Origin of the sequence: Nodularia sp. LEGE 04288 (assembly GCF_963896525.1) — a bacterium.
GTDB lineage: Bacteria > Cyanobacteriota > Cyanobacteriia > Cyanobacteriales > Nostocaceae > Nodularia.
Map to the genome: position 1 here is coordinate 1 of NZ_CAWQOY010000093.1, position 57,671 is coordinate 57,671.

Sequence of the window (57,671 nt, forward strand, 5' to 3'; positions counted from 1 at the left end):
CCCAAGTTTGGGGGACTTTGAAAATTCTTGTTCCCCCATAATTGGGGGTTAGGGGGTGATTCGATCACTTGTGTGTATACGATAGGCAAGCGAGGAGGGGAGAAAAAGCATAGCAGACGTTAGTCCTAACGCACCGAAAATTTAGGATGGTGCGTTGCGCTCCGCGACAACACACCCTACAAAAAATGATTTTGACTAAGGTGAGAGGAGAGAGTTTGAGCTAATTTATTTCTTGGCGACGATGATGAGCTGCTTGTAATAATAAAGACTCTGCAAAAGCGATCGCATCTGTGGCTGACTTACCACCGGCTAACTGCGCTAGTTCTTCCCGGCGATGGCTGAGATTTTCTAAATTAGTGACTCGGACCACTGTACGTTGCTCAGTATTATTACCTTGAGTAATAGTCTGCTTATCTACACGAAAATGTCGGTCAGCCATTGCTGCAACTAAAGGCTGATGGGTAACACATAATACTTGGTTACTTTGACTAAGTTGATGTAATTTTTCGGCGATCGCCTGAGCAACTCTTCCAGAAACTCCCACATCAATTTCATCAAATACCATTGTTTCGGCGGCATCTACTTGACAAAAACACGCTTTTAGTGCTAATAAAAACCTACTCATTTCCCCTCCAGAGGCGATCGCAATCAAAGGTTGCAGTGGTTCCCCAGGATTCGGGCTAAACATAAAGGTAATTTTGTCTGCACCTGTGGCTGTGGGCGAAGTAGCCGCTATCTCTACCTGAAACTTCACCTTTTCCATCGCTAAAGGCTTCAATTCACACAGCAATTGAGATTCTAAATGTGCTGCGGTTTGACGACGCAATTTAGTTAACTTTGCACAAGCTTGAGTTAGCTGTGCAGAACAAGCTGTTTCCTGTTGTTCTAAGCTTTCAATAGATTGTTCGCTGTCATTGAGTTCTGCCAATTCCCCTTGGATGCGTTGATAGTATGCGATCGCTTCTGTGAGAGTCGGACCATACTTGCGACAAATTTGTTTTAATTCTTGAATGCGTTCTTCTACTTCTTCCAAACGTTGGGGATCAGCTTCCAAACTACTTCCGTAAGCATTAATTTGTCTTCCCACCTCAATCATCACAGTTTGAGCATCTCTAACCAAATCCAACAAAGGTTGCAGTTGGACATCGTACTCTACCATGTCAGTTAATGTGGCTTCGCTGTCCCCCAATAAATCTGCGGCGGCTGGGGTTTCATCATCGTTTTGATACAAGGATTGATAAACCTTGTAACTCATCTGTTGCAATTCAACAACATGATTGAGGCGTTCCCGTTCTTGCACCAGTTGTTCCCATTCCTGGGGATCTTGGAGATTAGCAGCGCCCAATTCCTGTATTTGATAGGTAAGTAAGTCGAGTTGCTGGAGACGTTCCCGTTCTGATGTCCGGCGTTTTTCTAATACTTGATGGGCTTTTTGGTAATTACTAAAAGCTGTAGCGATGATTTGACGTTGTTGTAGCAGCGAGTCGCCACCATACACATCTAACCATTCCCTAACTTGGGCGGATTGTCCCACCTGTACAGTTTGACCTTGGGCGGTAATTTCCACAAGGCGATCGCGCAGTCCGCCCATAATCTGCCGATTTACCAACACCCCATTCACCCGCGACCGACTGCGGATATTACTAGTAGTGGCAGTAATTTCTCGGCTGACTATTACACAGTTATCTTCAATTAAATCAATTTCTTGTTCAATCAACCAAGCCGTTAAGGGAGGATTAGATGTAAAAGTAGCTTCTACCATTGAGCGATTCGTACCAGTGCGAATGACTCGACTAGAGACTTTACCACCCAAAGCCGCATCAATAGCATCCAAGATAATCGACTTTCCCGCGCCGGTTTCACCTGTCAGGACATTGAGTCCAGCGCCAAATTCCAGTTCTAGCTGATCAATCAGGGCAAAATTTTGGATTCGCAGGCAAAGTAACATCAAGCCAAATTCTCCGTGAGGGCAGATGCCGAGACTTTTAAGTTACAGAACACTAAGCACTATGTTTTCGTTACCTACCTTTGGTGCATATTGTTATGATACAACCCTTTGCAAAGGAAAATCTATACTTGGTTTCCATTGCCGTGAGATTGATTTCACAGATAAATCAGAGGGCTTGTACCATTAAAGAACTATTGGTCAAAAATTTGGTTCTGAAAAAATGCCAATTTATCCCTTTTTGAGGGGTACTTGTTTGTAAACTTATTGTTACAATACTTTACAAGCTTAATTCGACCAGTGGCTGACTTCATGATTGTTAAGACACTTCCCCCGAATTCCCAAAAAACCGAGGACGAACCACAAGTGACTGAAGTATTAACAGAAAATGGCCAATCAACCTTGGTTGTTCGTTCACCAAAACGCATAACTGACCAAAAGTCAGAGACTGAGGCCATACTTTACGATCCCCAAGAGATAGGAGAATATTATCGCCACCGCCCCCTGAAAGTTTTGCAGCGGATTGTCGCAGTGTTGGGGCCGACACTTTCATTTGTTTTTGGGTTGTGGTGGGATGGCCGACGGGGAATAGTCGTGAAAACAGACCACCGTCGAGCTGTTCAGCTGCGAGAATTACTGACGAAATTAGGGCCTGCTTACATTAAAATTGGACAGGCTTTATCCACTAGACCGGATTTGGTTCCCCCGGCATATTTAGAAGAATTAACGAGGTTACAAGACCAATTACCGCCTTTTGCTAACGAAATTGCTTACCAATTCATTGAAGAAGAATTGGGCGCACCACCCCCGGAGATTTACGCCGAACTCTCGCCCCAGCCAATTGCCGCAGCTTCTTTGGGGCAAGTTTATAAAGGTAAACTAAAAACTGGTGAAGAAGTCGCCATTAAAGTCCAACGCCCTGATTTAAGAGAAAAAATTGCCGTTGACTTGTTTATTTTGCGTCAACTCGCCGCTTGGGTAAAAAACCGAGTTAAAAGAATCCGCAGTGATTTAGTTGGTATTCTCGATGAATTAGGCGATCGCATCTTTGAAGAGATGGATTATATTCATGAGGGAGAAAATGCCGAACGCTTTTTTGAGCTATATGGTCATATAGAAGACATTTACGTTCCCAAGATTTACTGGGAATACACCAATCGTCGCGTCCTGACGATGGAGTGGATAAACGGCATAAAATTAACCCAAACTGCCGAAATTAACGCCCAAGGCATAGATGCTCGTTATCTGATTGAAGTGGGTGTGCAATGCTCTCTGCGTCAGCTCCTAGAACACGGATTTTTCCATGCTGACCCCCACCCAGGTAATTTGTTAGCCACACCAGAAGGTAAACTGGCTTATCTCGACTTTGGGATGATGAGTGAGGTACAGCCGCCCCAACGCTATGGTTTAATTGAAGCGATCGTTCACGTTGTTAACCGTGACTTTGAAGGTTTAGCCAACGACTACGTAAAGTTAGATTTTCTCTCACCAGAGACAGACTTAACCCCAATTATTCCAGCATTTGCGAGAGTATTCGCTGATGCTCAAGGAGCCAGTGTTGCTGACTTGAACATCAAAAGCATCACTGATGAACTTTCAGCTTTGATGTATGAGTATCCTTTCCGTGTTCCTCCCTACTACGCTTTAATTATTCGCTCCCTGGTAACTTTGGAAGGGATTGCGATATATATAGATCCCGAATTCAAAGTTCTCAGCGAAGCTTATCCTTATGTTGCGAAACGCCTGTTAACCGACGAAGCACCACAATTAAGAACATCGCTGCAAAATTTGCTGTTTAAAGATCAAAGATTCCGGTGGAATCGGTTAGAAAACCTGTTACGCAATGCTAAGAAAAATCAGGATTACGACTTCAACCTAGTTTTAAACCAGGGGGTAGAATTTCTGTCTTCTGAACGTGGTTCATTTATTCGCGACAGGCTAGTAGATGAATTTGTGAATGGACTCAATGCTGTAGGCAAAAATGTTCTGCACAACTTCACTTATGTATTGCGAGAACGAGTAGGTTTGACAGCAGTTAACGAAACCCCTGGAGCGACAGTTGAGCAACAACAAACCTTAGAGCATATTAAAAATATTTTAAATATTCTCCAAGCCACCCGTGGTTTTGACCCACTACAACTAGCACCCCAACTGGCGCAATTGTTAGTAAATCCAGGTGTACAGCGTTTGGGTCAGCAAGTTACTAATCGCTTGACACAAAAAGCCCTCGCCCGGTTAATTCGTGAGTTATTAGCAGCGGAAGAAGTCAACAACAGTCAAGGTGGTGCGTTACAGAAACCTGCAAGAGCATCTTTACCTGCAAGAGTGTAGGATTCGCTGGTCATAACACTAACCACAGCTTACAGTTATTTTTAGGTATTAAAATTCTGTAGAGATGTTGAATGCATCGTCTCTACAGTATGGTCTAATTAACCGAAAAATACTGTAAGAGTTAACCTAATTCTCGATTGTGACCATTTCTGTCACGTTTAAGACTTTCTTCTAAAGCTTGAATCTGTTCCCGACGGGCTTCCAATTCTAAAGAACGACGTGCTAAGTCTTGATTTTGTAAAGTTAGGGATTGTCGCCAACTTTCGGCACGTTCCGCTTCTTGTTGCAACTCTGCCGGTGTCATACCAATTGTGAGGTAAGTTTGTACTAAATGTAGTACCCAGTTGCTAGCATCTTCTAAACTTTCAATCTCACCTGTGGGAGAAAGCTGCACTAAAACCAGCAAGTGGTCACTCATGGTAGTGACTTTACCCAACAATATAGAAGTCTCTTCGGGGATAAGTACCCAAAGGGTTTCAGTTTCCTGACGTGCTAACAAGCGTAACTGAAACTTGTCTAAAAACTTATTTTTATTTACTTGAGCTAGATACAGCATAACTTTAGTTTTAAATTTGAATTGTCAAAATATATTTTAAGTTTAGACATCGACCGAATCTAAATATGCTTATCCTATAACCCTTGTAGAGACGTTCCATGGAACGTCTCTACATTATTTTTTGGAGATGTCTATTGCAGCTATACTAAACTACTCAAGCGATCGCGCAAAATTTCGGCTTGTTTTTCAGCTTCAGCTAAAGACTCTCTCGCGCCCTTTACCACATCGGCGGGGGCTTTATCCACAAACTTCGGATTGCTTAACCTTGCACTCAAAGACTGAGCCTCTGCTTCAGCTTTATTGAGGGTTTTTTCCAGTTTGGCGCGCAAAGTAGCAATATCTACCACATCACCACTCAAAGGAATAACCACTTGCACAGTACCCACAACCCCAGATATGGCATTTTCTGGTGCTTGGGGCTGTTGTAACTTTGTCTGTGATAGTTCTGGCTGAGGCTTTGGCTGGAACAACTTAGCCCAGAAATTTTGTCTAGCTTCGGATTTGAGGAGATTTTGCACAACAAACCAAGATGCAAAACCCAAACCAACTATTTCAAAGAATGTCCCAATAAAAGGAACTTCATAAACTGCATTCCCCGTAGCCCAACCTATCCTCGCAAAGACAACCCCGACGATAATCCAACCAATTGTCTTCAAACCCCTCTGAGGTTTTTTCTCCACAACTATAGGGGTTGTTTCCTCTATTGCAGAAGCTTCTGGAACACCAGCAATTCGGCTGCGCTCAGTACAAGCAATAGTTAAATTCTCCACTTTGCCCAAATCTTGAATGTAAGCCTGTCCAGCATTGAGAATTTCTTCTTCCTGGGGATTACCAGTTTGCAAATTTGCCGTAATTTTTGCACCTGGCTTAATATCCGCCTCAGCGCGTAAATTGCGAATTGTGCGAATTGTGCCAATTAGTAAGTCAAACTGTGCTTCCAATTCTGGATTAATCAGGTTATTATCTGCTTCGGGATAGAGTTGCAAAGATAAAGTTTGTAAGGAATCGGCTGGTTGTTGGGTGAGAGTTTGCCAAATTTCCTCAGTAATGTGAGGCATTAAAGGATGCAGTAATTTTAAAATCCCTTCCAGTACATAGCCCAGAATTTGTTGTGCTACCTGGCGCGATGCTGGGTCTGCATCTTTTTGTAACCGGGATTTAACTAATTCAATATACCAATCGCAGAAATCACCCCAAATAAATTCATACAGACCTTTTGCGGCTTCACCTAAACCGTAGTTGTCAATATAATTACTCGTTTGGTTGATTACTTGATGATAACGGGAAATAATCCAGCGATCGCTTAATTCTGTGGCAATTGGTTGACCTAACTGTTGCGGCGTTTGTCCATCCAAATTCATCATCACAAATCGGGCTGCATTCCACAACTTATTAGCAAAGTTGCGCGAAGCTTCCACCGATGCAGACTCATCCTTTTTGCGGTCATATTCCAAGCGGATATTTTGACCCGCCCCCGCAACTTCTTTAATTAAGGTATAACGCAGCGCATCAGTTCCATATTTGTCAATTAATAACAGTGGGTCAATCCCATTACCTTTGGTCTTCGACATTTTCTGACCATTTTCATCCAGCACTAACCCGTGGATGTAAACATCATTAAAAGGCATTTTCCCAGTAAAGTGTCCGGCCATCATCGTCATTCTGGCAACCCAGAAAAAGATGATATCAAAACCAGTTACCAAAGTACTGTTAGGGTAATAAGTTGCTAAATCCTGAGTTTCTTCAGGCCAGCCCAAAGTAGAAAACGGCCAGAGTCCAGAAGAGAACCAAGTATCCAATACATCTGGGTCTTGTTCTAACTGGACATCTCCCCCAAATTGGGTTTTAGCTTTTTCCCAAGCTGCATCTGCTGATTTGGCGACAATAAACGGGGTATTATCGGTAATTTGACCACCACTTTCACTGACAGCATACCAAGCCGGAATTTGATGACCCCACCACAGTTGACGAGAGATACACCAATCTTTCAACTTGACTAACCAATCACGATAAACCTTCGTCCAGCGCTGGGGGACAAACTCCGGCGAATTTTGATTGTCGAGAAATTTTAAGGCTTTATCAGCCATCGGGCGAATTTTGACAAACCACTGAGTAGATAGTAATGGTTCAACTGGTACTTTACCGCGATCGCTATAAGGAACAGTATGCTTATAATCCTCCACCTTCACCAGTACACCATCGGCTTCTAAACGAGAAACCACATTTTTTCTAGCTACAAAGCGGTCTTGTCCTTGGAACTCCCCAGCGTTATCATTGAGAGTCCCGTCTTTATTCATAATATTGATCGACGGCAGATTGTGACGCTTACCCATTTCAAAGTCATTGGGATCATGGGCTGGAGTCACCTTCACACAACCAGTCCCAAATTTCGGGTCAACAAACTCATCACCAATAATCGGAATTTCCCGATTCATAATTGGCAGAGTTAAGGTTTTGCCAATCAAGTGTTTATATCTGTCATCATTGGGATTAACCGCAACACCTGTATCACCCAGCATAGTTTCTGGTCGAGTCGTCGCCACTTCTACAAACCCAGAATTATCACTGAGGGGATAGCGGAAATGCCAAAGATTCCCATCAACTTCCTGATTATCCACTTCCACATCAGACACCGCCGACTGAGAAGCCGGACACCAATTTACCAAGTATTCGCCCCGATAAATTAATCCTGATTCGTAGAGACTGACAAAGGCTTCCAGAACCGCTTGCGATAAACCTTCGTCTAAAGTAAACCGTTCCCGTGTCCAGTCAACGGAGACACCGAGGCGTTTTAACTGATTAACAATTGTACCCTCAGAATCGGCTTTCCATTGCCAAGCCCGTTCTAAGAATTGTTCGCGTCCCAGTTCGTAGCGAGTTTTACCTTCTTTTTTGAGTTGCTTTTCCAACATTGAGTGGACAGCGATGCTGGCGTGGTCGGTTCCGGGAACCCATAGGGCGTTGCGTCCTTTCATGCGGTGATAGCGCATGAGGGTATCAATTAAGGAACTTTCAAAGGCGTGACCCATGTGTAAACTACCGGTGACGTTGGGAGGGGGAATCACGATGCAGTAAGGTTCACCAGGGTGGTTGGGATCAGCTTTGTAAACTTGGTTTTCTTCCCAAAATTTTTGCCATTTGGCTTCGGTGGTGAATGGGTCGTAGAGGCTAGGGAGGTTGGTAATGTTTGCGGTCATGCTGGGAATACTAATTCTGGAAGGACTTTTATAAATTTTGCCATAGGGGAGGAGTGGGTTTGATGGAAACGAACCGCCAAGTAGCCAAGAACGCCAAGAAAGAAGAGCCAAGTCAGGAAGTAGATAGGTTGGCTTATGCTGTGATTGGAGCAGCGCTTGAGGTACATCAACTGTTGGGGCCTGGGTTTTTGGAGCAAGTGTATAAGGAGGCGTTGATTATAGAATTGTTCAGGCGCGGGATACCTCATGAATTTGAAAAGCCTGTAACAGTAAATTACAAAGGACATGAAGTAGGTACAGGGAGATTAGATTTTTTGATAGCCAATTGTCTAATTGTGGAATTAAAAGCTGTCCAAAACCTAGCCCCAATTCACGAAGCTCAAGTTCTCTCGTACCTAAAAATGACCAAACACCCACTCGCCCTCCTAATCAACTTTAACGTCCCCCTCCTCAAAGACGGTATCAAACGAATCATCCTCACCTCCTAACTCCTCCCTTGGCGTTCTTGGCGACTTGGCGGTTCGTAAAAAAAAACCAACCCCCTTCATAGCCAAAAGCGCCGAACCAAAAGCAGCCTCAGTATGCACAGAAGAAACCACAGAAACCCTTAAAACTCCCTTCCGAATAGCACACCAAGTAGAATTCCCCGCCCCACCCCCAGCCGTATAAACACGAGTTAAAGTATCCGCCCCCATTTCCTGCAATAAACCATACCCACGCGCTTCAATCCTAGCCATACCTTCCAACAACCCATGCAAAAACGCCACAGGATCATCCGGGCGTGGTGATAATCGTGGTAATAAATCGGGATCATTAATCGGAAAGCGATCGCCTGGCCGCAACAATGGATAATAATCTAACCCACTAGCCGTAGTCACATCAATCTCGCCGCTAAACCTTTCCAACTCAGCCGCACTAAAAAATTGTTTTAGCACAGCCCCCCCAGTATTAGAAGCCCCCCCAGCCAGCCATAAATTACCCAAACGATGGCTATAAATACCGTATCGTGAATCCTCCACACGCGTCCGACTCAATAATTTGACCGCCAGCGTCGAACCCAACGAAGTCACCGCCTCCCCTGGCGATTTAGCCCCACTAGCCAGAAAAGCCGCAATACTATCAGTTGTCCCAGCACACACCAAGCAATCAGCAGCAAAATTAAACTGAGTGGCTATTTCCGGGCGCAATTTAGCAATGGGAGTACCAGGAGGTAAAACTCTCGGTAGCTGAATCGGTAATTGCAGTTTCTCCAGCCATTCTGGATATTTCAACTGTTCCACGTCATAGCCCAGTTTTAAAGCATTGTGATAATCACTAATTCCCAAATACCCATGCAGCAGAAATCCTAACCAATCAGCTTGATGCAGAAAATATTTCGCCTGACTAAAAGTCGGTTGTTGGATCATCCACAAAAGTTTAGCCAAGCTGGAAGTGGCACTTAATACATTATGATGCGGTGGCGCAATATTTCTCAACTGCTCTAGCACCACTGATCCCCGCGGATCATTGTACAGTAAAGGTGCATCTACAGGCTGACCAGCAGCATCACACAGCAAGACCGTAGATGAAGTACCATTAATCGCGATCGCCTTGACTTCTCGGCGCAAGTTCTCAGGTATTTCTGCCAGTAATGTAAATAAAGCCGTTTCCCAAGTAGTTGCTAAGTCAGAAACAGCCTCATCTGGCCAAGGATACTTGATTTCTGCCTGGGTGCAAGCTTGATGATTAATCACCACACCCCTAACCCCAGATGTCCCAAAATCGATCCCCAAATAAAAACCCATAGTTTTATAAATTTTTTTAATGAAAAATCAATAATCGCTACTGGTTAACCACTGCTTTTGTTGCATCTTGTAACAAGATATTCCACATTCTTGGCAAAACAGTGAAAAGTAGTAAACGAACTGTTCAATATTGATTTGAAGCTCAGGAGAGTTCCGACCATGCCTATCTCAGACACTCAAGTGTACATTGCTCTAGCTGTAGCGCTGATTCCAGGAATTCTGGCTTGGCGTTTAGCAACAGAACTTTATAAGTAACGCCACGTTTTGACATGGTAAGTGGGGCAGATTAAAAGTCTCCCCACGCTCAAACAACAATCAGGCTAGTACCGCTGCGCGGAAGTCAAAAGTCAAAAGGCTTTTATTTTGAACTTTTGCAAATGGTATACCCATTTACGCCAGGCGGTAATAGTCTTGTTGTATTTACAATTCCAAAATACAGCGCGTCCAGCATTAACAAATCAAGTCGCCGCTATATTTATCTGCTTACAAGTATATATAATGACTATTTTCTGTAATAATTACGGAATCTGTAAGCGCAAAGCAGGCAGAAACTACATGGCGACTAAAAATATTTTTGAGTACAATGGGACACGTCTAAATTTCCCAGACAGAGAAAAATCTGGGAGGGTTATTCGTAATTATCACCACTACTCGAAATTGACATAATCTCTTAAAAGGCTAATAATCTGGCAAATAGGGTGCTGCTAGTTGGATGCCATCAGCTTTTGAATACCAGCTACTTACGTGTATTGAGTCAGTTTTTAACGTTTAACATACGTGTAGCAATTTCCGAAAAATGAAGTAATATGACAGCTAAATCAAGCTGTAATCACTACCAGTGTGCATTCTATGATGTTGCCATTTAATCAGTAAGGTTCTACATAGCATAATGAACGCGAGTCAACCGTCTAGACCACCGTTACAACCTCTACAAAAACGCCGGGCTGTTCCTCGACCAAAACGGCATCTTCGTCAACGTTCCTACCAGGTTATGGCCCTGGAAACCACAGCCAAGATCACGGTTAACTTAGCGATTTCCGCAGCAGCAGTATCTGCTTTAGTGCAACTTGTGCCTTATCACTGGACACAGCAAGACAGGTTGCGAGAAGTCAGTACTGAAGTCAAGCTGATGGAAGAACGGGTCGAAAATTTACAGACAGAATTTAAGCGTAATTTCGATCCCCATCAAGCTCATAGTATTAGACAACAGCAAGCGTATAAATTTGACCCTAATCAACTTCCAGTAGTATTCGTGAATCGCGATGATCAGGAAGTTGAAGTATTAGAGTTATTACCCTAAAAACAATATTAAGACTTTATATGGAAAAATCGGATTTCCTGACGGGTGTGATTGCCTATACATACCGAATTTTTTTCTGCGGTACAATCGGCTGCTAGTGATCGGCGATCGTCCAATTCACAATTAAAAGTTCCAAAGATTTTTGGGGTATTTTTAATTGTGAATTCCCGATTTTTGCAGTCAAACACTTAAACGCCTGGAGGTTGGCTGACCACAATCTACTCATTGAGATTTTCCGGAAACAACAGCTCGTTTAACCAGTTTTCGATCTGTAAACGCAATCGGTAGCCAGACATATCGTTTTTACGATCTAGTCCGGGTAGTTGAGTCAGGGCGCGACGATAATCAGCGATCGCACAATTCCAATCACCCCAAAGATGATAAGTTCTGCCCCGTTCTGCCCAAATATGACCTTCTAGTTGACCGAAAAGCATTGCTACCTCAAAGTTCTCAATCGCTTCTTCGTATTGTGCCAAATCACGTAAAGTAATTCCTCTGTTAATCCGCGCCCGGACATAACCAGGATTCAAATCAATCGCCTGGTCGTAATCAGCGAGTGCGGCGGTTAATTCCTCACAAGCAGCATGGTAATTGGCTCGATTGTTATAAGCGCTAGCTAAATTAGGATTCAATTGCAGGGCTGTGTTGTAATCAACCAGAGCTTTTGGCATTTCGCCACTCTGAAAATAAATCAATCCCCGATTGTTGTAATTAACCGAACTTTGGGGACGGCGATTAATTAATTCTGTCAGTAAGGCGATCGCTTCAGTATAATTTCCTTGTCGAGCCGAACTCAAAGCGCAAGAGCGTAAATAGTCGTCCCCTAAAGCAGATTCACCTCTAGCGTTATTCTCATGCTCCCTAGCATGAAAAGTACTATTTGACACAAAATTGTATCGATTATTTTGCTGGTTACCAGAAGCTAAAAATGAATGGCTATTCATACTTGTATTACCTGAGCTACTTGCTCTTTAAAATCAAATTACAGTTTTCGTCGTGGTAGTAGTTTTGCCCCTGTGTCAGTTTTTCAGGTGTCTTTAATTACTTTGGTTTCAGTATTCAGGCTGAATTTCAGCTCCGACATCCCAAAAGTGGCAGACTTCACCTTACTTAAACAAATAATCATCGAATCTAATAATTAATACGTCACCCATAAGTTGAATTCCCGAAAAAATAAAGATCAATCTTAAAGACTAATCAAGTAGTGAGAGCAACAAATTGGTAGAATGCCAACAAGCCCTTCATTTCGCTGATTGTCGGCAAGCCCCAAGTTATAGCTGCTTCAATTTGGCGTAGGATGAACGGTTGTGAGTGCAAGTGTGTCCCCTAACGAATGCTGTAGGCGACGGAACAGGATAGCACTGAAGCACACATGATAATTTTTAAGTGTTGAGAAAATTTTTTATGACAACAGCCATTTCCTATGAAAATGCGCCTGATTTAGCGGCTGACGATTATATAGTTATCGGTCTATCAACCTGTTTCATCAAAGAAGACGGGGAAGTTTATCAAGTTGAAGTTGTAGAACCAATTCCCTCTGCTGCTTTAGAAGCCTTGTTAAAGGGTATTCCCACTTCCTATAAGCTAGCTTGTGCAACCACACTAGGAGCTGTCCTGGATGGCGACACACCGCTCTTACCAGATGGCTTTCCCGAATCCTCTCAGTTTGGAGAAGAATTCGCCTTCCGGGCGTTGGCGACGGCTCGCACCTACAAGCGTCGTGAAATTGCCAAGTCCCTAATTCCTCTAGGTACAACCTACAGTGATTTTCAATATTCCATTGAGCGTAAGCGGGTACTCAATGCTGCTAGAGTTGTCAATAAAGAAGACAACGTGAAACAGCATTCCCACACTCACAAAGTTCTTTAATTGGAAGTAATTATGCTAAAACTTTACGGCGGCGCTCGTAGTCGAGCCTCAATTGTCCAGTGGTATCTAGAAGAACTGGGCGTTGGCTATGAATTTGTGATGTTGGAGATGCAGGCGGGCGAACACCTACAGCCTGAGTACCTGAAGATTAACCCAATGGGTAAAGTACCAGCAATTGTGGATGGTGACTTCCAGCTTTGGGAATCAGGGGCAATTTTACTGTATCTTGCCGACAAATACGGCAAAACCCCACTTTCACTAGAAGAGCGGGGGATATTTTCCCAGTGGGTATTATTTGGCAATGCTACCCTTGCTACTGGGATTTTTGTAGAAGCCAGTCGAGAAAAAGAAACGCCCCGCTTGCTAACTCCCTTGAATGAGATTTTTGAGCGACAATCTTTTTTACTGGGTGATGAATTCACTGTTGCGGATGTAGCTGTGGGGTCTATCCTGGCTTACATTCCCATCATGCTGAAGTTAGACTTGAGCGCCTACCCAGCCGTTTTGAACTATATCAAGCGCATATCTGAGCGTCCGGCGTTTCAAAAAAGCATTGGCGGCGGTTAGGTACAACTGACCAAAAAGAATCAAAAAAGGTAGTGTAGGGTAGACAAAATCTACCCTATAAATTTTTAACGGTAATTAGTGAATTGCAAAGCCACAGGAAAATCTTCTTGTTTTACCCGCTGCATCACATCTTGTAAGTCATCCTTAACTTTAGCCGAAACCCTGACAGAATCACCTTGAATTGAGGCTTGTACTTTTTTGAATTCATCGCGAATCAATTTGGAAATTTGTTTAGCAATTTCCTGACTGATACCTTTTTTGAGGGTGATTTCTTGACGTACACGGTTTCCGCTAGCTGATTCAACTTTGCCAAACTCAAAAATTTTCTGAGAAAGGTTACGCTTGGCGGCTTTTTCTCGCAGGATGGTGTGAACAGAGTCTAAGGTAAACTCGCTGTCAGTACTGACATTAATGCTTTGCTCGTTCAACTCCAGAGTAGTTTGAGTATCTTTGAGGTCATAACGACCTTTGATATCTCGCACAACTTGATCGACAGCATTCACTAATTCTTGTCGGTCAAAGTCGCTCACAATGTCAAAGGAATATGTAGAAGCCATAAACAATTTTAGATTTTAGATTTTGGATTTTAGATTGGGGTAGCCCCTGGGGGGAAGTAAAAAGTCAAAAGTCAAAAGTCAAAAAAACTTTCTTTCCCCACTCCCCACTCCCCACTCCCTAATTAACTAGTAGCTTGGATAATGCTCAAAATGATCAGAGTCGCAGAGCCAAAAGAGCCAATGGCAAACATTAGCGATCGCAATAGGGGTATATTCAAAATATAAAAAATTGAGTATAGCAAACGCGCCACAACAAAAGCGATCGCGGCGACGGCGGCTGTAGGAGAATTAACACCAGTTACGTATGCCATCAATGCTGCGGTGGCAAACAACATAAACGTTTCAAAGGAGTTTTGATGCGCCCAGGTGGCTCTTTGAGCATAGGGGGGCAATTTATCAAACATGGCGCGAGGAGTAGCAAGGGCTTCATACCCAATCTGCACACGAGCATAAGCTACCAGTAAAAACGGCAGATAAATCAGAACAACAGCAGCCGCAATAGAGTACAACAAAACAGCAGACACAGGCAGTTGAGAGACCATCATTAAACCAATCAATAGTAGTTGTTAGTTAACTGTAATTAATCGGTAACAGGTAATTTGGCTAACCCAACTACCTATTACCAATTCGCAGTTTCCTATATCTATCATTACCTGGGCGAGGACTTACTGCACTTTAGTCAAAGTAGAAAAGCGTCACCACTTTTCTTTGTTCTTCGGCATCTCCACAAGTTTGCAGCAGAGTGCGACTGTCGTGAAATGCAAAACAGATCAGTTGCTGGCAGCGCGAGACAATCTCCTTATTACAAATATAACTAGCTTCAGCTAAAGACAGATTATCATTACTGGGATTTTCTACCAGATGCATCACCTGCTCTAGTTGCTGGCGCGATTCCTGGGGCTGGCGTGACAAACTTTGGGGTAAAATCACCGTTAATAAATTGGGATCTGCCCGCATTGCTCCCTTAATGGCAGCTGAATTTGTACCTGTAGCCCCAGAGGTGATTACCCGATTCCCTGATAGAACCAGGGCATAGGTCATCATTTCAATGAGATTCTGATGCGTAATTGGCACATGACGAGAACCCAGCAAGGCGATTCGCTTAGAACCCGTTTGCTGGATGGTCGCCAGTTCCTGCGCTAATGTATCGAGTTTGGTAATATCTGTTGACTGGCTCAAAGAGGGGATGTAATCAGATTAAACAACCCAGCTATTTTACCAAACAGAGTGTAAGTGAGAAGCCTACTTGAGTTACATATTGCTACATTTTCCTGATGTTGGCTTCATTAACTGAATAGCTAGGTCACACCAGTTGATCCAATGAGTTTCTTGACACTCCCCGACCTAAAGGTACGAGGATTCTTGCTTCGCAGGGATTCCAATGAATTTACCCTCAGCAAGCATCGTAACTAATGCCATTTAGGAGCGTCAGATATTGAAACTTTGCTGTTTCTGCCAGGTCTTGGGGATTCTGAAAATATTGCTGTTCTAAATTTTTATATGTAGACTAATTTTTCTACGTGGGTGTCTTTAACAAAGAAAAGAAGGGATTGGGGATTGGGGATTGAGAAATTTGTTCCCCCTGCCCCCTGCCCCCTGCTTCTAAGGTAATGCCCCGGCGGGAGTTAAGCCGAGTTTAGATAACAAGCGCTCAACGTCAAAATGCTCAGTCATTAACTGGCGAATGCACTGAACCTTAATCGGTTCGTGTACCCGTACTTGACCAAAAGTCCGGTCAATAATTTCCACAGTAGTGAGGGTATCTAAATCAACCGATAGGATGGGGATTTCTAGCTCTTCAGCACGATTGAGAATAAACGGGGGTGGTGGCAGTTGTCCGGTCAAAATCAGGCATTGTGTAGAAGTTTCTAAGGCGGCTTGTTGAATTTCCACGCGATCGCCTCCTGTAACTACTGCCATATTTCGGCGTTTGCGGAAATACTTCACAGCCGAATTGACATTCATCGCGCCAATTGCCAAACTCTCCACCATCAAATCTAGGCGATCGCGGCGACAGAGAACGTCAGCATTTAACTGGGTTACCAATTCCCCAACGCTGACACTGCGTAGCAAGTCACTTTTCGGCAATGTTGCTAATACGGGAATGCCTTGCTTTTCTAAATACGGACATAATTCAGCGTCAACTATTTCTAATTGTTCGCTAGGGATATCATTAATCACAACTCCCACCAAGCGATCGCCCACATACTGTTTAGCAGACAATAACGCCTCAGCGGAAAGCAGCGAATTATAACGAGCTACCAATAGCACAGCCGCATCTAATGCTTGGGCCACCTGTAACAGAGACAAATCAAACAGATGTCCTTGTGTCAAATCACCAGGCCCCTCTAGCAACACCAAATCTCCTTGGGAAATTTGCAAATATTGCTGTTTTAAGAGCTGACAATAATCGGTTTTGTCTTCGCCGCGTAAGCGTTTTTGGACATTGACCTCATCCAAAGCCAGCATTGTGGGAGCAACACGGTTTGTTGCCAAGCTCAGACTATGGGCAATAAACTGGACATCTTCCTCAACTACGGTTCCGCCAGATGCACTAAAACAAGTGCCTAGCGGTTTACCGTAGGCAATATCTAGTCCGTTTTGCTGTAGCTGATGAGACAAACCCAAAACTGTGGCAGATTTACCACTATAAGTTTCCGTTGAGCCAATCAGCAAACATTTAGCAGATTTTGGCACACATGCACTCCTAATTGCAAAAGGAAGTAGAACCAAGCTTAGGTGTTCCGCCCTGAAAAACTTACCCAAAACCCGATAAATCCTGACAAATCAGACATAAAATAGTTTTGGTGTTTTATTCGGTGCTTCCCACGGTTGGCAATCCGATACCATCCACAGGCAGATCACCCGTAAGCTAGGATGCTCCATAACGAGAGAGTTCAAACTCTTAAACCCTCATTTTTGATGTTAACTGCGGAATTTTCATCTTTATCTTGGACATCACCGCAGTTTGTACATTTAATATATTCTATCTGCTAAAGTAAAATCTTGTTGATGACCTCAATTAGAAAATAATTTAGAATTAAGATACCAACGGCTAATTATTACCAGATGTGAATCATACAGATTAAATTTATATTCTAATTGCTTTCTCAATTGAAATACACACAAATCAGCTATTACCCGTGTAAATTCGGTTTTCTTAGAGGATGTTTGACGTTAAAATATTCAATAAAAATTACATTAAAAAATTTTGCTCACCATGTAGTTAATTTGTGTAAATAGTTTTTCCTGATAATCGTTTCTCGCTTTTTTTAAATTTATTCAACCCTTTATCTGGTTGTTTAAAGAAGTTTTTTGAAATATCTCTAAGAGAATGTTTGAAAAGTTTTGGGCGAATATAATTCGCTACTACACAGGCAAATTCTATCTGCGTGGACTAATTAAAAAATGTTTTTTAACCCGCCCAGGTGGTCACTTAGCTTGTCGATAGCGTAGCGTGGCGTTAGCCATAGTGCGGGTTTAGTTTGTATAGTCGGGCTGTAATAAATCAGACTTTTCAAAAAACCTCTAAGATGCGTTGCTAACTGTTGGGGTGACGTTCAATTTGAGGTTCCTAGACGCATTTGAAAAAATATCAGATGTGATCTAAGTAGGTAAGCAGAAATAAACCAAACTATATTACAACTTGTAAATACTCCTGAAACCCTCACCAATGACCAATGATTTACCCTGCTTGCCCTGAGCGTAAGCCGAAGGGAGCGTAGCCGAAGGGCAAAGGACGACCCTAGCCAGTTAACTTTATTTACGCCGACCTACTTAATATCAATTTGACCATCTCCAAGAATTTGATGTCTGGTTTGTCCAGAATGTTAGCGTAATTTACGCCCTGGACAAAACCCTAATTTTAGTTGCTTACGGCGACAGGCTGGAGTGCTAACAAAGTGGAGTTTCCCAAAATTTACTTTTTTTGGGTATACTTTGAATCTTTTTTTATTCGTCCATACGCAGCACTTTGCGGTAAAAGGCTTGTGAAAAATCAGTCAGGCGATGGCGCTTATAATTTTCCATAAGTTCAATCAAAAAACTCATAAATTCAAAACTTGCCATCATCACTTCATAGCTAAGTTCCGCATTCCCCTCAAACTGTATCCGGCAACGTGTTAAATCGGAAGGCAGGGTGGCAACATTCCAAGAAGCGACAAAGGAAATACTGTCACCGCCTTCAATTTTGCGATGTCCCTCCAAAATGCCTTTTTGGTAAAGACTCAGGGCAAGTGGTAAAAAATTACGCTTCGCACTCTGAATATAAGGTAAGTAAACGTTTGCTTGTTGTGGACTGGCAGGTTGGAGTTGCTCAATAGACATCTTTGAATATTCCTAATCTCGATATTAATAGATGTGAATATTGTTCCCTAAAAATGTCTATTGCTCACAGTGACGTTTATTACTCGATTAAATGCAGTCTAATTTTTCCCTATGCTATGATTCATCAAGTACCAGACACCAAAATTTTTTTTGGTCGAAACAGTACGGTAGGTCATACCAAATCTGGCTTCTGCAATGAAGCAAAAAGCTTGCGGACAGATTCACATCTGACATGGTTAGGAAACTAATTATGATCAGTAGACGGGATGACACAAAAATTCCATTGGCTTTTAGCCTTGGAAGTGTCAAAATAAGGCTGCATCGGCTTTTAATTCAGAAGCTAGAGCAATAAAAGCAAAAATCCGCGTTTCATCTGTGGGATCATGTTATTATTACTGGACAAACAAAGATAGTGAGTTACAATCAGCGCTTGTAAAAGTCTGTGTAAGTTGTGTTTTTGAATGTGGGATTTCCTGCTTTTTCAGGTTTATAACAATACTGGTTTTTAAATAAAATAAACTATGCCAGCGAATTCCTGGCCCGAAGACGATTATTACAACGAGCTTGACCAACTTAACTCCCTATTATCCGACCAATCGGCAGACGAGGAGGAGTCAGTGGTAGAGGTAAATGCCATGTCTCTACCATCTCGGTTTCAAGGACGTAGACGCAAAGCCGCTCTGGTTTTGACTGTGGTTTGGAGCGGTACAATCGCTCTGCATTTAGCTTCTTGGGGTTCAATATTCATTCTAGGACTGACTACTCTCCTGGGTTTTCACGCTTTAGTGGTGGTATTTGCTAAACCCCGGCGCTATGGCAAAGAAATGCAGGGAGATTTTCCCTCTGTATCTGTGTTAGTAGCAGCCAAAAATGAAGAAGCAGTTATTGGTAAATTAGTCAAGAATCTTTGTAATCTAGAATATCCAGATGGGCAGTATGAAGTCTGGATAATTGACGATAATAGCACCGATAAGACACCGGAGTTATTAGCGGAACTAGCCCAAGAATATAACCAACTCAAGGTTCTCAGGCGTTCTCCAGAAGCGAGTGGCGGCAAATCTGGAGCCTTGAATCAGGTATTGCCATTGACTAAGGGCGAAATTGTCGCAGTGTTTGATGCTGATGCTCAGGTAGTACCAGACTTACTGCTACAGGTAGCACCTTTATTCCAACGCGAAAAGGTGGGGGCGGTGCAGGTGCGAAAAGCGATCGCCAATGCCAAGGAAAATTTCTGGACTCAGGGTCAAATGGCAGAAATGGCTTTAGATACCTGGTTTCAGCAACAACGTGTCGGCATCGGTGGGATTGGCGAACTGCGCGGTAATGGTCAATTTGTCCGGCGTACAGCCTTAGAAAGTTTTGGGGGATGGAATGAAGAAACCATCACCGATGATTTGGATATGACTTTGCGCCTACATTTAAATAAATGGGACATTGAATGTACATTTTACCCAGCTGTGCAAGAAGAAGGGGTGACAAATGCGATCGCTCTTTGGCATCAGCGCAGTCGGTGGGCAGAAGGTGGGTATCAGCGCTATTTAGATTACTGGGATCTCATCCTCAAAAACCGCTTGGGTGTGCGAAAAACCTGGGATATGCTGATCTTTATGTTCACTATGTATATCCTACCCACGGCAGCAGTTCCAGATATATTAATGGCGGTAGCTCGGCATCGTCTACCAATGTTAGGCCCTGTAACTACACTCTCAGTCAGTATGTCTGTTGTAGGGATGTTTGCCGGACTCAAGCGTATACGTCAAGATAAGGAATTTAATATTTCTACCTCTTTTCAGTTACTGCTACAAACGCTGCGTGGCTCTTTATATATGTTGCATTGGTTGGTAGTCATGAGTGCTACCACTGCTCGGATGTCCGTCAGACCAAAGCGCCTGAAATGGATTAAAACCGTGCATTCAGGTAGCGGCGACTCATAAAATTAGCCCTGGCGACTAGAAGTCGCGGCTATACAACCGAAACCCGTCTACGCGGGTTAAAAACCTGAATTTTTCATTAGTCCACGCAGGTGGACTTTGCTTGTGTAGTAGCGACTTCTAGTCGCCCTATACTTTTCTTAAAATCTTAAAATCCGAAGTTCAGAATTTATTCTCAATTTTGGATTTTTTTTTGAGAAAAATTCGGTTAATTATGTCAATAATTAATCATCATCTATTTCTGGTTCATCCAAGCCATCAGATGTAGCCATAGATTCAGGCGAATCTACTCCATCGTCTGTGAGGCGGATAACCTGACCATTGAAGAAATCCGCTAGACGCTTGGCGGCGATCGCCACTTCATCAGTTTCCCAATCAGCCAAAGGCCTTTGTGTTTGTTGCGGGGGTAAGGTTTGTACTCTAGCTGCACTCGTCGTTGATTCAGTTTTGGCTGGTGTTGCTACTGGTGTAGGTGTTGGTGTAGCTGGTGGAGTCGCTGGTGCAAAGGATTGAATTTGCTGATTATAGTTGGGTGCTGGTGGTTGCGGAACGGGAGTAGGATTTTGTGGTTGAGGATTTGTTCTTGTTGATTTAGAAGTAGAAGAATTTCCTTTTTCCAAATAAACCTGGATTTCGCGCTGAAAAATCTGTTGGAAAGCAGCCTTAATCACTGGTAGATCAGATTTAAGTGTGTCTAACCAAGCGCCTTTAACAGCAATACGAACCACGTTCCCGTTGAACTCTGAAATTTCGCACATTTGACCCAGTAAAGCTTGTCGAGAAGGCATCTGAATATTCAAACAGACCTGTTGCCAAACTTGAGTTAAGTCATACCCTGATTGTGTAGTAACTTCCTGTGGTGCAGGTTCACTATTTACAGGTGCTGGTGCTTGAGTTTGAGGTTCTGGTGTGGTTGGGGTGGGATGAACCGGATTGTGATTTGTGGACTGAGGAGCAGATACTGGGTTAACCGTCGGATTGTGATTTGTGGGCTGAGGAGCAGATACTGGGTTAACTGTCTGATTGTGATTTGTCGGCTGAGTTGCAGATACTGGGTTAACTGTCTGATTGTGATTTGTGGGCTGAGGTTGTGCAGCAGCAACTGGGTAATAATTTGGAGCTACAGCAGGCGTATTTACTCGCTGAGGTGTGCTTGCAGCTTGGGTTTGAACATTTGCACTCGGCAATAATCCTAGTAGTGTTACTTCCAACCATAAGCGTGGCTGGGTGGTATTTTTAATTTGCACTTCTGCTGTGCGTAGGTGTTGCTGTCCTCGCAAAATTGTACTCATGTCAAGTTTCTGGGACAATTCTATTAACCCTGTCCAGGTTTGCTGAGTACAAGTCACTAAATCCTGGCGATTAGCTGCTGTTTGTGCTATGAGCAAATCTCTGTATAAAGCGGCGAGATTTTGCAGAATAATTAGCGGTTCTCTTCCACTATCGAGGATTTTACGGCTACAATCTAAAACGGCTTCTGGGTGGTCTTGAGCGATCGCATTCAATAAGGCAATTAAGTCTTGTTCACTCACCGAACCGACCAAATCCCAAACTTTGTCAGGAGTCACTTCACCCACAGTCAAAGCTAATTGATCCAGTAGACTTTCTGCATCTCGCAATCCTCCCTGAGCAATTTGACCGATTAAAGTGACAGCATCAGGAGATATATTAATATTTTCTTTAAAGGCGATCGCACTTAAATGGTTAACCATCGCCTCCAACTGAATACGTCTAAAATCAAATCTTTGGCAGCGTGAAATAATCGTTGGTAAGACTCGCTGCGGGTCTGTTGTGGCTAAAACAAAAACTACGTGCTTCGGTGGCTCTTCTAATGTTTTTAATAACGCATTGAATGCCGCCGTACTGAGCATATGGCAATTATGCACCAAAAGCCCATTTGCCACAAAGTTGTGATTATCTGCGACTTCAATGTCATAGACTCGTTCAACTCCAGCGAGGTGAACAGATTCGACTGTCTCCAAACTTGTAATCCATTGAGGGGATTGAATATTGTTTGAGGTCTGCCAACCATTGTCTACTGGTTCTTGCCCCCATCCAGATGTAGTAGTATTTCTGTCTTGTACTACTTCTGGTGTAAGACTTACTGGCTGCTGGGTATCCCATTGAGGTAAGCCAAGTAGCAATGAGTTGATTTTCTGTGACAGAGAATCCTTCAGTATGCAATTGAATCTGTGGACTGCCTTGTGGAGTAAGGCTGAGTGATCCATCATCGCAAAACCACCAAGCCAGTCCCTCTGGGGTAATTCGATTAAGCCAGTCCATAGAGACAAGTTTTTTATCCCCATTTGGTTTGACAATTTCAAAGACATCTTTGAGTTGGGGATGACAAACGGTGTTGCAGGTAACTGAGGTGTTTCCGTACCCTTTGTTAATGACAATTCGCAGTTGTGGACGTAATTCTTGAAGGCGCTTGGCTTTGTATTCCAACCATTCTTGCTGCTTTTCTGCGTGTGTCCAGCACAATCTGGGGAATCGGCTGTATTTATTAGGGTAAGAGATGGAGCCGTCTCCCAGTAAGGTTCCATAGATAAGTCCAAGTGCATCCGGTTGTAAAACCGCAGCATTGGCAAGGAACTTTTCTGTTCTGAGTTCCCAATTTCCGTGTCCTTTTTTGTATGGATGTCTTTTCCAGTGAGACTGGATGCTGCCAATTCCCCTACCTTTTTTTTGTAAGAATGTGGGGATATTAAGCTTTTCGCCACACCCGCAAGCACAGAAAGGTCTAAATAATTCAGCTTGTTGAAGAATAGATTCCAGATTGTAAGATTTTTGCCCGGATGTATTGCCTTTAAACTGGTGTCCGCTAACGAATCGCCGGATGCGTCCATCGACACCAAATTTATAAATGAGGGTACCGCATCCACATTCACAGGAGATAGTATCTTCGCTCCTTCTTTTACGTCTTTTGCTGGTATCCATCCCTGGTCTGTCCTGATTAAATGATTACCCGTACATCTAATTTCTCGGTTATTCGTCTTGATAACCAGCGTTTGACGTTCTCCTTGGTCTAACCACCTAACAACTTGCTTGAATTGCCACTCGCCTGATGAGTCGTTGTAACTCATCACTTTCTTACCCTTGATACTAGGATCATCAATTCTGACGAGTCCTTGATCAGTTAAAACCAGAGAATCTCCAGTCAGGCATTCATCGACCACATAAACCTTGTAGCGACACTGTACAGGGGCAAACTGCGCCTTTTCAATTAACTCACGGATATTATCTACACCAGTGTTACTGGCAGCATCAATTTCTATGACATCGAGAGAATAACCCTTAGTGATGCCTTGACAAACGTCGCAAACTCCACAGGGTTCAGCAGTTGGGTGGTCACTGTTGAGACAATTGAGAGATTTAGCGAGAATCCGGGCGCTAGAAGTCTTTCCCGTGCCTCTGGGGCCTGTAAACAAATAGGCTGGGGCAATTTTAGCAGTGTTGATCGCGTTGGTGAGGGTGGTAGCGATCGCCTCTTGTCCCACCAATTCAGCAAAACTCTTCGGGCGATACTTGTGGTGGAGCGGTTCGTAAGACATGGATGGAAGACTTCAGTGCCTTTCTACTTTGGTTAGCAGCACCCAGTCGAGTTTGGGATGCAACTATTTTAAACTTTTAGACATGGGTTATGGATGTGTCATACCCTAGAAAAAACACGAGATATCCAGTCTACACATTTTAGTCAACAATACTCAATGGTGCAAAACAAATGCTCAGGCGGCTAATTCAATGGTTCAAAGGTCTTTTTCGCAGCTTGTTTGGAGGCCCACGCACTCCCTCCACTGTGGGGGATAATGTGCCAGAAAAACCAGTGCCACCCCTAACCGATACTGACTTGGAATTTCTCTTCAACGAACTGATAGAAGGCGTACATCAAGCCAGAGGCAAAGATTGGGCGCAAAAGTGGCTACATAATATTGAACATCGGGTCTCGACTGAACGCTGGGTAGAATGGTTACGGCGCTTTGGCGACAAATTGCTAGCATCACCTACACCTAACAATGAATTAGCGGCTCGCTTCGTGCAACTGGGTGATCTGGGCGTTGGTGAAGTGGGAAATGTTGCCTACGACATTGGAATGCAGTTGTTGACCCGCAATCAAGGTGAACCCGTATGGGAATATGACGGGCCAGATGCAGTCAAGACAAGTTTACCCTCCCAAAATAATTACCCAGTCGAAGAGTCAGTCAGTCAGAAAGAAAATTTGCCCACAGAGGAAGGAACCCAAACTGTCACTCTAGATCAGCTGTTTATCATGTTGCAGCAGGATCAGAATTTACGTCAGCAAATTGCCCAGCAACTGGCTATTGAGACAGATGATCCAGAACTGATTATTCAGGAACTAATCAATCAATATCATGCTCCCAGTCAATCAAACACAGATCAGACTTAAGCAGGCATTATTGAGAAATCATGAGATGAAGAGGCAGGGGAGAAGATTAGAGGAAAGGTTGTTAAGCAAGCGGAAGTGTCAAGTAATTTCCAACTCACCCCCGCTCCCTGCTCCCTGCTCCCCTGCTTCTTTCCCCCTGCCCAGTTCCCAATCTTGAAATAAAAAACTTTTGGATATTTTTTTTGAACAGATAGCTGAAACTTGGTTGAATTTCAGTGGGTTTGACGTAATAAATGATTTTTTTAACACAACGATCGCTACAATAATTTAGGAGAGATCAAATCCAAGAGTATGGCAGATGCTCACGCAGCTATTGCAGTGGCTTAACAAGTTTTCAAAGCACCCCGTTGGTAAACAGAGTAGTTCTTTCGAGGCTGCGAGGGGATTGGAGGTGACACAACCACCACCTGAGCTAACTAATGCGGATCTGGAAGTTTTATTTACCCAGTTGTTGGGAGGTGTACAGCAAGGACGAGGACAACAATGGGCGATCCAGTATCTAGAACGCATGGAGAATCGCATCAGTGTTGAGCGCTGGATAGATTGGCTGCTGATATTTGGCGAAAAATTACTTTTATCACCAGCGCCCAATCATCAGTTAGCAACACAGATGATGCAACTAGGCGAACTGGGAATTGGTAAGGTTGGTGAACTTGCTTACGACATTGGTATCCGCTTGTTGACAGGAGAATTGGGCGAGGATGACGAAGAGTCAGAAGAAAGTGAAACCACAACTTCTGAAATGTTCGATCACCCATTAGACTCTTCCCAACAAGATTTGATACCTAACTTGGGGGAATCGTTATCGGAGTCTGATAGTTTGCGTGGCGTAGCCATAGACCCAGAATTGGAAGTTACAGCAGCACAACCCCAAATTGATTTTCCTTCAGAAATATTGACTGAGAATTCAGCAGAACTGATCCCGGACTCTCCCGATACATCTGAGGAAACTACACCACCATCGCGAATCACGCTGCTGGAAAAAGATGTGACGGACAATTTTAACGGACTGTTAGGAGAGTCGGATGAGCAAAAAGCTCAGAGGATTAAATCAGAACCAGCAGCAATAGTATCTGCTCCAGGGAATTGGGATCAGTCCTTGGAGAATGTGGAGCCAAATGTAGCGCACACCTTGGATGAGTTATTGGTGAGGTTGGATCAGAGTACCAATTTAGTCCAACAGCTAGCTGCTAATCTGTCACGGACAAATCAAATTTCAGCGATTACTGCTGATCAACCTCATGTCCAAGGCATAGATTGGTTTTATCAAGGTCTTCAGCAAGCCAAAATAGGTGATTTGGTAGGAGCGCTCGCTGCTTATAATCAAGCTATAGAAATCAATCCTGATGCCTCTGAATATTGGTTTAACAGGGGTTTAACTTTATTTCATTTAGCAGATTTTGCCGAAGCGATCGCCTCTTACGACCAAGCCATAGCACTCAAGCCCGATCACTACAAATCTTGGTATAACCAGGGTTGTATTTTCGGGGAATTAGGACAATTTGAAGAGGCGATCGCCGCTTTTAATCAAGCCATAGCAATTGCTCCTCATAAAGCAGAGGCTTTTGCTCACAAGGGTTTAGCCCTGTTGAAATTAGGACAAGTTAACGAAGCAATTTCCAGTTATGACCAAGCCCTGGAACTGGAACCACAAGACCCAGAAAACTGGTATTACCGAGGGATAGGCTTGGCTGTCAGTGAGCAATATCCAGAGGCGATCGCATCTTACGACCAAGCCATCGAAATTCAACCAGATTTTCCGGAAGTCTGGATTGACCGAGGTGTGGTGTTATTTAATTTAGGAAATTGGTCTTCAGCGATCGCCTCCTGGGATCAAGCACTGGCTACACAACCAGATTTATACTTAGCTTGGTATAACCGGGGTATAGCCTTAGAAAACTTAGGACACAGAGAAGAAGCGATCGCCTCCTATGAAAACGCCATAGCGATCAAACCCGATTTTCACATAGCTTGCTACAACCAAGCAGTAGTACTGTTTTATTTAGAAAGATTTGCCGAAGCGATCGTTGCCTATGACAAAGCCTTACAAATTAAACTTGACTATTGGGAAGCTTGGATTGGTCGAGGAACGGCTGCTGGTCATTTAGTTACCCCAACACGATTAAACTCCTTAACTAGCATCGCCACACACAATTCTGCCTTGCAGCAGGGTGGCTATGAGGGTAAACTAGCAAGCTATGAAGAAGGCTTGAAACATATTCGCCCAGATACCCACCCAGAAGGTTGGGGTCGATTGCACATCGCCAAAGGCAATACTTACTACGAAATAGGTAAAAAATCTGCCACATCTCGTAATTATTGGCATCAAGCCATAGCTGAGTACGATCAAGCGCTGTTGACCCTGACAACAGAAGACTTTAGTGAGTTGCATTTAGAAGTTTTGCAATCTCTGATTAAAACACTCTTAGGTATAGGTCAAATAGCACAAGCACAAGAGTTACACCAACAAGCCACATATCTATTAGCACAACTACTGACTGATTCAACTTCTTCTGATCACAGTAAAAAACAGATCGCTCTCAAATTTGCGGGAATTAGTCAATTAGAAGTTGATTTAGCTATAGAGTACGGCGACTTGGTAGAAGCCTGGGAAATGGCAGAACAGGGCAAAAATTCTTGTTTAACTTGGCTACTATCTAATTGGGATGAACAGATTTACTCACACGACTACAGTTCAGTCCAACAACTCCTCAATCCCCACACAGCAATTATTTATTGGCATATTAGCCCAGTAGCCTTACACACCTTCATTATCAAAGACCAAGCCCCATCACCCATTTTACTCTTCACACCCATACAAGATGTAGTCACAATAGACTTAGAAGAAAACGCCCCACCAATTGATCAATTGCCTTTACCGGAAGCTGTGAGACGCTTAATTGAATTTGAAAATTGGCTGGAAGATTGGCATCAGCAATACCAAGAATATCTGAATCAAGCCCAAGACCAACATAGCAAAAGCAATCATCCTTGGCGAGTGGATATGGCAGAAAAGCTGTTGCAACTTCAACAGATTCTCCAAATTTCCACAATTACACAAGAACTCGAAGACATCACCCAACTCATTTTAATTCCCCACCGCGACTTACATAGATTGCCTCTGCATACTCTGTTTAATATTTCTTCCCCCTCCCCAGAAAAACTACCAAGTAATTTCACTATTACCTATTTGCCAAGTGTCCAAAAAGGTTTGTTGGTACAAACTGAAAGTTTATCTCAATTGCCAGATCCAATGTTGCTGAGTATCGAATCCCCCAACAGCACAAACGATTCCCCACTAAAATTTGCCCAATGGGAATCGGCAATTATTAGCCAGATGTTCAATAATTCCCAACGCATCCAGGGAGCTAATGCTACAAAAAATGAAGTAGCAAATGCCTTATTTGATTCTAATAATAGTATTTTTCATTTTGCCGGGCAGATTATCAACAATTACAGTCAGCCAAAAAAATCAGCATTGGCATTAGTAGATGAAGAGCAAATAACCTTAGAAGAAATCTGTCAAACAAATCTCAATAGTTACAAATTGGTGACTCTTGCATCTGGTGAAACTGCGCTTACTAAAAACCAGAATACTACTACCGAATATCTGGATTTAGCCAGTGGTTTTATCTGTGGGGGAGTACCTCATGTGGTAAGTACCCTATGGACTGTAGAATCATCGGCCAGTACCTTAGTAATGATTGAGTTCTATAGAAGACTACAGCTAAAAAAATCCCCAGTTATGGCCTTAGCTGAAGCAACATTATGGCTGAAAGAACTGACTGCGCTGGAACTCACAGAATGGTATCAAGAGTTATTAAATAATCTAGATCCTGATGAATTAAAAATAAAAACTTATTTAGCAAGCTCTTTATATAGAAGTAGTAAAATGGTTGCTGATAAAAAACTTTACAGTCACCCTTACTACTGGGCAGCATACACAATCAAAGGTATTAAATAGCTCAAACTAAAAAAAAGTAATACCCAGATCCCCGACTTCTTAGAGAAGTCGGGGATCTATATCCTCAATGTTTTATGTTTAATTATGTTGACTGGATATCGAGAAGCTTGGTTAACTATTACCTCATCGGCATCAATGAATATTTATGCGCCAAGTTTAAGCGCTTTGAGTCTGTCCATGATTTCGCATCTGGCGCTTTTGCCAAAGGATGGCGGCAAAATTAGTCAACAAACAAGTGATTGCTAGGGACAACAATATATAAGTAGGTAACATGACCACGCCAATCATAAACCAAGTAAATACGTGCAGCACCATTACTAACGCGAAGATGCTGGCAAGTCCCACAGATTTCCACACTTGAACTGTTGGGCGACCCAGTACTGTGAGGATGATTGTCAGCGATGAGGCGATGATGTTGGCTGGAACGAGAAATGCACAAATGCTGATACAATTGCCACGGGAGAACTCAGCTAAAGCGTTGAAATCAAGCATCAATTTAGTGGGATTAATGTCAACATCTTAAAAATAAGAAATAAACATATTTTTAGACATTTGAATATACCTTAACATATGCCTAAAGTGATTACTCCATTTATGTAACATAATTTAAACACTTGAAAAAAGTATCATCCTATTTAGAGGAATCATTAAAAAAAGTTGAAATTTACCAGGAAAATAGACATCTCCAAAAAAGGTTGGAATCTCCAAGGAAGTGAATGAATAGCAACACTCGTTTACAAATGATCTTAGCTGACACACCTGTTGGCATTATATTACCTGCGATCGCGCAACTGAATCTGCCTAACTGGTGGTTAGCAGGGGGTGCAGTGCGAAATACAGTTTGGCGCGCCATATTTGGTCAAAAATGTGGTTTATTCATCAAAGATTTCGATATTGCCTTTTTTGATCAATCAGGAAACCGTTCCCAGGAACTAGCCGCAAAGGCACAATTAACCGCACAATTTCCCCATGAGCAGTTTGATGTAAAAAATCAAGCTAGTTTTGCCCGTTGGCGTTCTGGCCGCACACCCTACACCAGTACAGAACATGGAATTGAAAATTGGCTACACACCGCTACGGCTGTGGGAGTTAGACTAGATGCACAAGGGGAATGGCAATTTTTCACTCCCTACGGCTTAGATGACCTCTTTGCTGGAATTATTCGACCGACACCAGCACATATCAACAACCCCGACGCTGAGAAGAAAGCATCTGATTTTCTGGCTAAATGTCCAGATTTACAGTTAGCATAAACTCAGCATTTGCTCCCTTCTCCTTACCTTCGCGTAGCGTCTCCCTTTGGGAGAAGGAGAGGGGCTGGGGGTGAGGTTCCATATTCTATTTCGATATCAATTCCCTAAAACTTTTATCATCGGCAATTTCATCAAAATCAATGTCAAATTCCGCATCTTCTTGATATCTGGGATTGAGTTCAATTGCTTGTTGAAGATTTGCTAAGGCTAATTTAAGTTGTCTTTGCAGCGCATAACAGGCGGCTTTATTGTAATAAGCACTAGCATAGTCGGGATTAATTTCTAGCGCTTTGTCAAAACTAGCGATCGCGTGATCATCTTCTCCTAATCTTACCAAAGCATAGCCGCGTTTATCCCAGACCTTGGCAGAATTGGGATTAATTTCGATGGCTTTGTCAAAACTAGCGATCGCATCTTCATATCTTTCCAACTCTATCAAAGAAAGACCACGATTCAACCAAGCAACTGGATCATCAGGATTAACTTGGGTAGCTTTGTCAAAAGAATTGAAAGCTTCTTGCTGCTGTCCTAGCTTACCAAAAGCCACACCGCGATCGCACCAAGCCTGATGATAATCCGGCTGAATTTCAATAGCTCGTTCATAGGAAGCGATCGCATCTTTGTAGCGTTGCAGTCTTCCGAGAGTTAAACCCTGTTTCAACCAAGCAACAGCATTCTCAGGTTGTGCTTTCACAGCTTCATTATAGAGTGCGATCGCCGCTTCATATTTTCTTTGAGCAAATAACTCGTCTCCCTCTTGGAGATCATCATTAACTAACTCTAACCGTTGTGGCTGAGTTTCGGTAACTTCTGCCTTTTCCGGAACCGATAGCGGCTGACTATTCACCAACTCCTGCAAAATTATATTCTTGCGTTCTTGAGCGTCCAACTGCAACTCAGAAAGTTGAGATACAAAATCCGTCTCTAACTTTTCCAACTTTTCCAGAATCAGCAGCTTTTGTTCTTGAGCATTCAATTGTAATTCCGAAAATTGCGCCGTAAACGCAGAACCTGATGCTTCTAAATCAGCAATAATTAGCTCTTTCCGCTTTTCAGCTTCCACCTGTAATTCCGATAATTGAGATGCAAAATCTGACTGTACTTGTGTTAAACTTTCTAGAATTGCATCTTTTTCTTGCTGAGTCTCCGACTGCAATTCAGCTATTTGAGCTTTAAATAAATTCTCTAACTCCCCTAAAGTTTCCAGAGTTCTATCTTTTCCTTGTTGAGCATCTACCTGGAAACTGCCTAAACTCTCAAAAAGCCTATTTTTTTCTTGCTGAGTCTCCGACTGTAATGCCGCTACTTCTGATTTAAATAGCTTTTCTAATTCTCTAACATTTCCTATTAGATCATTCTTTTCTTGTTGAGCCGCCATCTGTAAACTTGTGAAACTTGCAACAGTCTTATCCTGATCTTGCTGAGTCTCAGACTGTAAGCTAGAAAGCTGGGAAATAAATTCATGCTGAGATTTTTCTAAATCTTCTAGAATTATATTCTTTTGTTGAGCAGCTGCTAACTGAAATTCATATAGTTTATGCTTAAGTTCCGATTCTAACCTAGCTAAATTCTCTATTGTTCCATCTCTTGTTTGTTCTACTTCCAATTGCAATTGAGATAGTTTAGCAAAAAATTCTGATTCTAAATTTTCTTGAATATTTTGAATTTTTGTTTCTAATCCTGCCAATATCTGATCTCTAGACTGCAACAGTTCAGAAGTCAAATTAGCTAAATTGTCTTGCTCTCTTTTGATATTGTCTTGCAGAGTCGCAACTTCTTTTTCTAATTCCCGATTGATCTTTTTCGATTCTTGAATCAGATTTTCGGCATCTTGCTTGACAATAGTTAGCTGATTTTGTAAATTTTCCACTCCCTGTAGCTGCGCCATTGCTCTATGAACAATTTCACGAATTGCCACATTTCGCAACAACCAGAATAAAGCAATCACCGCCACAGGAAACAGACTCAATATCACCAACCACACATTGAACAAAACAGTCGTGCTATTCACAGGTGGCTCCACCACAGATGGGACTAACTCTTGAGTCGGTGCTTGTGCTGGAAACTGAGCCAAATTTTCCGGCTGTTGCTCAGATATTACCTCAGCAATACTCAGTTCTGTGGAAACGGATGGTCTGGGTTGTCCACTAGCAATACCAGCAGACAGCAGCAACGGCGAAAAGACAACAGCGCTTTTCCACATTAAAGAGAGGACAACTTGATTTTTGCGCTTCATAAAAACCATCCTGATTCTGGGGTCAGTTTTTGAAGTAGCTTGCCTATCTCCAATCTATACCAGAATTCAATTCTCACCGAATACTTCGCGGCCTGCAAGCCCCTAAAATCAATTAGGGAGGATTTCAGGTGGGAAAATATATCCTGAATCGACCCTGAACAAGGCTACGGTGTACACACAAGTGATCGAATCGCCCCCTAACCCCCAATTATGGGGGAACAAGAATTTTCAAAGACCCCCAAGTTTGGAGGATTTAGGGGGCAAAACAGGCTCAAACGCATACAGGCAGGACTTGTGTGTACACCGTAGCTTTAAGAGACGGAGACGCTTAAAATCACTTTTTATACCCCATCATCCACAGGGATTAGCTCTTTGGGTTCAACAGTGTCCTCCAAGTGGCGCAACTCCTTGAAAATTAATCACTCTAGCGACAATTAATGAACCTTCAGAGTTTCAGCCCCAAAAAACTTCAGAATTCATCCCAAATGATAGAAGAAGGATAGGATGATTGTGTTACCTTAGTATTACTTCCAAACCAAAGTATTGAATTAAGAGGAAACCATTATCGTAGTCAAAAAACAACTAATCAACTCGCAAATTAAGTCCAGTCAAGTCTACTTGATTGATCATGAGAATAATAACCGTGGTCTAGTTGACACTGCCGAGGCTCTAGAGCTAGCAGAAAGTCTTGAGCTTGACCTGGTTGTAGTCTCCGAAAGCAAAGACACGCCAGTGGCGAAGATTATCAACTATGGTAAGCTTCAGTACCAAAAGAAAAAACGTCAGACCCAGAGCGCTAGACCAAGCGTCAAGGAAGTTCGATTCCGTCCCAACGTGGGTATAGCTGACTACAATTTACGCATTGAGCAAGCAGCTCAATGGTTGAGCAAAGGCGATTCAGTCAAATTTGCTATCCGTTTGCGAGGTCGAGAACATCAACATCGCGAACAAGCCGGAGAAATGCTAGACCGCATTGTGGCTGCTCTCAGTGAAGTAGGCAAAGTCCAATCACTGGATAAACGCTCACTGATTGTTCAAGTTATTCCCGCTTAAATTAAATCTTTCAGGGATCTCTTTAAGAAGACATCGCCTACTAAAAACAAAAGCTGTACATAAGGCGAATGGGGTTAAATCATCAAAAACCTTATTGGTTGCAGCTTGTATAAAGACAAAGTAGGAAATCGGAGAAGGCGCAAGTGAAATCAGATGCAGTTGCTTGGTTCGAGTAGGCCAGGAAGCAGATGATTCACTTGCCATATCTGAATTGTAGTTTAGGGATTTCCCAAAAATCAATTCTCCTAGTTACCATCCCACACAACTTCTTTCTCCTTGTCCTCTTTGTCTCAATTGACACTCCTCACTCTAAAGAGATGAGGATTCTTGCTTCATCCGTCCGAACTAGAAACCCGAATACAAGTATTCCAATTCCCCCGTTTGGATACGTCCACAAGCACACACGGACTGCCCGACCGCGTTTGAAAAGACTTTTAATTTCTGGTTTTTACTCCCACATTTGTACAAGATTTAGGATTTATACTACCAGGGTTCCGGATCAGGAGTTGTCCGCTTGACCTACTTCGTTTTTTATTTGTGCGCTTTACCGCTAAAGCTATAATACCGCAAAAGCCGTCCTAGAAGAACGGGGCTTTAAACCCAGTTTTTTGGTAATAAAGTATTTTTTTGACTTGTCAGTCGCTGAACCGCCGGATGGCAAACAATAGTAAATTGCTGCCTTCCGCAAAATATTACTCTTGAGGCTCATCAGAGATGGGTTCAGATTCGCTTTCAGGTTCGGTTTTGACATTAACTGGAACTTTAACGGGTTTTGGACCACGCGCCAGAGCAGGACTAACTTTTTGCCTAATATCATCTTTGAAAGATGATTTTTTTCCCGTGCTAGAGGAGCGATTCACCACGGGTTTCACGCTTTTAGACTGAGATTCCACAGGGGGGAGAGAATCCGAACTTTCGGAATTGTTGTCAGTAATTGCTTGGGCCTGACGTTCCGACTTTTTGATTGGGCGTTCTACCATTGTTAATTTTTATAAACTTATCTGTATATTACATTGGTTTGGTGAGAAGTTTCGAGAAGTGCGCTGCTAACTGTCACAAGACTTATCCGAATTACCAAACACAGACCCAACCAGAGAAGTTAATCATATTTTAACTATCTACTATATACAGATAGTTATCTTGTGTGTAATCTTAAGAATATTAGGATTTATTCGGTGACAGTATTTGTTTTGAGTATTGACAGGTGTTCCCTTTTGGTATCTACAAATTTAATTCTCCGAAATTTAAATCTATACACAGTAATAATTTTGGAGACAATCCGATGTCGATTTATGTAGGCAACCTTTCTTACGAGGTTACAGAAGCAGATCTTAGTGGAGTATTTGCTGAATATGGCACTGTTAAGCGGGTGCAAGTACCTACTGACCGTGAAACAGGCCGGATGCGTGGTTTTGCCTTTGTTGAAATGGGTACAGAAGAAGAAGAAACAGCTGCCATTGAAGCACTTGATGGTGCTGAATGGATGGGTCGCGGACTCAAAGTGAATAAGGCTAAACCCAAGGAAGATAGAGGTTCCTTTGGTGGTGGCGGTGGTAACAGAGGCGGAGGATATGGTGGTGGTGGCGGTGGTGGCCGTAACCGCTACTAAACTTCTCCACGAACAATTTCATTGAGGGAAGACAACAAAATAAATTCACCAATATTTGTAGGGTGTGTTACGGCATTTAGTCTAATAGTTTTGCCTGTGTAGTAGCGACTCCCACTCGCCTGGCGCAATATCTAAGCCTACAAATTGGGTATTTTGTTATTTGTCATTCCCTTCGCGGACGGAAAAGCTAGACACAATGTCTGGCTTTTTTGCTTAAATATGGGCTGGTACACAGAGGTTGTGCTTCGTAGAATCAGAGTGAGGGTTTGATTTTGGACTGAGATAGAGATAGAAAATTTTTAACTGTCCCAAGTAAAATGGTGATAAACATTTATCAAATGCTACCGTCTACACATTGAGATAGGAGTTTCAGGGTTTCTCTAACTATGACGCGTAGACACAAATTAGCTTACAGCTTGACATCAGTGATCACTGTCAGCTTAATATTTAACGTTATTACACCTAATTCTGCCATTGTGGCGGCACCACCGAGAAATCCAGACAAAACCGTAAATTGTGAGATTTTAGTTGTGGGTGGTGGGCTTTCAGGCGTAGCCACAGCTTACGAGGGGTTGCTAGCGGGGCGCAGAGTTTGTCTAACGGAAATTACCGATTGGTTGGGAGGACAAATTTCTTCCCAGGGAACATCTGCATTAGACGAACGCCCAACCCAGCGCAGTCGCCAATTTTATTCTCGTGGCTACTTGGAATTGCGAAATCGCATTGAACGCAAGTACGGTAAACTTAACCCTGGGGACTGCTGGGTAAGTGACTCTTGCTTTCTGCCTCGTGATGCTCACACTGTGATGACTCAGATGCTCAAAGATGCTGAGAAAAAGGGGAGAGGTAAGTTAGAATGGTTCCCCAATACGGTGATCAAAAATTTAGAAACTAGCCCATCTACAGTAGACGGTGGTGGAAAATTAATTAGTAGTGCGAACCGACAGGTCAGCGAAGCTATCGCCATTCAACATCAACCAGCTAAAGGCGCACCACCTCATAATACCTTCACTTTATCTCAAACCATTGAAGATGCTTATCGCTACGAAAACTCATCTCGGTTTACCAAAAATATTATTCGCTTAGTTCCCCAAAAAAGCCCAGGAAATGCCCCCAATTGGTACGTTGTCGATGCCAGCGAAACCGGTGAAATTATCGCCCTTGCTGATGTTCCCTACCGCTTGGGTATTGATCCTCGTTCCCACCTGGAACCTTCTTCATCCAGCGCCCAAAACGATCCTTATTGTACCCAGGGCTTTACTTACACTTTTGCAATGGAGGCTACCAAGGAAGCACAACCCCAGGAAATGCCCCCATTTTATCTCCAGTATTCGCCATATTTCAGTTACGAATTAGAGCGACTGGCAAACTTTGACTTAGTTTTCACCTATCGCCGCATTTGGAGTCCACAACAGGGACAACCTGCAACATTTGGTGGTGTGAGATTTTCTACTCCCACACCAGGGGATATTTCCATGCAAAACTGGACTTGGGGTAACGACTATCGCCCAGGAACCGCCCAAGATAACCTAATTTATACTCGCCAACAGTTGCAAGCTAATCAACAGTTGCAACCAGGGGGATGGATGGGCGGACTGCGGACAGAAAGCCTCCGCAAAGGTGAAGAAATATCACTTTCCTACTATTACTGGCTAGTAGCGGGAACTACAGATTCTCAACTGGGTAAAGATGTCAAGCAGCAACAAACAAATAACCGCTTTATATCCGGGTTAGATTCCCCAATGGGAACAGCGCATGGCTTATCGAAATATCCCTATATGCGCGAAGGAAGGCGGATTATTGGCCGTCCCAGTTGGGGACAACCAGGAGGGTTTACGATTTGGGAAACTGATATTTCTCGCCGCGACTACAACGATGAGTATTATCGCCAGACCCTACCGCCGGCTATGTACCGTAGGCTACAAGGAGCTTTGGCAGGCTTGGAAGCAGTATCTGTACTTACGGGTAAGAAGCCTCCTGAACAAGTAATGCGGCGGACTCGTTCTACTATTTTTCCCGATGCTGTCGGTATTGGTCACTATGCAATCGACTTCCATCCTTGCATGGAAAAAAGCCCCCCAGAAGCGGCTGGTAACAGAGAACGTCCAGGCGAAAGGCGGGGTGCTGGTCAAGCTTATCCCTTCCAAATTGCACTCAGAGCCATGATTCCCCAGAAAATCGACAATTTGCTCGTAGGAGGTAAAAGTATCGCTACCAGTCATATTGCGGCGGCGGCCTATCGAGTACACTCATTTGAATGGTCTGCTGGTGCTGCTGCGGGAACCACTGCGGCTTTCGCCTTGAAAAATGAAGTTGCACCTTATCAACTGGTAGACGATTTACCGAAGCCAGAACCACAATTACAAGCTTTGAAACGTCTGTTGGAGCAAAATGGCAACCCGACAGCTTTTCCTGATACTTCCATTTTTAACGAAAACTGGGATAATTGGCGTTAGGGACTAATGGCTAGTACCGCAGGGCGTTCGTCAAAAGTCAAAAGACTTTTATTTTGGGATTTTGAACTTTTGGAAATGGTATGTCTATTTACGCCTTGCTGTACTAAGTATTAGAGAGTAGGGACTAGGGACTGTTTTCAAAGCCAACATTTGTTTTGCTTTTCTAGTCCCCACTCCCCGGTTACTGAGTTACTGAGCGACTTGTACTGAGGTAAGTCGAAGTAAGTCGAAGTAACTCCCCACTCCCTACTCCCCAGACAATAGACTAGACTAGTTATTTGTAAGTGTAGTTTTGTAAAATCTTCTTGGCTAACTGTTTTATGGTTACAAGACTTTCAGCAGTTGTATACGGATCAGGTACAGCACCAACTGTATCTCCTGGACGCACTACTCAAGTTATCCGCAAGTCTTATCCGAATTATAAGGTGATTGTTTTAAACGATGACTTTAATACTTTTCAATACGTGTCTGAGTGTTTGACGAAGTATATTCCGGGAATGACAGGTGATTTGGCTTGGGATTTGACCAATCAGATACATTTTGAAGGGCAAGCTATTGTCTGGGTAGGCCCCCAAGAACCTGCGGAACTGTATCATCAACAGCTGCGTCGAGCTGGTTTAACAATGGCTCCTTTGGAAGCGGCTTAATTATCATGGGCAAACCCGCTAAAGACGCTTCTGGCAAAGATGGCAGATTAGTCTGGAATCACTCAACTCATCTTTCTGGTCTCATCCCAATTTTGGAACGTCTCTGTCAGCAGGATGGGATTCAAACTGTCACGCCTGGCGTTATTGGGCGGGCTAAAGGCCATTGTCCAAAAATGCAATTACGTGTATCTGTACCGATTCGAGGTGGTTATAAAGTCATAGCGCGTCAGGGTAAGACAGTGCAGGAGGTTTTTATCCTGACCACTTTAGACCAGGATAAATTCAAAGATAAAATTGCGATCGCCATGAAAATTAAATCAGCTTAATAGTCCATTGTCCAAAGTTCATTGATTGTTGACTATTGGCTATTCTTCCACTTGCCGTACTGATAATTTGTGTAATGGCAAACTGAGGACGCAAGAAAAAGTTAAAAAATAGGACAAAGCAATAGTGATTTTCACAGACATGAGTAAAGTTTCCCAGTCAGGTAAAATCAACTTTTCTAGACCAAAAGCAAAGCAGTATACTAGCCAGTAAGAGAAGCTCATTCTAAAGAGGATTTTCTCTGTTTCTTCGAGATTATCTTTTGGCTGCTTGCGATCCCATAGTAATAACAGACCAGCAATACAAGCAACAAAGGATACAGCAACTACAAATTCGTGGCACATTAAATTTATTGAATGCATTTGCATTGATCCAATACTTTTCAGTTGAGATTCAGTCTAAAGGAATAATCTCACGATCCCCAAAATATATTTACAAACTGCAATAGAAGTCTGCAATTAAGTTTAAGTAATGCAACGAAAGTTTGAGTTAGATTAAGTTGACTAATTTTCTCTATTTTTAATTTAAATTAAATACTTTTGTAAAGTGAAGTATAGGCAACTTATACTCAGTTAATATGAAGCTGTATAGAAAAGAGCTTCTAAAATAATATAGGGACTGCATTGCGCGGAGTGCAGTACCGCAGGGAATAGATTTATCTCCAATTTAATAATGGTATCGACAAGAAATAATAGTTAAATAAACATCATCAACAGCATAAACCAAATGATTGGTATCATCAATTCGCCGCGACCAAAATCCGGCTAAATTTTCCCTGAGAGGCTCTGGCTTACCGATACCCTCAAAAGGCATCCGCATCGTCTCCTCAATTAGTTTATTGATTCTTTTGAGAGTCTTTTTATCTTGCCCTTGCCAGTAAAGATAATTAGCCCAAGCCTCATCAGTCCATGCCAACATTCTAGTCATCTAGCAAATCTCGCTCCACCACTTTCCCCTGCTTAAATTGAGCAATAGAACGTTCTAAATGGGCTGCATTTGCCGGAGACTTCAATAAATGTACAGTCTCCATCAGACTATTGAAAAACTCCAGCGACATCACCACCGCATCATCTGCGTCTCGTCTGGTGATAATTGTATAGTCAGCATCTGCCGTCACCTGATCTAAAACTGTTTTTAGACTATTTCTTGCTTCGCTAAAAGAAATAATTTTCATCTGGGGAAAATTGTACGGTTTATTGTACAAGTTTAGCGTTTTTTCCAGATTCTACAATCCCCACCCGTCCTTATTAAACATCTATGATCAGTAGTATAATTAATATTATACCTACTTTACTAATGCTCACAAGCACCAATACTCACCCAAGTGCTAGAACCATCACCCCAATGTTCTTTTTTCCAAATAGGGGCATGATGTTTAAGAGTATCAATAGCATAACGGCAAGCCTCAAACGCTTCACTACGATGAGGACAACCAACTGCTACTAACACGCTGATTTCTCCCACTTGCAAACGCCCGACGCGATGATAAATTACCACCCGATTTACATTAGACCAAGAGGAACGAATATCAGCAGCAATTTGATAAAAAACTCTTAATGCCATTGGTTCATAAGCTTGATATTCTAAAGAAATTACAGGTTGTCCATCAGTTTGATTGCGAACCATCCCAGTCATCACCACCACAGCACCATTGCCTGGGTCGTTAGCTTTAGCATAGATTTCCTCAAGAGATAATGGCGCAAAGGTGATGGCAAAACTATCTTCGGTGGTTGGTTTAATTGCAGAAGCTAGTGTATTAGACATAATTGAGTTGATATTAGTTGAATTAAGTATTTATCCCAGATCAAGCAAGTGTATTTCTCTGATCCAGAAACTTTAACTGATGATACAAACAGCTAATCTGCGGTAAATTCACACCAGCTGCTTGGGCTTTCCGGAATGGATTACCAAAAATTGCTTCTACCTCCAAGGGACGGCCTTGATCATAGTCAATTTTCATGCTGGTACGGTAAGGCTTCATGTTGACAGTGTAATTGAGCATAGTTTGAATGAAACTGTCAGGAATGATGCGCCCGCAACTTTTCGCCCCAGCTGCTACTTCATTCATCAATTGTTCAACTAATCTCCGGGTGTCAGTATCTGTCATTAATTCGTCTGTTCTGGCATTGAGAACTACAGACAGCCCATTGTAGGGTATATTCCACACCAGTTTTTGCCACCGCGCCAGCAGTAAATCAGCGGCTAATTCAATTGGGATACCAGCACTTTTAAAATCCTCAGCAATCTGCTGCATTCTGTCTGTAATCGGATAAGGTTCATCTTCAGGGATATATTCCCCCAAAGTAATTTTTCCATAATCTAAGTGACGAATATGTCCGGCTCCCACTTTATTGGAACACAGAAAACATAATCCACCAATTACTTGAACATTACTCAATATTCGAGAAATATCTTCTTCCACACCCAACCCATTCTGCAACACCAATACTACCCCACCATCTTTAACCACTGGTGGTAATAATTTCGGTAGTACATGGTTTTGAGTTGTCTTCAGTGCCACTATGACCACATCACATTTGGGCATCTGGTTGACATTTTTATAGGCGTTAACTTGGGTGAGGTTAAAATCACCATCTTTTGATTCGACAAATAAACCAGATTGGCTGACGTGTTCGTAATCACTGTTGAGCAAAAAGTGGACATCTAAACCAGCTTGTTGCAATTTAGCGCCATAAAACCCACCTAATGCACCAGTTCCGAGGATGGCGTATTTGCGGTAGCGTTCCGCAGGAAAAGAATCGCACATTTCTTCTACACAGGATGATCTGAGGATGATCATAAAGCGATGACCGACGACCTGATTTATACTTAATTGTTTGTAATCAAATTTTAATTTTACAAAAATTTAAATTATGGATAGCCTGACCAACCAGAGGAGAGAGTTGAAGGCCAGTCAAAGGCGGGGTGAGGTGAAAAACCAGATTTGTATGTTATTTAATTCATATTCCTTAGTCATGTGTTCCCTATCCCTGACTGATGAGTAATCACCAATAACCAATGACTAAAATTATGCTTCCCTTTATCCGGTCAGACTTAGCCCAATTCACCGCTTATAAACCCCACCCCAGTAGTGATACAGCCGCAGCAATTCCTGTGCAGTTGGATCGGCTGGATACGAACGAAAGCCCCTATGATTTGCCAGTAGAATTAAAAGAAAAGCTGGCTTGGACATATGAGCAAGTAATTGAAACAAATCGTTATCCTGATGGTGGACATGAAATACTTAAGGATGCGATCGCTAAATACGTAAATGAGTCGGCTTCCTTGACTTCATCGGTGTTTACTGCTGCCAATATTTCGATCGGTAATGGTTCAGATGAACTAATTCGTTCTTTATTAATCGCCACCTGTCTGGGAGGAGAAGGTTCAATTTTAGTCGCCAATCCGACTTTCTCAATGTATGGAATTTTAGCCAAAACTTTGGGGATTCCTGTGGTGACGGTGGACAGAAATCCAGATAATTTTGAAATTGACTTAAAAGCTGCCCAATCAGCCATCGAACAAACTGAAAATCCTCCGATTCGGGTGGTTTTTGTGGTGCATCCCAATTCCCCGACTGGTAATTGTTTAACTGCGGCGGAATTGTCATGGTTAAGAAGTTTGGGTGAGCAGATTTTGGTGGTAATTGATGAAGCTTACTTTGAATTTAGCCAGACTACCCTAGTGAGTGAATTAGTACAGCGTCCTAACTGGGTAGTGCTAAGGACTTTTTCTAAAGCCTTCCGGTTAGCCGCGCTACGTGTGGGTTATTGTGTTGCTCATCCACAGGCGATCGCTATCTTAGAAAAAGTCCGCTTACCTTATAATCTTCCTAGCTTCTCCATCGCTGCGGCCTTAGCTGCTATGCAAAATAGCCAACTTTTACTGGAAGCAATTTCTCCCACCTTGGATGAACGAGACAAACTTATAGAACTTTTATGCCAACATCCAGCCTTACAAGTGACAAAAAGTGCTGCTAACTTTATTTTCCTGCGTCTCCAACCCCATAACTCTGACACAGAAAACACTACTTTAAAAACTCTTCACCAAAAACTCAAAACTTCTGGCACTCTTGTCCGCGAAATTAGCGGCGGATTGCGAATTACTATCGGCACATCAGACGAAAACACCCGCACCATCAATAGAATACAAGCTGCATTGGCAAATCTGGAATTAAAAAATTGACTCAATAATTAAACTTGCCATTCATCTCATTGCCCAAACGGCGCACTATTCCTACCGTTTGTGGCAACACCCCGACTAAAAGGGCAAAAGAAGCATCAGGCATTTGAGCCACCATTGGTAGTGGAAAGTATTGTTCAAATTGATCTAAAATTTTCTGGACTCGCTGCTCAGGAAGCGGGTGTTCTGTAATTTGCTTGATTAACCGAATCCACTGTCGTCTAATTAAGTAAGCTTTCTGACGCTCCTCATAAGATTTGGGAGTTAATAAAGACAAATTACCTATGGGCAGTACTCTTTCACAATCACGATCATAATTCCCGCCAACCACTGCACCAGGCCCAGCAAATTCTGCATGATAACGTTTAAAGAGTATTAAACCATTGCGCTGACGACTATTAACAACGAACACCTTTCCACTGTGCAGAAGTGTGAGGATATCCGAGCCGCATGACTGCTCAGTTCCATCTGTCATGAGAAGATGGTCCAGGAGAATAGTTTCAGGGTAGTAAGTTGATACCATAGCAGCTTGATAGCGTCGGTAGCTTTCGCTATCCATGTTTTCTGGAACTTGCAGATAATTAACTAGTATTCTGTACTTCAATCAGTAACTTGGGTGAAATCAAATCAAATTTTTGATGATTTTTCCAACTTTTTCCTAAAAAAAGCTTCCTGGTTGATGTCACTAAGATATAAAAAACCAGAATTTTATTATTAAATAATTAATCATATTCTATGAGATTTAGGTAAATTTGTCGCCGAAAATCAGCTAATTATTTTTAAAGTTTTTATAAAGATGAATTACTAAATACAAAGTTAGTATGAGGTGTTTAAATTTGATGAAGCTTAATTTAACCTTATTCTATAGTATGCTATTTTTTATATTTTAAAGCATTTGCTATTCAGCTACATATCAAGTTTACATAACATAATTATGCCTAATTAGAATTAAATATTTAGGTTATTCTTGATTGGACTCAAATCACTAGAGTGAATTTTTTGAGTGACCACAATGGTAAAGTTTGCCTCTAATCATAATTCTTTTGAAGAAAAAGATAAAGTTTGACTGTAATACGATTTCCATATGAAAACGCATAGAAATAACCCCACCCCCTGCGGCTCCTCTTAGCAAAGGAAGGTTGGGAGGGGTCAAGAAAGAGGAAAGGGACAAGGCGGGTGATGTTAGTTTAGCGAATGAGTATTGTGAAATTCTCCGCAAGAAACAACCCCCAGCTAGCTTTGAGAGTAACCAGATCACCAATTCAGTATTAACAAAAGCTAATTAGAAATATTTTATACTAATGTGATTGATGTATTAAAAGTTATGCGTTTCCCCAAAAAATTTAGATACAGCACGTTGTCAGTAAATGAAGTACATATTTTCATATGATAAATCTTGTAGGGGAGGGCAAAGATACCCGCCCTTGCATACCTTACTCAAATCAAATCTGCTGTAATTTAATCAAATTTCAGGCTCAGGTGTTTACGCAACAATATTTGTCGGGAGCGTCTGAGGAGAAATGTATTCCAATTAGGTTCTGATTTATGTACCTTATATCCCAGCTTGAAATAAAGTTGTCGTGCCTGATGGTTATTTTCGAGAACGTGGAGGTATAAGTCTTGAAACCCCCACTCATGAGAGAACTTTTCACAGCTAATCAGTAGCTCTGAAGCGACACCATGCCGACGGTATTTGGGGTTAACAGCTAAATTAGACAGATAAGGAAAACTCCTCCCTGTCTGTACCCAAGAATCATTAAAACGCACACCCAATTCCACAGTGCCTACTAAATTTTGAGTTGAAGCAGCATTAGTGTCAATAGCAACCAAACAAACATGATGGGGCGCTGGTGATGACAAGCGATGTTTGAGGTCTTCGTAAATACCCAAACGTAGTAGCGGAAAAGCCCATCCCCAAAAACCATCATGTCCGTGAAAGCTTTCGGCAATAATTTGGGCGATATCAGTCAAATCATCAGGTGTAGCCGCACGAATTTGGAATTTCCAGGAAGCTTTTTCGGCGGCAGATATTAATGGCTCTTGGTGGTAAGGATCAAAAAACCAGGATGTCAAGGCTACTTTAGTATTGATTTAATTAAACGAAAATTTCTCAAATATCCTAAAAAACTGTATAGTCTGGATGAAAATTAAAACTTAACCTAAATAACTGAGTTAGCATTGAGATTCTAACTTAATCCAGGTTATTTAACCAATCCACTTCATCCAAAATAATCTGCGGAGGCAGATTTTGTTGGTTTGTATGGTGGCGGCTTCTCAGCGTCAGTAGACAATTTAGACATCCTCTCACGAACCACTGACTGAGTATAATTGCGCCCCACCCCCAACTCCTCCGCTGCGTAAAAAATAAAAAGCCATACAACATGATGTTGCACGGCTTTTGGTGTAGTGTGAGGAGCTTAACTAAGAACCATCATAAAGTAATGCCAAAGTGGCAGAACACTCGTAACAATTTTGGTAACGGAATTTTTTTTTATGCAATTACGCTAGGATTACTTGTAGTTACCGCAGCCGCCTTACGCATCTCCCCACAGGTAAGGATAGTGAGGCTAGAGAGTATGAATTTACAGTAAAGCGCCACCGCAGCTGGAACCACATCCAGCAGTACAACCATAGCAATAGCTAGCTGTTTGAATTTCATTAATTAAGTCTAAACTGCCAAGTTCTAGCAATTTAGCAACTGTCAATGATTCACCATTACGAGTTTTGGCAGGCAGATTCATCATCTGATTAAAATCGCAATCATACACATTACCGAGGTAATCAAGTGACAGTTCATTGCGACACATTAAATGTTCAACTGTACTGTGATTGAAATGCGACTCTAAAAACTGCAAATAGCTATTATGCAGCTTTTTTCGTTCTAAATACATTTTAGTTCTGCCCACCGGCAGGTTAGTAATGGTGAAGAGGTGATTAAACACAATATCAAAATGTTTCTGCAAGAATATTTTGTAATCTTGCTCTAGGTTAGTTTGTTCAGGCGCTAAGGAAAATTTTTCGCTTGTGGGTAAAGGCGGATTATATACCAAGTCCAAACTTAAATCCGATTTCTGGCCATAGCCGAGTTGATTCAGCCATTGCAAGGCTTGAATAGAAGCATCAAAAACACCATTACCACGCATTTTGTCTACGTTATCTGCTATGTAGCAAGGCATGGAAGCCACGACCTTCACTTGGTGTTTAGCAAAGTATTCTGGTAAATCCCCAAATCCATCTTCAAAATAAATGGTCAAATTAGACCGGACAATTACCTGTTTATCTGTGACTCTTGCTGCTTCTAGCAATGGTTTAAATCCATAATTCATTTCTGGTGCGCCACCAGTTAAATCTACAATTTTAATTTCGGGGAATTGGTGAATTAAACTAATTAACTGCTCGCAAATTTGGGGAGAAAGTTCTTCTGTCCGTTTTGGACTAGCTTCGACATGACAGTGTGTACAGGCAAGATTACAGCGTTTACCCAAATTAATTTGTAAAACAGAAATGCTTTTTTTTGTCAAAGCAGAACTAAGTTGATCTTTGAATAAAGTGATTTTTTTTGTAGTTAACATTATTTACTCCAATACAGTTCAGTTAAGCCTAAAAGTCAAAAGTTTAAGATGCGTTAGCCCTACGGCATAACACACCATACGGGTAATTTATATTTGTTCATATACATAAAATTTTTCTCACTTACTTACTTATACCAATTATTTGTGAGGTTGCATATTATTTCGACCCCACCCCTAACCCCTCCCCGTAAGCGAGGAGGGGAACTGGATTTCTGGTTAAATTCTATTTATGCATCTTTATAATAAATTGGTATTAGTACCTAATCATTAATTACTTTTCCTATCACTGCAATAATCTATAAATGATGCCACTAATAATTGTGGCAATAGGTAAAGTTAAAATCCACGAAAATAAAATCTGATAAAAAACGCGCGCTTTGGCTTGCTTGTTAATCAGTCCCACACCAAAGATAGAACTAACTGAAACTTGAGTCATGGAAACAGGAAGTCCAAAATAACTAGACGCAATCACTAAAACTCCCGTGACTAGATTTGCCGATAATCCCTGAGTATGATTCATGGGGGTAATTTTTTGACTCATGGTTTGTGCGATTTTTTGGGAGTTAAGTAAACCACCTAGTCCCATTGCCATTGCTATTGTCAGCATTCCTCCTTGGACTGAAAAATAATCAATAATTAAAATCAGGGAAACAATCTTAGGAGTGTCATTTAAACCTCTACTAAAACTGATAATTCCCGAACTGATTAAGTGGCAAGTATTAACTATTGTTTTGTCTGGTTGCCAGATCAATTTAGAATTGATGTACTGCAATAACCTATGGGTTCCGCCTGCCAAGCAAATAGCAATAATAGGACTGAGAAATAGGGGTAAAAGAAATAATCTCTCCAAAGCTGCAAAATTAACTTTGAATCCAATGGATACTAATCCAGCACCAAGTAGCGCACCTGTGATACTGTGAGTTGTAGAAATAGGAAATCCTGTCAGGGCAGCAATTAGCACGATTAAACCGGTGGTGATGGCTACGGCTAAATGAATTTCGGGTACATTAGCTGTCGCATCGGGAAATATACCTTGAGCAGTAAATTTTTCCACCAATTTATCTGCCCAGAAAACTGAGGATACTGCACCAGCAAAAGTTATAAAACTTCCCCACAAAATTGCTGTTTGGTAACTTGTTGTCCGGCTACCAAACAGTGTTGCTACGCCTTTAAAGTTGTCGTTGGCTCCATTGGAATAAGCTAAAAAAAGCGTAGCCAGAAATAAACTGATTATTAACATTTTTGGGGGCGTTAAAAGTTAACAGCAACCACCACCGCTATAGTGCCAGGTTGAATGGGTAATCATAATTTCTGCTGGCTGTACAGCGGCAAGTTTAGCCGCAGTTTTATCGCACACTGCTGCGGGAATACCACGCTGAAGCAAATGTCCGGCCGCATCATCAAAGAAAGATTCTACACCAGCATAAATTGCCGTCTTACCTGTGAATATACAAGCACCATCTTCGGGAATATCAACTTTGAAAGCCACAGAATCGAGACTTTCTAGCAAGAGATTTTTTTCCAGTTTGTAAGTTTGAGAATCTAGCAGACGGTAAGGGCGACGGGCGCGAATTTCAATTTGACCAAAACCAGCATTAATGATGCTTTGAGTATACTCCTCATAGGTGAGTGCGCCTGATAAACACATGGCGCGTAGTCGCTCATCCTGTTGTAAATGTGCCGGAATTGGAGAAGTAGCAATGGGATCGCTCATTTGCAAGCGTCCACCTGGTTTTAATACCCGATATGCTTCTTTTAAAGCACGGGTTAAGTCTTCTGGTTCAAAAATGTTAAAAAGGCAATTCTGCGCTACGATATCGACGCTAGCATCACCCACGGGGAGATTAAAGGCATCACCTTCCCGAATTTCTACAAAACTGGTGTCAAACCAGGGATTTTCTGTTGCGGCAATTTCTAGGTTACGTGCGGCGGCTTCTCGCATAGCTGCAACTGGTTCAATGGCAATTACAGCACCTGGATAACGAGAAAAATAAGCGAATTGCAGTGCTTCTAACCCACCGCCAACACCAACATACATGACGGTGGGTTGGTTTGAGAGTTCAGTATGGTGAACCGTTGTACCACAACCATAGTTCATTTCCTGCATGGCCAGAGGAATTTTCAGTCCAGGTAGTTGCAGAGGGGTACTCTGGACACAACATAGTCCCACTTGTGGTTTTTTTGCAACTTCACTGTAAAACTGCGCTGCTGTTTCTAAATAGGTCATGATGCTCTTAGTCTGGTATGTTGTCGTCTAGATTCCATTTTTTGCATCCTAATATAACTAACCATTATTTAAATGAGTTTTTGCTGAGATCAGGATAATTCCCCAAATATCGAAAAACTACAGATTTATCGGTGTTTATCTCTGGATAGTTATTTATTTGTGCCTATCCAATTGCAAAAGGCTGTCAGATCAAATAGTTTGGCAGCACAAAATACCCAGGCTTGATGATGCGAATCTCAAAGCCCTGCCTAAAGTGTAGCGGATTTAGGGGTGTTTCACTCACGCAAGACGTAGCCGACACCACGGACAGTTTGAAGGAGGCGTTTTTCGTTGTTGGTTTCGAGTTTCAGGCGCAAGTAGCGGATGTAAACTTCGATAATGTTGGAATCACCCATGAAGTCATAACCCCAAACTTCTTCTAAAATGCGATCGCGTGTAATTACTTGTCGCGGATGGGTGAGTAAATATTCCAGTAAATCAAATTCCTTAGCAGTTAAATCAATTAGCCGCTTTGCCCGAAATACTTCTCTTGTGCGACGATTTAAACTCAGGTCTTCAAATTGTAAAATATCTGCTGCGTCTGCTTCCTGATTTCTTCGCAGATGAGCGCGGACTCTGGCTAATAATTCTTCAACGCTAAAGGGTTTCACTACGTAGTCATCAGCACCAGCATCTAAACCGGCGACGCGATCGCTCACTTCATCTTTAGCAGTTAATAAAATTACCGGTACTTGATCACCTGTACTTCGCAGACGACGGCAAATTTCCAAGCCCGACAAACCAGGTAACATCCAATCTAAAATTACTAAGTCTAAATCTAACTCTCTCGCTGCGGTGAGTGCAGTTAGTCCATCGTAGGCCACACTAACTTGATAGCCTTCATAACTTAATTCTAATTCGATAAATCGCGCCAGTTTTACTTCATCTTCAACTAGCAAGATGTGCGTCATAGATGATGTTGAGGATTTCAGCAGGGTAGTTGAGCAATCATACAGACTGGTAACACTTGAGAGCGGTGCTAGGCTACTAAATAGCCAGACATCTCAGTTGAGTTGACTTAGCTTAGTATAGATTTAAGCAAGTAACAACCGTAAGCCTGTAATTACCGATAGCTGCTGCCACCAAGACTATCCAACTTTAGCAATAGGCTGTGACATCTTCACCGCATTCATCAGCAAGATAACAAAGCGCTTTGAAACGCAGACTTACTAATTGATCATAGAGGGGATTTAATTTACACATTGCCGGAATGTGAAATAGCTGATGACCAAACAGTTTAATGTCTCTTTCAAATGGACATTGAGCAGGTATAGCTTTACACAAAATATGCGCTAGTTTAGCACTATGGATTTCTCTACTGTCTAACCACTGACGAACTGAGTGCAGTAGGGGGTTGTGTAACCGGGTATGAGTCAAGCTGGCCATGATGTTTCACCTTCAAAACTTATTCGCTAGGACGCTCTATAAAATACCTACATTTAAGTTATGTGAATTTATGTAGCGATTCTTTGTTCCTGGATTTTCCATATTTAACTACACATTTCAGTCCCTGGATTCCAGACGTTTGGCTAAACGCTAGGCTAGATATACTCTCAAACAACACAGGATAAGGGAAATGCAGGGATGTTGATTTATGACTTTTAATTTTCTTAGTAACAAAAAGCTCCTGTTTGACCAATGGGCATTTAGCTACGATTGGCTTTTTCCTTCAGTTATTTACCAAGCCATTCACAAGCGGTTGCTGGAGTATGTGGATTTACCAGAACGAGCCAATATACTTGATATGGGCTGTGGTACTGGACGACTCCTTGAACGTTTGGCAACTGAATTTCCCGATGTCCGTGCTACTGGATTAGATTTATCCGCTAATATGTTGCGGATGGCAAGACTGAGCAATTGTCACCACCCCCGTTTAATTTATATTGAGGGTCAAGCCGAATCTCTGCCCTTTGGTGAAGGTCAATTTAATGCCGTCTTTAGTACTATCAGCTTCTTACACTATTTGGAACCTCAACAGGTGCTGAGTGAAGTAGCGCGGGTGCTTTCTCCAGGTGGGCGCTTCTACTTAGTAGACATCACCACGAAAAAAGAGATAGCACCGCAAGTTTTACCTATTTCTCCTCTTGGTATTCGACTCTACAGCCCTCAACAACGTAAACTTTTAGGCTCATCGGCTGGATTATTGTGTTTAAGTCACCAATATTTGCTAGGGCCAGTTTTGCTGACAATTTTTGCTAAACCATCCTCTTAAACTTGACACTACTAGAGTAGATGGAAAATATAACTTCATTTTTATGAAAAAAATAGGGACTTATGATCTGCATAAGTCCCTTGTAAATTTCTGGTAGTTCTAGCCCTCCATACTTTGGTTACTAAAGCTAGAATAGGAGTCAATTTGATTTTTAATCAGGCTAGCTTGACTGCTTAGACAGAAGCTGGCTTTTTCTTTAGGTATCCAGTCAGTGAACTAATTGCTAATAAGCCTAATATTACTCCAGGTTCAGGAATAGCAGTTGCTGTCAATTCACCCCCAACATCCAACCTACAATCAGGAAATGTGCTACATACTTCTGGTGACAGGTCATCTTTCAAGAATATCGTAGCTGTTGGCAATCCTTGAGCAGCATCCTGGAAAGTATAGAAAAATAATCCTTCTACATCTGTATTGAAATTACTTCCTAAGTCAAACCCGGTAGGTGTGTCAAAGCTGCCGGTTTGCAGAACAGTATTTGTCACTGTGTCAAAGTTGAAATTGAAACTACTGCTGAGATTAGAAAAATCATAAGTGAAATTTTGCAACAAATTTCCACCTGGATTAAAGAAAGCAATGTCAAAACTATCCAACTGATCATTGGTAACGATGCTTCCTAGAAAACTATCGTCAAAGCTGAATTTCCCTGTTGCAGAATAACCTTGATTTCCTGTCCAAGAAAGCTCAAATAAAGCAGCATCAGCACGGGGAATGTTAATCAAACTTGCCATCGAGGTGACAGCAGCAACAGCTACAGTAGCTTTAATTTGGTTACAAATTCTGTTCATATTTTTGGATAACAGTAATATTTTGGACATTGTTTGTTCTGAGGAACTGAATTTATATTCAGTGTTGCTGAGAACAGTGATTATTTCTGGAAAAAGTAGATTTTGGAAAATGAATTAATTTACCCAATTAAACGCGCACAAACTTAACTAAGCCCACCTTGACAGGCTTAGTTTCCGCAACCAGATATTTCAGTATCTGGGCGTTACAATCAAAAAGGGTATTTTTGAACTTAATTAATTTCCAAAACACCTTTGGGGAGATTTTATCATTAGATTCAACATAATTCTTATATTTGATGTTTAATTTTTTCAAAAAATTCTCATTAAATTTCTAAGTTTAATCACCTTAATTAATTTTTCTATTTAATTAAACAAAGCTTTAACTCTCCTTAACCAAAAATTAATTGATTTACATAATGTAATTCTTTACTTATTCATAAATCAAAGCAATAAATAATATCGTGAGTTGCAATCATTATTCTTGTGATCACCCAAAGTATTGAGTTTTATCTGAATTTAATTTAGGAAAAATATGATCTTATTGTAAATTTTTTTGGGCATGAAAATGTACTTTTAACAAATGAATAGTGACAAAATAAAGAAACATTAAATAAAGCATTACCTAAACTTAATCAAAGCTACTTAATATCTACTAGTCATTTTATGCGAGCCAAATATTCTCATGGTATATTCAAGACGTAAATTCTTTGGATTAGCCGGTGCAACAGCAGCCGGCACTTTAGCTTTGTCCCCTTTACAAGCTTTTCTGGCCCAGAAAGCCTTTGGTCAAACAACGACTATGGGATATGGGCCGCTTGTACCAGATCCGAATAACTTGTTAGAGTTACCAGCAGGATTTCAGTATCGCGTTATATCCCGCACTGGTGATCTCATGGCCGATGGCAATCCAGTACCTAGCAATCATGATGGTATGGCAGCTTTTCAAGGACCCAGAGGCACAACTATCCTGATTTGCAACCACGAAATTGGCGGTACTGGCGTTACTGGTTCACGATTACAAGTACCAAGTAATTTGTCATATGATCCTCTTTGCAAAGGTGGCACTACAAACATAGTTGTGGCTCCCAATCGTCAACTAGTCAAACAGTTTGCCTCTCTTGGTGGCACCATTCGTAACTGTGCAGGTGGTCAAACTCCTTGGGGTTCATGGATTACCTCTGAAGAAAATACCAGCACACCGGGTGGAGACAATACAGAAATTACAAAGTTACACGGTTATAACTTTGAGATTCCAGCCAGCGCTACCTCTGCTGTTGAAGCAGTGCCTCTAGTTGATATGGGACGGTTTAATCACGAAGCTGTGGCGGTAGACCCTGCCACTGGATATGTTTATGAGACTGAAGATACAGGAGATAGCCTCTTCTACCGTTTTATCCCCAATGTGCCTGGAAAGTTAGCCGAAGGCGGCACACTCCAAGCTATGGTGATTGTCGGTAAACCTTTTGCGGTCAATACTAATAATCGCGGTGAGAATAGTGGGCAGTTCGCTGTGGGACAGAAATACTCTGTAGAATGGGTAAACATTCCTAACCCCAACCCAGCTACGGATAATGTGCGAGTCCAAGGTCGTGACTTGGGTGCAGCCCAGTTTTCCCGTGGAGAAGGTATTTGGTATGGTAATGGTGAAATTTACTTCGCTGCTACAAATGGCGGATTGATCAGCCGTGGTCAGATATGGCGCTACATTCCTGGTGAAGAGACAATTGACCTGTTTGTTGAGTCTGAATCTGCGGATGAACTTAAGTCTCCAGATAATATAGTTGTCGCACCTTTTGGCGATATCATTATCTGTGAAGATGGGTCTGGTACCAATTTCTTAAGAGGTGTAACTCCCCAAGGACAACTGTATACTTTTGGACGTAACGCCTTGAATACCAGTGAATTTTGTGGAGCCTGCTTCTCACCAGATGGTCAAACTATGTTTGTCAACATCCAAAGCCCTGGTATAACTTTGGCAATTTGGGGTCCTTGGGGAAATAGAGCATAATACATTTTCCCATTACTGAGTCAGGGTGATTTTTAGAGAAAAAGCGATCGCCTCACCTCAAAATAGCGAATGGCGATCGCTTTCAATTAACATCGGCTCACTGGTGGTAACATTTCTAAAACCATCATCTGCAAATCTGGAAACTCCAAGGGTGAAATAGTGGCATCTTCTGCCAAAATCACTACATTTTTATACCCTTCCTGTGTTGGTTCGCGAAAAACGTGCAATTGACGGCTAATCACATCTAACACCCAATAATCTGTAATTCCTGCTGCGGAATAAGCTTTGGCTTTAGTCTCGCAGTCTAGTTTCAAACTGCTATTTGCTACTTCAATAATCAGATAAACTTCAGGTGGTGTCGGGTGGTGATCTGCGTAGTCTAAAGGATCTACTTTAACAACAGCAATATCCGGTTCTGGTTCAGATCGTTCATTTAACTGGATTGGGTCTTGGATAGATACCCACGCCCGATTTCCTAAACGATTTTGCAGTAACTTATCTGTTCTCCCCACTGCTGATCGATGGGCTGTTCCTTTGGCAATCATCCAGATAATTTTTCCTTCTAGAAGTTCCACTCGCTCGTCTGCACCAAAAATCCCAGCCTCAGCCATCCGATGGTATTCTTCAACGGTCCACAGGCGAAGCGGTAAAGTCGTTTCTGTATTTTGCATAGCTTGTCTAGCAAATGTGAAAATCGTGGGTATTCATATCATAGCATTTTAGCTTGACATATTAATGAATATATGCTATGAAAATGCCGGGGCTAACAGAGTATGTACCCCAAACCACCAATGACTAATGACTAATTAAAATTTCATCTAGTTGATTAATCACCACATCCGCGCCTTGGACATGATCTGACTTACCCACCCAGGTAATACCAATACAACCTGCGGCTTTGGCATTACGGGCCATTTGCATATCACCAACAGCATCTCCTACCATCAATGTATTGCCTGGTTCTACTCCCAAAGCTTCACAAGCCTGTAAAAATAACACTGGATCTGGTTTACCGGGGCCGTCATCCACTCCTTTTTGCAACTGGATGTAATCACTTAACTCGTGTCGTGTGACAAAATCACTAACGTCGGCTGTGGTTGCTGCTGAAATGATACCGAGTTTTATTCCTGCTGCTGACAAGGACTGTAATAGATCCAAACTACCTGGAAAGAGTGGTGCAGGAGTTGTACCCAGATATTTTTCAGCTTCGTCTAAGGATTGACGCGCTATTTTTAAAGATTCAAACCATCCTTTCCCAGTTTCGGCAATATATGCAGCTGCGGCAATTTCGGTTTCACGGCGACTGGCGACAGCTATTAAACCTGCTGGATCTAGGCTATTGCTATTGATGCCAAAAGCCATTAATAATGGTTCGCCAATTCCGGGAATTTGAGCATCTATCATGCGCGCACCTTTTTGTCCAAGCGATCGCAAATATGCTTCAGAATCTTCTAATGTGCCATTTTTGTCAAAAAAAACGGCTTGGATATTGGAAAAGCTGATATTTCTACATTTAATAGTTACCAAAATCTTTCACCCGATTTAATCAATTCAAAATAACTCTTACCTATTAACTACAAAAAAAGAGGGGTTTTCCCTCTTTAATTAATAGTTTAATCATCTTAAGTAAAAACAAGTCAAGCTACAGGCTTCTTAGCCTTGATTAAGAGCTTGGCTGTCTCTCATACTAAATGTAGCGAAGCGTCACCCTACCTATAACAGAGTTGAGATTGAGACTTTGCTCAACCTTCCTGTTCAATAGTCGCTGGAATCTCTTTTTCAGTTTCAGTTGCTGCTGGAACTTCTTCTTCAACCGCAACTACAGCCGATACTTCTTCGGTTGCTGCTGGAGTTTCTTCTTCAACTGTAGTTACAGCCGATACTTCTTCTTGAGTTTCAGTTGCTACTGGGGTTTCTTCCTCAGTTGTAGCTTCTACGGCTTCTTCAGCACCCACAACTTCGTCTTCAGCTTCCGCAGGCGCAGCACTAATACCTTGCTGTTTAGCTAGCATCTGTTCACGATACTTAGCTGCCATTTCTTCAGCTTTATCATAAACCAAATCACGGTTCTTAATCATATCACCGGGTTCGGGTTCCAACTGCTTGGTAGACAAGGAAATCCGACCCCTTTCTGCGTCCAAATCAATAATCATGACTTTAACTTCGTCATTGACATTGAACACGCTATGAGGTGTATCAATATGCTCGTGAGAAATTTCAGAAATGTGTAGCAGTCCGCTAACACCACCGATATCAATAAATGCACCGTAGGGTTTAATACCACGAACTGTACCGATCACCACTTCTCCCACTTCTAAGCGGTTCATCTTACGCTCAACCAGCGCTCGACGGTGGGATAGAACTAGGCGGTTGCGTTCTTCGTCTACTTCTAAGAATTTCAATGGTAGTTCTTCGCCTACCAATTCTTCCTTCGGTTTGCGGGTACTGATGTGAGAACCGGGGATGAAGCCGCGTAATCCTTCAATGCGTACTAATGCACCACCACGGTTAGTAGCAAACACACCGGAACGAACAGTAGCATCTTCTGCTTGTAACTGCCGTACACGTTCCCAAGCCCGCATATATTCAATGCGACGAATGGAAAGGGTTAGCTGACCATCTTCGTTTTCATCGGTAAGGATGAAAAATTCTCTGGTTTCGTTTGATTGTAAAACTTCTTCCGGGGCATCGACCCGGTTAATAGACATTTCTTGTATGGGTATGTAGGCTGCTGTTTTAGCCCCTATGTCAATCAGAGCGCCGCGCGGCTCTATACTGAAAACTGTTCCTGGTACAATATCTCCAGGGCTAAAGTGATAATCATACTTGTCAAGTAGAGCAGCGAAATCTTCGTGAGTGAATCCAATTTCTGTAGCGGTTAAGTTCTGATTGACCATGCTAATTTGTTCCTGGTTCTAGTCTCCGTAAGGGTTGTGGCATAGGCGTGATGTATATGCGAAGGCACTAGGCGGGAGGTACACCTACATCTTTTTTTTATCCTAGCGCAGAAAAGCTAGTATTAACACATATTAACTTCTAGATAGAATATTATATCACATATTCTATAAATTTTTTATTTATTCATCAGATATTGGGAATTTCACCCTTCAAAGGTATTGACAAACATAGGTATCCGCCGATACCACTATTGGTAACAGCGGATAAAAACTTTAGATGCTCTTAAATCTCTGGTAAGAGCCGTCTATTTTTCTTCTTTCTTTTCGATGCGGGGGGGTTCGCGGAATGCGATCGCAAAGAAAAGAACTCCTATGGCCAGAGCCAAAATCAAGATATATGCAACGCTTTCCATATTAAAAGCTCCTGCCTAATCAGCCAGTAATGATAGTTTATCAGTCTATGAAATCGGTCTTGGGGATTGGGTATGAGGAAAAGTATTCCCCAGTCCCCAGTTCCCCAAAAAATTAGAGGGCTTCTTTCCGGCGGGTAGATTTATCACCCACTTTCTGGAATAGACCCCATTCAACTTGCTCTTCCAGATCCGCATCAACACCAGCAAAAACGTCTCGGTAGATTGTCCGAGAACCATGCCAGAGATGACCAAAGAAGAATAGCAGAGCAAATACAGCGTGTCCAAAGGTAAACCAACCTCTGGGGCTGGTGCGGAATACACCGTCAGAGTTCAAGGTTTCGCGGTCAAAATCAAAGATTTCGCCACCTTGAGCTTTACGGGCATACTTCTTCACATCAGCTGGATCTGTAAAGGTTTGACCATTGAGATCACCACCATAGAAGCTGACTGTGACACCAGTTTGTTCAAAGCTGTACTTAGATTCTGCCCGACGGAATGGAATATCAGCTCGGATAATTCCATCAGCATCGGTCAAGATAACTGGGAAGGTTTCAAAGAAGTTGGGGAGACGACGCACGGTCAATTCTCTGCCTTTAGCATCTTTGAATACTGCGTGACCTTGCCAAGATTGGGCGATACCATCACCCTTGACCATAGGCCCAGTACGGAATAGACCACCTTTAGCGGGGCTATTACCGACATAATCATAGAAAGCCAGTTTTTCAGGAATTTCTGCCCAAGCTTCTGCACGGGTTGCACCGTCAGCGATGCTAGTTTGGACGCGACGCTCAATTTCCTGAGTGAAGTAGCCTTGATCCCACTGATAACGAGTAGGGCCAAAGAGTTCAATTGGAGTTGTCGCGTTTCCGTACCACATCGTACCAGCAACAATGAAGGCTGCGAAGAATACCGCAGCAATACTGCTAGAAAGTACGGTTTCAATGTTCCCCATCCGCAGAGCTTTGTATAGCCGTTCGGGGGGTCTAACTGTGAGGTGGAATAAACCAGCAATAATGCCAA

General features: G+C 42.2%; 50 protein-coding genes (1 of these 50 running past the window's edge). 18 read left to right on the forward strand and 32 right to left on the reverse strand.

What is annotated here, in order from left to right; all coding sequences use genetic code 11:
• Positions 1-220: 220 nt before the first annotated feature.
• Positions 221-1,948 carry a DNA repair protein RecN gene (gene recN, locus AACX33_RS06720; protein WP_193999389.1) on the reverse strand — a complete coding sequence of 576 codons (1,728 nt, stop codon included), beginning with the start codon at positions 1,946-1,948 and terminating at the stop codon, positions 221-223.
• 309 nt (positions 1,949-2,257) lie between these two features.
• Here recN and AACX33_RS06725 point away from each other — a divergent pair, with 309 nt between their 5' ends.
• The gene (locus AACX33_RS06725) at positions 2,258-4,276 is read left to right on the forward strand and encodes an ABC1 kinase family protein (RefSeq protein ID WP_193999387.1); all 2,019 of its coding nucleotides are present in this window, start codon (positions 2,258-2,260) and stop codon (positions 4,274-4,276) included.
• 121 nt (positions 4,277-4,397) lie between these two features.
• Here the strand turns inward: AACX33_RS06725 and AACX33_RS06730 are convergent, their stop codons facing one another.
• A complete protein-coding gene (locus tag AACX33_RS06730; RefSeq protein ID WP_193999385.1) occupies positions 4,398-4,832 on the reverse strand; it encodes a hypothetical protein in 435 nt (144 codons plus the stop codon).
• Positions 4,833-4,972: 140 nt separating this feature from the next.
• Entirely contained in the window at positions 4,973-8,029 is a 3,057-nt protein-coding gene (locus tag AACX33_RS06735) for a valine--tRNA ligase (RefSeq protein WP_193999383.1), read from the reverse strand.
• A 62-nt stretch (positions 8,030-8,091) separates the two neighbouring features.
• Here AACX33_RS06735 and AACX33_RS06740 point away from each other — a divergent pair, with 62 nt between their 5' ends.
• Positions 8,092-8,517 carry a GxxExxY protein gene (locus AACX33_RS06740; protein WP_193999373.1) on the forward strand — a complete coding sequence of 142 codons (426 nt, stop codon included), beginning with the start codon at positions 8,092-8,094 and terminating at the stop codon, positions 8,515-8,517.
• On the opposite strand, the gene AACX33_RS06745 is transcribed toward AACX33_RS06740, so the two are convergent.
• On the reverse strand, positions 8,455-9,813 hold the full coding sequence (locus tag AACX33_RS06745; RefSeq protein WP_227788893.1) for an FGGY-family carbohydrate kinase: 1,359 nt from the start codon (positions 9,811-9,813) through the stop codon (positions 8,455-8,457). The genes AACX33_RS06740 and AACX33_RS06745 overlap by 63 nt on opposite strands.
• Before the next feature lie 159 nt (positions 9,814-9,972).
• Between AACX33_RS06745 and psaM the strand changes: the two genes are divergently transcribed.
• Positions 9,973-10,068 carry a photosystem I reaction center subunit XII gene (gene psaM / locus AACX33_RS06750; protein WP_006196319.1) on the forward strand — a complete coding sequence of 32 codons (96 nt, stop codon included), beginning with the start codon at positions 9,973-9,975 and terminating at the stop codon, positions 10,066-10,068.
• A 634-nt stretch (positions 10,069-10,702) separates the two neighbouring features.
• Complete coding sequence (locus AACX33_RS06755) at positions 10,703-11,113, forward strand: slr1601 family putative cell division protein (protein ID WP_193999371.1); 411 nt, start codon at positions 10,703-10,705, stop codon at positions 11,111-11,113.
• Between the two features lie 218 nt (positions 11,114-11,331).
• Here AACX33_RS06755 and AACX33_RS06760 read toward each other — a convergent pair whose 3' ends face one another.
• A complete protein-coding gene (locus AACX33_RS06760; RefSeq protein ID WP_193999369.1) occupies positions 11,332-12,057 on the reverse strand; it encodes a tetratricopeptide repeat protein in 726 nt (241 codons plus the stop codon).
• 460 nt (positions 12,058-12,517) lie between these two features.
• Here AACX33_RS06760 and AACX33_RS06765 point away from each other — a divergent pair, with 460 nt between their 5' ends.
• A complete protein-coding gene (locus AACX33_RS06765) occupies positions 12,518-12,982 on the forward strand; it encodes a hypothetical protein (protein ID WP_193999367.1) in 465 nt (154 codons plus the stop codon).
• A 12-nt stretch (positions 12,983-12,994) separates the two neighbouring features.
• Positions 12,995-13,549, forward strand: a complete 555-nt coding sequence (locus AACX33_RS06770; RefSeq protein ID WP_193999365.1) for a glutathione S-transferase family protein — start codon at positions 12,995-12,997, stop codon at positions 13,547-13,549.
• Positions 13,550-13,614: 65 nt separating this feature from the next.
• Here the strand turns inward: AACX33_RS06770 and AACX33_RS06775 are convergent, their stop codons facing one another.
• From AACX33_RS06775 to ebsA, 5 genes are all read right to left on the reverse strand, one after another.
• Positions 13,615-14,106 (reverse strand): YajQ family cyclic di-GMP-binding protein, encoded by a 492-nt coding sequence (locus AACX33_RS06775; RefSeq protein WP_193999364.1) that lies wholly within the window; start codon positions 14,104-14,106, stop codon positions 13,615-13,617.
• A 122-nt stretch (positions 14,107-14,228) separates the two neighbouring features.
• Entirely contained in the window at positions 14,229-14,651 is a 423-nt protein-coding gene (locus AACX33_RS06780) for an MAPEG family protein (protein WP_445253295.1), read from the reverse strand.
• A 130-nt stretch (positions 14,652-14,781) separates the two neighbouring features.
• Positions 14,782-15,285, reverse strand: a complete 504-nt coding sequence (locus AACX33_RS06785; RefSeq protein WP_193999362.1) for a DNA recombination-mediator protein A — start codon at positions 15,283-15,285, stop codon at positions 14,782-14,784.
• Positions 15,286-15,708: 423 nt separating this feature from the next.
• Positions 15,709-16,803 carry a DRTGG domain-containing protein gene (locus tag AACX33_RS06790; RefSeq protein ID WP_193999360.1) on the reverse strand — a complete coding sequence of 365 codons (1,095 nt, stop codon included), beginning with the start codon at positions 16,801-16,803 and terminating at the stop codon, positions 15,709-15,711.
• A gap of 1,254 nt (positions 16,804-18,057) precedes the next feature.
• Positions 18,058-18,432, reverse strand: coding sequence for a type IV pilus biogenesis protein EbsA (ebsA, locus tag AACX33_RS06795; protein WP_193999358.1), 375 nt, complete (start codon positions 18,430-18,432; stop codon positions 18,058-18,060).
• 521 nt (positions 18,433-18,953) lie between these two features.
• Between ebsA and AACX33_RS06800 the strand changes: the two genes are divergently transcribed.
• Positions 18,954-20,366, forward strand: coding sequence for a glycosyltransferase (locus AACX33_RS06800; RefSeq protein ID WP_193999356.1), 1,413 nt, complete (start codon positions 18,954-18,956; stop codon positions 20,364-20,366).
• Between the two features lie 221 nt (positions 20,367-20,587).
• Here the strand turns inward: AACX33_RS06800 and dnaX are convergent, their stop codons facing one another.
• Positions 20,588-23,917: a DNA polymerase III subunit gamma/tau gene (gene dnaX, locus AACX33_RS06805; RefSeq protein ID WP_193999354.1), complete on the reverse strand. Its 3,330-nt coding sequence runs from the start codon at positions 23,915-23,917 to the stop codon at positions 20,588-20,590.
• Between the two features lie 170 nt (positions 23,918-24,087).
• On the opposite strand from dnaX, the gene AACX33_RS06810 reads away from it, so the two are divergent.
• Together AACX33_RS06810 and AACX33_RS06815 are read left to right on the forward strand one after the other, a co-directional pair.
• Positions 24,088-24,771 (forward strand): hypothetical protein, encoded by a 684-nt coding sequence (locus AACX33_RS06810; protein WP_193999352.1) that lies wholly within the window; start codon positions 24,088-24,090, stop codon positions 24,769-24,771.
• 298 nt (positions 24,772-25,069) lie between these two features.
• Positions 25,070-28,735 (forward strand): CHAT domain-containing protein, encoded by a 3,666-nt coding sequence (locus tag AACX33_RS06815; protein WP_193999350.1) that lies wholly within the window; start codon positions 25,070-25,072, stop codon positions 28,733-28,735.
• A 156-nt stretch (positions 28,736-28,891) separates the two neighbouring features.
• Here the strand turns inward: AACX33_RS06815 and AACX33_RS06820 are convergent, their stop codons facing one another.
• A complete protein-coding gene (locus tag AACX33_RS06820) occupies positions 28,892-29,227 on the reverse strand; it encodes a hypothetical protein (protein ID WP_193999348.1) in 336 nt (111 codons plus the stop codon).
• Between the two features lie 224 nt (positions 29,228-29,451).
• Here AACX33_RS06820 and AACX33_RS06825 point away from each other — a divergent pair, with 224 nt between their 5' ends.
• Positions 29,452-29,988 carry a nucleotidyltransferase family protein gene (locus AACX33_RS06825; RefSeq protein ID WP_193999346.1) on the forward strand — a complete coding sequence of 179 codons (537 nt, stop codon included), beginning with the start codon at positions 29,452-29,454 and terminating at the stop codon, positions 29,986-29,988.
• 85 nt (positions 29,989-30,073) lie between these two features.
• Here AACX33_RS06825 and AACX33_RS06830 read toward each other — a convergent pair whose 3' ends face one another.
• A complete protein-coding gene (locus AACX33_RS06830; RefSeq protein ID WP_193999344.1) occupies positions 30,074-32,224 on the reverse strand; it encodes a tetratricopeptide repeat protein in 2,151 nt (716 codons plus the stop codon).
• A 585-nt stretch (positions 32,225-32,809) separates the two neighbouring features.
• On the opposite strand from AACX33_RS06830, the gene infC reads away from it, so the two are divergent.
• Positions 32,810-33,277, forward strand: a complete 468-nt coding sequence (gene infC, locus AACX33_RS06835) for a translation initiation factor IF-3 (RefSeq protein WP_227788895.1) — start codon at positions 32,810-32,812, stop codon at positions 33,275-33,277.
• Between the two features lie 692 nt (positions 33,278-33,969).
• On the opposite strand, the gene AACX33_RS06840 is transcribed toward infC, so the two are convergent.
• On the reverse strand, positions 33,970-34,257 hold the full coding sequence (locus AACX33_RS06840; RefSeq protein ID WP_193999342.1) for a hypothetical protein: 288 nt from the start codon (positions 34,255-34,257) through the stop codon (positions 33,970-33,972).
• Between the two features lie 302 nt (positions 34,258-34,559).
• Here AACX33_RS06840 and AACX33_RS06845 point away from each other — a divergent pair, with 302 nt between their 5' ends.
• The 4 genes from AACX33_RS06845 (at position 34,560) to AACX33_RS06860 (ending at position 38,315) form a co-directional block, all read left to right on the forward strand.
• On the forward strand, positions 34,560-34,886 hold the full coding sequence (locus tag AACX33_RS06845) for an RNA recognition motif domain-containing protein (protein ID WP_193999340.1): 327 nt from the start codon (positions 34,560-34,562) through the stop codon (positions 34,884-34,886).
• A gap of 386 nt (positions 34,887-35,272) precedes the next feature.
• Positions 35,273-37,342: an FAD-dependent oxidoreductase gene (locus AACX33_RS06850; protein ID WP_193999338.1), complete on the forward strand. Its 2,070-nt coding sequence runs from the start codon at positions 35,273-35,275 to the stop codon at positions 37,340-37,342.
• A 320-nt stretch (positions 37,343-37,662) separates the two neighbouring features.
• Positions 37,663-37,989 (forward strand): ATP-dependent Clp protease adapter ClpS, encoded by a 327-nt coding sequence (clpS, locus tag AACX33_RS06855; RefSeq protein WP_193999336.1) that lies wholly within the window; start codon positions 37,663-37,665, stop codon positions 37,987-37,989.
• Between the two features lie 5 nt (positions 37,990-37,994).
• A complete protein-coding gene (locus tag AACX33_RS06860; protein ID WP_193999334.1) occupies positions 37,995-38,315 on the forward strand; it encodes a DUF2103 domain-containing protein in 321 nt (106 codons plus the stop codon).
• A gap of 39 nt (positions 38,316-38,354) precedes the next feature.
• Here the strand turns inward: AACX33_RS06860 and AACX33_RS06865 are convergent, their stop codons facing one another.
• From AACX33_RS06865 to AACX33_RS06885, 5 genes are all read right to left on the reverse strand, one after another.
• Entirely contained in the window at positions 38,355-38,675 is a 321-nt protein-coding gene (locus AACX33_RS06865) for a hypothetical protein (protein ID WP_193999332.1), read from the reverse strand.
• Positions 38,676-38,979: 304 nt separating this feature from the next.
• Positions 38,980-39,240, reverse strand: coding sequence for a Txe/YoeB family addiction module toxin (locus tag AACX33_RS06870; protein ID WP_193999330.1), 261 nt, complete (start codon positions 39,238-39,240; stop codon positions 38,980-38,982).
• Entirely contained in the window at positions 39,233-39,487 is a 255-nt protein-coding gene (locus AACX33_RS06875) for a type II toxin-antitoxin system Phd/YefM family antitoxin (protein ID WP_193999328.1), read from the reverse strand. The genes AACX33_RS06870 and AACX33_RS06875 overlap by 8 nt, the downstream gene beginning before the upstream one ends.
• Positions 39,488-39,606: 119 nt before the next feature.
• On the reverse strand, positions 39,607-40,077 hold the full coding sequence (locus AACX33_RS06880; RefSeq protein WP_193999326.1) for a molybdenum cofactor biosynthesis protein MoaE: 471 nt from the start codon (positions 40,075-40,077) through the stop codon (positions 39,607-39,609).
• Positions 40,078-40,117: 40 nt separating this feature from the next.
• Positions 40,118-41,080, reverse strand: a complete 963-nt coding sequence (locus AACX33_RS06885) for a putative 2-dehydropantoate 2-reductase (protein ID WP_193999562.1) — start codon at positions 41,078-41,080, stop codon at positions 40,118-40,120.
• A 263-nt stretch (positions 41,081-41,343) separates the two neighbouring features.
• Between AACX33_RS06885 and AACX33_RS06890 the strand changes: the two genes are divergently transcribed.
• Complete coding sequence (locus tag AACX33_RS06890) at positions 41,344-42,498, forward strand: histidinol-phosphate transaminase (protein ID WP_193999560.1); 1,155 nt, start codon at positions 41,344-41,346, stop codon at positions 42,496-42,498.
• Between the two features lies 1 nt (position 42,499).
• Here AACX33_RS06890 and AACX33_RS06895 read toward each other — a convergent pair whose 3' ends face one another.
• The 7 genes from AACX33_RS06895 to AACX33_RS06925 all read right to left on the reverse strand — a co-directional run bounded on the left by AACX33_RS06895 (position 42,500) and on the right by AACX33_RS06925 (position 49,719).
• Positions 42,500-43,054: a hypothetical protein gene (locus tag AACX33_RS06895; RefSeq protein WP_193999324.1), complete on the reverse strand. Its 555-nt coding sequence runs from the start codon at positions 43,052-43,054 to the stop codon at positions 42,500-42,502.
• 899 nt (positions 43,055-43,953) lie between these two features.
• Positions 43,954-44,568: a GNAT family N-acetyltransferase gene (locus tag AACX33_RS06900; protein ID WP_193999322.1), complete on the reverse strand. Its 615-nt coding sequence runs from the start codon at positions 44,566-44,568 to the stop codon at positions 43,954-43,956.
• A 509-nt stretch (positions 44,569-45,077) separates the two neighbouring features.
• Entirely contained in the window at positions 45,078-46,067 is a 990-nt protein-coding gene (gene arsS / locus AACX33_RS06905; RefSeq protein WP_193999320.1) for an arsenosugar biosynthesis radical SAM (seleno)protein ArsS, read from the reverse strand.
• Positions 46,068-46,350: 283 nt separating this feature from the next.
• Positions 46,351-47,307 (reverse strand): inorganic phosphate transporter, encoded by a 957-nt coding sequence (locus AACX33_RS06910; protein WP_193999318.1) that lies wholly within the window; start codon positions 47,305-47,307, stop codon positions 46,351-46,353.
• Positions 47,308-47,325: 18 nt separating this feature from the next.
• Entirely contained in the window at positions 47,326-48,294 is a 969-nt protein-coding gene (arsM, locus tag AACX33_RS06915; protein ID WP_193999316.1) for an arsenosugar biosynthesis arsenite methyltransferase ArsM, read from the reverse strand.
• A 275-nt stretch (positions 48,295-48,569) separates the two neighbouring features.
• On the reverse strand, positions 48,570-49,244 hold the full coding sequence (locus AACX33_RS06920; RefSeq protein WP_193999314.1) for a response regulator transcription factor: 675 nt from the start codon (positions 49,242-49,244) through the stop codon (positions 48,570-48,572).
• A 187-nt stretch (positions 49,245-49,431) separates the two neighbouring features.
• Complete coding sequence (locus tag AACX33_RS06925; protein ID WP_193999312.1) at positions 49,432-49,719, reverse strand: Mo-dependent nitrogenase C-terminal domain-containing protein; 288 nt, start codon at positions 49,717-49,719, stop codon at positions 49,432-49,434.
• Between the two features lie 208 nt (positions 49,720-49,927).
• Between AACX33_RS06925 and AACX33_RS06930 the strand changes: the two genes are divergently transcribed.
• On the forward strand, positions 49,928-50,545 hold the full coding sequence (locus AACX33_RS06930; protein ID WP_193999310.1) for a class I SAM-dependent methyltransferase: 618 nt from the start codon (positions 49,928-49,930) through the stop codon (positions 50,543-50,545).
• 173 nt (positions 50,546-50,718) lie between these two features.
• Here AACX33_RS06930 and AACX33_RS06935 read toward each other — a convergent pair whose 3' ends face one another.
• Positions 50,719-51,333: a PEP-CTERM sorting domain-containing protein gene (locus tag AACX33_RS06935; RefSeq protein ID WP_193999558.1), complete on the reverse strand. Its 615-nt coding sequence runs from the start codon at positions 51,331-51,333 to the stop codon at positions 50,719-50,721.
• Positions 51,334-52,015: 682 nt separating this feature from the next.
• Here AACX33_RS06935 and AACX33_RS06940 point away from each other — a divergent pair.
• Complete coding sequence (locus AACX33_RS06940; RefSeq protein WP_193999308.1) at positions 52,016-53,341, forward strand: alkaline phosphatase PhoX; 1,326 nt, start codon at positions 52,016-52,018, stop codon at positions 53,339-53,341.
• An 86-nt stretch (positions 53,342-53,427) separates the two neighbouring features.
• Here the strand turns inward: AACX33_RS06940 and AACX33_RS06945 are convergent, their stop codons facing one another.
• The 5 genes from AACX33_RS06945 to psbB all read right to left on the reverse strand — a co-directional run.
• Positions 53,428-54,012, reverse strand: a complete 585-nt coding sequence (locus AACX33_RS06945; RefSeq protein ID WP_193999306.1) for a Uma2 family endonuclease — start codon at positions 54,010-54,012, stop codon at positions 53,428-53,430.
• 124 nt (positions 54,013-54,136) lie between these two features.
• Entirely contained in the window at positions 54,137-54,868 is a 732-nt protein-coding gene (locus AACX33_RS06950; RefSeq protein ID WP_193999304.1) for an HAD family hydrolase, read from the reverse strand.
• A gap of 215 nt (positions 54,869-55,083) precedes the next feature.
• A complete protein-coding gene (locus AACX33_RS06955) occupies positions 55,084-56,238 on the reverse strand; it encodes a 30S ribosomal protein S1 (RefSeq protein ID WP_193999301.1) in 1,155 nt (384 codons plus the stop codon).
• Between the two features lie 305 nt (positions 56,239-56,543).
• Entirely contained in the window at positions 56,544-56,651 is a 108-nt protein-coding gene (locus tag AACX33_RS06960; RefSeq protein WP_089093525.1) for a photosystem II reaction center protein T, read from the reverse strand.
• A gap of 112 nt (positions 56,652-56,763) precedes the next feature.
• A protein-coding gene (gene psbB, locus AACX33_RS06965; protein WP_193999299.1) for a photosystem II chlorophyll-binding protein CP47 crosses the window boundary here: on the reverse strand, positions 56,764-57,671 show its 3' portion. It continues 625 nt past the right edge of the window; 908 of the gene's 1,533 nt are visible here — the last part of the coding sequence; its start codon lies beyond the right edge, outside the window; it ends in the stop codon at positions 56,764-56,766.

Coding starts and splice junctions, on each gene's coding strand:
- AACX33_RS06820 (WP_193999348.1), bottom strand. CDS start 29,227: ATGCTTGATTTCAACGCTTTAGCTGAGTTCTCCCGTGGCAATTGTATC.
- clpS (WP_193999336.1), top strand. CDS start 37,663: ATGGTTACAAGACTTTCAGCAGTTGTATACGGATCAGGTACAGCACCA.
- AACX33_RS06940 (WP_193999308.1), top strand. CDS start 52,016: ATGGTATATTCAAGACGTAAATTCTTTGGATTAGCCGGTGCAACAGCA.
- AACX33_RS06850 (WP_193999338.1), top strand. CDS start 35,273: ATGACGCGTAGACACAAATTAGCTTACAGCTTGACATCAGTGATCACT.
- recN (WP_193999389.1), bottom strand. CDS start 1,948: ATGTTACTTTGCCTGCGAATCCAAAATTTTGCCCTGATTGATCAGCTA.
- AACX33_RS06935 (WP_193999558.1), bottom strand. CDS start 51,333: ATGAACAGAATTTGTAACCAAATTAAAGCTACTGTAGCTGTTGCTGCT.
- arsS (WP_193999320.1), bottom strand. CDS start 46,067: ATGTTAACTACAAAAAAAATCACTTTATTCAAAGATCAACTTAGTTCT.
- ebsA (WP_193999358.1), bottom strand. CDS start 18,432: ATGTCTATTGAGCAACTCCAACCTGCCAGTCCACAACAAGCAAACGTT.
- AACX33_RS06960 (WP_089093525.1), bottom strand. CDS start 56,651: ATGGAAAGCGTTGCATATATCTTGATTTTGGCTCTGGCCATAGGAGTT.
- AACX33_RS06770 (WP_193999365.1), top strand. CDS start 12,995: ATGCTAAAACTTTACGGCGGCGCTCGTAGTCGAGCCTCAATTGTCCAG.
- AACX33_RS06930 (WP_193999310.1), top strand. CDS start 49,928: ATGACTTTTAATTTTCTTAGTAACAAAAAGCTCCTGTTTGACCAATGG.
- AACX33_RS06815 (WP_193999350.1), top strand. CDS start 25,070: ATGCTCACGCAGCTATTGCAGTGGCTTAACAAGTTTTCAAAGCACCCC.
- AACX33_RS06830 (WP_193999344.1), bottom strand. CDS start 32,224: ATGAAGCGCAAAAATCAAGTTGTCCTCTCTTTAATGTGGAAAAGCGCT.
- AACX33_RS06945 (WP_193999306.1), bottom strand. CDS start 54,012: ATGCAAAATACAGAAACGACTTTACCGCTTCGCCTGTGGACCGTTGAA.
- AACX33_RS06865 (WP_193999332.1), bottom strand. CDS start 38,675: ATGCATTCAATAAATTTAATGTGCCACGAATTTGTAGTTGCTGTATCC.
- AACX33_RS06920 (WP_193999314.1), bottom strand. CDS start 49,244: ATGACGCACATCTTGCTAGTTGAAGATGAAGTAAAACTGGCGCGATTT.
- AACX33_RS06910 (WP_193999318.1), bottom strand. CDS start 47,307: ATGTTAATAATCAGTTTATTTCTGGCTACGCTTTTTTTAGCTTATTCC.
- AACX33_RS06725 (WP_193999387.1), top strand. CDS start 2,258: ATGATTGTTAAGACACTTCCCCCGAATTCCCAAAAAACCGAGGACGAA.
- AACX33_RS06890 (WP_193999560.1), top strand. CDS start 41,344: ATGCTTCCCTTTATCCGGTCAGACTTAGCCCAATTCACCGCTTATAAA.
- arsM (WP_193999316.1), bottom strand. CDS start 48,294: ATGACCTATTTAGAAACAGCAGCGCAGTTTTACAGTGAAGTTGCAAAA.
- AACX33_RS06810 (WP_193999352.1), top strand. CDS start 24,088: ATGCTCAGGCGGCTAATTCAATGGTTCAAAGGTCTTTTTCGCAGCTTG.
- AACX33_RS06760 (WP_193999369.1), bottom strand. CDS start 12,057: ATGAATAGCCATTCATTTTTAGCTTCTGGTAACCAGCAAAATAATCGA.
- AACX33_RS06745 (WP_227788893.1), bottom strand. CDS start 9,813: ATGGGTTTTTATTTGGGGATCGATTTTGGGACATCTGGGGTTAGGGGT.
- AACX33_RS06845 (WP_193999340.1), top strand. CDS start 34,560: ATGTCGATTTATGTAGGCAACCTTTCTTACGAGGTTACAGAAGCAGAT.
- AACX33_RS06870 (WP_193999330.1), bottom strand. CDS start 39,240: ATGACTAGAATGTTGGCATGGACTGATGAGGCTTGGGCTAATTATCTT.
- AACX33_RS06775 (WP_193999364.1), bottom strand. CDS start 14,106: ATGGCTTCTACATATTCCTTTGACATTGTGAGCGACTTTGACCGACAA.
- AACX33_RS06880 (WP_193999326.1), bottom strand. CDS start 40,077: ATGTCTAATACACTAGCTTCTGCAATTAAACCAACCACCGAAGATAGT.
- AACX33_RS06840 (WP_193999342.1), bottom strand. CDS start 34,257: ATGGTAGAACGCCCAATCAAAAAGTCGGAACGTCAGGCCCAAGCAATT.
- AACX33_RS06755 (WP_193999371.1), top strand. CDS start 10,703: ATGAACGCGAGTCAACCGTCTAGACCACCGTTACAACCTCTACAAAAA.
- AACX33_RS06875 (WP_193999328.1), bottom strand. CDS start 39,487: ATGAAAATTATTTCTTTTAGCGAAGCAAGAAATAGTCTAAAAACAGTT.
- AACX33_RS06735 (WP_193999383.1), bottom strand. CDS start 8,029: ATGACCGCAAACATTACCAACCTCCCTAGCCTCTACGACCCATTCACC.
- psaM (WP_006196319.1), top strand. CDS start 9,973: ATGCCTATCTCAGACACTCAAGTGTACATTGCTCTAGCTGTAGCGCTG.
- AACX33_RS06895 (WP_193999324.1), bottom strand. CDS start 43,054: ATGGATAGCGAAAGCTACCGACGCTATCAAGCTGCTATGGTATCAACT.
- AACX33_RS06955 (WP_193999301.1), bottom strand. CDS start 56,238: ATGGTCAATCAGAACTTAACCGCTACAGAAATTGGATTCACTCACGAA.
- AACX33_RS06925 (WP_193999312.1), bottom strand. CDS start 49,719: ATGGCCAGCTTGACTCATACCCGGTTACACAACCCCCTACTGCACTCA.
- AACX33_RS06730 (WP_193999385.1), bottom strand. CDS start 4,832: ATGCTGTATCTAGCTCAAGTAAATAAAAATAAGTTTTTAGACAAGTTT.
- AACX33_RS06885 (WP_193999562.1), bottom strand. CDS start 41,080: ATGTGCGATTCTTTTCCTGCGGAACGCTACCGCAAATACGCCATCCTC.
- AACX33_RS06740 (WP_193999373.1), top strand. CDS start 8,092: ATGGAAACGAACCGCCAAGTAGCCAAGAACGCCAAGAAAGAAGAGCCA.
- AACX33_RS06825 (WP_193999346.1), top strand. CDS start 29,452: ATGAATAGCAACACTCGTTTACAAATGATCTTAGCTGACACACCTGTT.
- AACX33_RS06780 (WP_445253295.1), bottom strand. CDS start 14,651: ATGATGGTCTCTCAACTGCCTGTGTCTGCTGTTTTGTTGTACTCTATT.
- AACX33_RS06800 (WP_193999356.1), top strand. CDS start 18,954: ATGCCAGCGAATTCCTGGCCCGAAGACGATTATTACAACGAGCTTGAC.
- AACX33_RS06765 (WP_193999367.1), top strand. CDS start 12,518: ATGACAACAGCCATTTCCTATGAAAATGCGCCTGATTTAGCGGCTGAC.
- dnaX (WP_193999354.1), bottom strand. CDS start 23,917: ATGTCTTACGAACCGCTCCACCACAAGTATCGCCCGAAGAGTTTTGCT.
- AACX33_RS06860 (WP_193999334.1), top strand. CDS start 37,995: ATGGGCAAACCCGCTAAAGACGCTTCTGGCAAAGATGGCAGATTAGTC.